At 48.4% G+C, this 57,671-nt stretch carries 49 protein-coding genes and 4 tRNA genes (2 of these 53 running past the window's edge); 20 read left to right on the forward strand and 33 right to left on the reverse strand.

Annotated elements, in window-relative coordinates:
* The 8 genes from F0316_RS07795 to F0316_RS07830 form a co-directional block, all read right to left on the reverse strand.
* Positions 1-992, reverse strand: the 5' portion of a protein-coding gene (locus F0316_RS07795) for a L,D-transpeptidase family protein (RefSeq protein WP_172625991.1). It extends 580 nt beyond the left edge of the window; the window shows 992 of its 1,572 coding nt (coding positions 1-992); the start codon lies at positions 990-992; the stop codon falls past the left edge of the window.
* A gap of 250 nt (positions 993-1,242) precedes the next feature.
* Positions 1,243-2,316, reverse strand: a complete 1,074-nt coding sequence (locus tag F0316_RS07800) for a DUF1513 domain-containing protein (protein WP_162796599.1) — start codon at positions 2,314-2,316, stop codon at positions 1,243-1,245.
* Positions 2,306-3,313 (reverse strand): imelysin family protein, encoded by a 1,008-nt coding sequence (locus F0316_RS07805; protein ID WP_114762579.1) that lies wholly within the window; start codon positions 3,311-3,313, stop codon positions 2,306-2,308. The genes F0316_RS07800 and F0316_RS07805 overlap by 11 nt, the downstream gene beginning before the upstream one ends.
* Before the next feature lie 9 nt (positions 3,314-3,322).
* Entirely contained in the window at positions 3,323-4,708 is a 1,386-nt protein-coding gene (locus F0316_RS07810) for a di-heme oxidoreductase family protein (RefSeq protein WP_000842696.1), read from the reverse strand.
* A 206-nt stretch (positions 4,709-4,914) separates the two neighbouring features.
* Positions 4,915-6,177, reverse strand: a complete 1,263-nt coding sequence (locus F0316_RS07815; protein ID WP_001101418.1) for an imelysin family protein — start codon at positions 6,175-6,177, stop codon at positions 4,915-4,917.
* Positions 6,178-6,356: 179 nt separating this feature from the next.
* Positions 6,357-7,007, reverse strand: coding sequence for a GTP cyclohydrolase II (locus F0316_RS07820; protein WP_001881029.1), 651 nt, complete (start codon positions 7,005-7,007; stop codon positions 6,357-6,359).
* A gap of 170 nt (positions 7,008-7,177) precedes the next feature.
* Entirely contained in the window at positions 7,178-7,354 is a 177-nt protein-coding gene (locus F0316_RS07825) for a globin family protein (RefSeq protein ID WP_000370567.1), read from the reverse strand.
* A 182-nt stretch (positions 7,355-7,536) separates the two neighbouring features.
* Positions 7,537-8,751 (reverse strand): sugar efflux transporter, encoded by a 1,215-nt coding sequence (locus F0316_RS07830; protein WP_088131475.1) that lies wholly within the window; start codon positions 8,749-8,751, stop codon positions 7,537-7,539.
* 249 nt (positions 8,752-9,000) lie between these two features.
* Between F0316_RS07830 and F0316_RS07835 the strand changes: the two genes are divergently transcribed.
* Entirely contained in the window at positions 9,001-9,900 is a 900-nt protein-coding gene (locus F0316_RS07835) for a helix-turn-helix domain-containing protein (protein ID WP_001910727.1), read from the forward strand.
* A gap of 26 nt (positions 9,901-9,926) precedes the next feature.
* Here F0316_RS07835 and trhO read toward each other — a convergent pair whose 3' ends face one another.
* Together trhO and gyrA are read right to left on the reverse strand one after the other, a co-directional pair.
* Complete coding sequence (gene trhO, locus F0316_RS07840; protein WP_046121674.1) at positions 9,927-10,910, reverse strand: oxygen-dependent tRNA uridine(34) hydroxylase TrhO; 984 nt, start codon at positions 10,908-10,910, stop codon at positions 9,927-9,929.
* A 227-nt stretch (positions 10,911-11,137) separates the two neighbouring features.
* Positions 11,138-13,822, reverse strand: coding sequence for a DNA topoisomerase (ATP-hydrolyzing) subunit A (gene gyrA / locus F0316_RS07845; RefSeq protein ID WP_001281183.1), 2,685 nt, complete (start codon positions 13,820-13,822; stop codon positions 11,138-11,140).
* A gap of 351 nt (positions 13,823-14,173) precedes the next feature.
* Between gyrA and ubiG the strand changes: the two genes are divergently transcribed.
* The 4 genes from ubiG (at position 14,174) to yfaE (ending at position 19,152) form a co-directional block, all read left to right on the forward strand.
* A complete protein-coding gene (gene ubiG, locus F0316_RS07850; RefSeq protein ID WP_000146463.1) occupies positions 14,174-14,911 on the forward strand; it encodes a bifunctional 2-polyprenyl-6-hydroxyphenol methylase/3-demethylubiquinol 3-O-methyltransferase UbiG in 738 nt (245 codons plus the stop codon).
* A 448-nt stretch (positions 14,912-15,359) separates the two neighbouring features.
* Positions 15,360-17,645: a class 1a ribonucleoside-diphosphate reductase subunit alpha gene (gene nrdA, locus F0316_RS07855; protein WP_001075912.1), complete on the forward strand. Its 2,286-nt coding sequence runs from the start codon at positions 15,360-15,362 to the stop codon at positions 17,643-17,645.
* A gap of 95 nt (positions 17,646-17,740) precedes the next feature.
* Positions 17,741-18,874 (forward strand): class Ia ribonucleoside-diphosphate reductase subunit beta, encoded by a 1,134-nt coding sequence (nrdB, locus tag F0316_RS07860; protein WP_000331860.1) that lies wholly within the window; start codon positions 17,741-17,743, stop codon positions 18,872-18,874.
* A complete protein-coding gene (gene yfaE / locus F0316_RS07865; protein ID WP_000718943.1) occupies positions 18,874-19,152 on the forward strand; it encodes a class I ribonucleotide reductase maintenance protein YfaE in 279 nt (92 codons plus the stop codon). The genes nrdB and yfaE overlap by 1 nt, the downstream gene beginning before the upstream one ends.
* 197 nt (positions 19,153-19,349) lie before the next feature.
* On the opposite strand, the gene F0316_RS19860 is transcribed toward yfaE, so the two are convergent.
* On the reverse strand, positions 19,350-19,604 hold the full coding sequence (locus F0316_RS19860; RefSeq protein WP_000486262.1) for a hypothetical protein: 255 nt from the start codon (positions 19,602-19,604) through the stop codon (positions 19,350-19,352).
* A 249-nt stretch (positions 19,605-19,853) separates the two neighbouring features.
* Positions 19,854-21,092 carry a CinA family nicotinamide mononucleotide deamidase-related protein gene (locus F0316_RS07880; protein ID WP_000912225.1) on the reverse strand — a complete coding sequence of 413 codons (1,239 nt, stop codon included), beginning with the start codon at positions 21,090-21,092 and terminating at the stop codon, positions 19,854-19,856.
* A 172-nt stretch (positions 21,093-21,264) separates the two neighbouring features.
* Here F0316_RS07880 and F0316_RS07885 point away from each other — a divergent pair, with 172 nt between their 5' ends.
* From F0316_RS07885 to F0316_RS07905, 5 genes are all read left to right on the forward strand, one after another.
* Positions 21,265-22,164, forward strand: a complete 900-nt coding sequence (locus tag F0316_RS07885) for a DUF3943 domain-containing protein (protein WP_000914640.1) — start codon at positions 21,265-21,267, stop codon at positions 22,162-22,164.
* A 266-nt stretch (positions 22,165-22,430) separates the two neighbouring features.
* The gene (locus F0316_RS07890; RefSeq protein WP_033930887.1) at positions 22,431-22,943 is read left to right on the forward strand and encodes a glycine cleavage system protein R; all 513 of its coding nucleotides are present in this window, start codon (positions 22,431-22,433) and stop codon (positions 22,941-22,943) included.
* A 230-nt stretch (positions 22,944-23,173) separates the two neighbouring features.
* Positions 23,174-24,784 carry a methyl-accepting chemotaxis protein gene (locus F0316_RS07895; protein ID WP_000915500.1) on the forward strand — a complete coding sequence of 537 codons (1,611 nt, stop codon included), beginning with the start codon at positions 23,174-23,176 and terminating at the stop codon, positions 24,782-24,784.
* A gap of 92 nt (positions 24,785-24,876) precedes the next feature.
* Positions 24,877-25,227: a DUF2750 domain-containing protein gene (locus F0316_RS07900; RefSeq protein ID WP_000041073.1), complete on the forward strand. Its 351-nt coding sequence runs from the start codon at positions 24,877-24,879 to the stop codon at positions 25,225-25,227.
* Positions 25,228-25,405: 178 nt separating this feature from the next.
* Positions 25,406-25,981, forward strand: a complete 576-nt coding sequence (locus tag F0316_RS07905) for a nucleoside triphosphate pyrophosphohydrolase family protein (protein WP_149560380.1) — start codon at positions 25,406-25,408, stop codon at positions 25,979-25,981.
* Positions 25,982-26,365: 384 nt separating this feature from the next.
* Here the strand turns inward: F0316_RS07905 and btuD are convergent, their stop codons facing one another.
* The 8 genes from btuD to msrB form a co-directional block, all read right to left on the reverse strand.
* Positions 26,366-27,121, reverse strand: a complete 756-nt coding sequence (btuD, locus tag F0316_RS07910) for a vitamin B12 ABC transporter ATP-binding protein BtuD (RefSeq protein WP_149560381.1) — start codon at positions 27,119-27,121, stop codon at positions 26,366-26,368.
* Complete coding sequence (btuC, locus tag F0316_RS07915; protein ID WP_000345513.1) at positions 27,108-28,103, reverse strand: vitamin B12 ABC transporter permease BtuC; 996 nt, start codon at positions 28,101-28,103, stop codon at positions 27,108-27,110. Before btuC ends, btuD begins: the two co-directional genes overlap by 14 nt.
* 80 nt (positions 28,104-28,183) lie before the next feature.
* Positions 28,184-29,212 carry a succinylglutamate desuccinylase gene (locus F0316_RS07920; RefSeq protein WP_000167429.1) on the reverse strand — a complete coding sequence of 343 codons (1,029 nt, stop codon included), beginning with the start codon at positions 29,210-29,212 and terminating at the stop codon, positions 28,184-28,186.
* Between the two features lie 315 nt (positions 29,213-29,527).
* Entirely contained in the window at positions 29,528-30,130 is a 603-nt protein-coding gene (locus F0316_RS07925) for a histidine phosphatase family protein (RefSeq protein WP_057563144.1), read from the reverse strand.
* A 6-nt stretch (positions 30,131-30,136) separates the two neighbouring features.
* Positions 30,137-30,676, reverse strand: coding sequence for a bifunctional adenosylcobinamide kinase/adenosylcobinamide-phosphate guanylyltransferase (cobU, locus tag F0316_RS07930; RefSeq protein ID WP_149560382.1), 540 nt, complete (start codon positions 30,674-30,676; stop codon positions 30,137-30,139).
* Between the two features lie 8 nt (positions 30,677-30,684).
* Entirely contained in the window at positions 30,685-31,470 is a 786-nt protein-coding gene (locus F0316_RS07935) for an adenosylcobinamide-GDP ribazoletransferase (protein WP_000718973.1), read from the reverse strand.
* Positions 31,470-32,495 (reverse strand): nicotinate-nucleotide--dimethylbenzimidazole phosphoribosyltransferase, encoded by a 1,026-nt coding sequence (cobT, locus tag F0316_RS07940; protein WP_172625992.1) that lies wholly within the window; start codon positions 32,493-32,495, stop codon positions 31,470-31,472. Before cobT ends, F0316_RS07935 begins: the two co-directional genes overlap by 1 nt.
* A 485-nt stretch (positions 32,496-32,980) precedes the next feature.
* Positions 32,981-33,427 (reverse strand): peptide-methionine (R)-S-oxide reductase MsrB, encoded by a 447-nt coding sequence (gene msrB, locus F0316_RS07945; RefSeq protein WP_114732766.1) that lies wholly within the window; start codon positions 33,425-33,427, stop codon positions 32,981-32,983.
* Between the two features lie 345 nt (positions 33,428-33,772).
* Here msrB and F0316_RS07950 point away from each other — a divergent pair, with 345 nt between their 5' ends.
* The 7 genes from F0316_RS07950 (at position 33,773) to purT (ending at position 41,206) form a co-directional block, all read left to right on the forward strand.
* Positions 33,773-35,146, forward strand: a complete 1,374-nt coding sequence (locus F0316_RS07950; RefSeq protein ID WP_000117950.1) for an L-cystine transporter — start codon at positions 33,773-33,775, stop codon at positions 35,144-35,146.
* Positions 35,147-35,290: 144 nt separating this feature from the next.
* A complete protein-coding gene (sbcB, locus tag F0316_RS07955) occupies positions 35,291-36,715 on the forward strand; it encodes an exodeoxyribonuclease I (protein WP_149560384.1) in 1,425 nt (474 codons plus the stop codon).
* Between the two features lie 31 nt (positions 36,716-36,746).
* On the forward strand, positions 36,747-37,121 hold the full coding sequence (locus F0316_RS07960; RefSeq protein ID WP_001881007.1) for a CidA/LrgA family protein: 375 nt from the start codon (positions 36,747-36,749) through the stop codon (positions 37,119-37,121).
* Positions 37,112-37,786: an LrgB family protein gene (locus F0316_RS07965; RefSeq protein WP_000266239.1), complete on the forward strand. Its 675-nt coding sequence runs from the start codon at positions 37,112-37,114 to the stop codon at positions 37,784-37,786. The genes F0316_RS07960 and F0316_RS07965 overlap by 10 nt, the downstream gene beginning before the upstream one ends.
* A 169-nt stretch (positions 37,787-37,955) precedes the next feature.
* On the forward strand, positions 37,956-38,843 hold the full coding sequence (gene cdd / locus F0316_RS07970; RefSeq protein ID WP_148503253.1) for a cytidine deaminase: 888 nt from the start codon (positions 37,956-37,958) through the stop codon (positions 38,841-38,843).
* A 158-nt stretch (positions 38,844-39,001) separates the two neighbouring features.
* Positions 39,002-39,877, forward strand: coding sequence for an AEC family transporter (locus F0316_RS07975; protein ID WP_000462868.1), 876 nt, complete (start codon positions 39,002-39,004; stop codon positions 39,875-39,877).
* Between the two features lie 153 nt (positions 39,878-40,030).
* Positions 40,031-41,206: a phosphoribosylglycinamide formyltransferase 2 gene (gene purT, locus F0316_RS07980; protein WP_172625993.1), complete on the forward strand. Its 1,176-nt coding sequence runs from the start codon at positions 40,031-40,033 to the stop codon at positions 41,204-41,206.
* Between the two features lie 92 nt (positions 41,207-41,298).
* Here the strand turns inward: purT and F0316_RS07990 are convergent, their stop codons facing one another.
* Positions 41,299-41,955, reverse strand: a complete 657-nt coding sequence (locus F0316_RS07990) for a thiopurine S-methyltransferase (RefSeq protein WP_001205535.1) — start codon at positions 41,953-41,955, stop codon at positions 41,299-41,301.
* A gap of 468 nt (positions 41,956-42,423) precedes the next feature.
* Between F0316_RS07990 and relV the strand changes: the two genes are divergently transcribed.
* Positions 42,424-43,203: a (p)ppGpp synthetase RelV gene (gene relV / locus F0316_RS07995; RefSeq protein ID WP_032469543.1), complete on the forward strand. Its 780-nt coding sequence runs from the start codon at positions 42,424-42,426 to the stop codon at positions 43,201-43,203.
* Between the two features lie 128 nt (positions 43,204-43,331).
* Here the strand turns inward: relV and ihfA are convergent, their stop codons facing one another.
* The 3 genes from ihfA to pheS form a co-directional block, all read right to left on the reverse strand.
* Entirely contained in the window at positions 43,332-43,628 is a 297-nt protein-coding gene (gene ihfA / locus F0316_RS08005; RefSeq protein WP_001229260.1) for an integration host factor subunit alpha, read from the reverse strand.
* A gap of 439 nt (positions 43,629-44,067) precedes the next feature.
* Positions 44,068-46,455 carry a phenylalanine--tRNA ligase subunit beta gene (gene pheT / locus F0316_RS08010; RefSeq protein WP_149560387.1) on the reverse strand — a complete coding sequence of 796 codons (2,388 nt, stop codon included), beginning with the start codon at positions 46,453-46,455 and terminating at the stop codon, positions 44,068-44,070.
* Between the two features lie 26 nt (positions 46,456-46,481).
* A complete protein-coding gene (gene pheS / locus F0316_RS08015; protein ID WP_001164212.1) occupies positions 46,482-47,465 on the reverse strand; it encodes a phenylalanine--tRNA ligase subunit alpha in 984 nt (327 codons plus the stop codon).
* A 290-nt stretch (positions 47,466-47,755) separates the two neighbouring features.
* Here pheS and F0316_RS08020 point away from each other — a divergent pair, with 290 nt between their 5' ends.
* Positions 47,756-48,241, forward strand: a complete 486-nt coding sequence (locus tag F0316_RS08020) for a GNAT family N-acetyltransferase (protein ID WP_001261945.1) — start codon at positions 47,756-47,758, stop codon at positions 48,239-48,241.
* Here the strand turns inward: F0316_RS08020 and F0316_RS08025 are convergent.
* The 8 genes from F0316_RS08025 to uvrY form a co-directional block, all read right to left on the reverse strand.
* The gene (locus F0316_RS08025) at positions 48,238-49,356 is read right to left on the reverse strand and encodes a GGDEF domain-containing protein (RefSeq protein WP_001190448.1); all 1,119 of its coding nucleotides are present in this window, start codon (positions 49,354-49,356) and stop codon (positions 48,238-48,240) included. The genes F0316_RS08020 and F0316_RS08025 overlap by 4 nt on opposite strands.
* 246 nt (positions 49,357-49,602) lie before the next feature.
* A tRNA-Gly gene (locus tag F0316_RS08030) sits at positions 49,603-49,678 on the reverse strand.
* Positions 49,679-49,688: 10 nt separating this feature from the next.
* A tRNA-Leu gene (locus F0316_RS08035) sits at positions 49,689-49,775 on the reverse strand.
* A gap of 64 nt (positions 49,776-49,839) precedes the next feature.
* Positions 49,840-49,915, reverse strand: a tRNA-Gly gene (locus F0316_RS08040).
* 2 nt (positions 49,916-49,917) lie between these two features.
* Positions 49,918-49,991, reverse strand: a tRNA-Cys gene (locus tag F0316_RS08045).
* A gap of 257 nt (positions 49,992-50,248) precedes the next feature.
* Positions 50,249-50,806, reverse strand: coding sequence for a CDP-diacylglycerol--glycerol-3-phosphate 3-phosphatidyltransferase (gene pgsA / locus F0316_RS08050; protein WP_001211977.1), 558 nt, complete (start codon positions 50,804-50,806; stop codon positions 50,249-50,251).
* 47 nt (positions 50,807-50,853) lie between these two features.
* Positions 50,854-52,686 carry an excinuclease ABC subunit UvrC gene (gene uvrC, locus F0316_RS08055; RefSeq protein ID WP_001884660.1) on the reverse strand — a complete coding sequence of 611 codons (1,833 nt, stop codon included), beginning with the start codon at positions 52,684-52,686 and terminating at the stop codon, positions 50,854-50,856.
* Positions 52,686-53,330: a UvrY/SirA/GacA family response regulator transcription factor gene (uvrY, locus tag F0316_RS08060; RefSeq protein WP_001902713.1), complete on the reverse strand. Its 645-nt coding sequence runs from the start codon at positions 53,328-53,330 to the stop codon at positions 52,686-52,688. Before uvrY ends, uvrC begins: the two co-directional genes overlap by 1 nt.
* Positions 53,331-53,705: 375 nt before the next feature.
* Here uvrY and F0316_RS08065 point away from each other — a divergent pair, with 375 nt between their 5' ends.
* Entirely contained in the window at positions 53,706-56,069 is a 2,364-nt protein-coding gene (locus F0316_RS08065; RefSeq protein ID WP_149560388.1) for a DNA polymerase II, read from the forward strand.
* Here F0316_RS08065 and F0316_RS08070 read toward each other — a convergent pair.
* A protein-coding gene (locus tag F0316_RS08070; protein WP_172625994.1) for a PTS sugar transporter subunit IIC/EAL domain-containing protein crosses the window boundary here: on the reverse strand, positions 56,041-57,671 show its 3' portion. It continues 469 nt past the right edge of the window; the window shows 1,631 of its 2,100 coding nt (coding positions 470-2,100); its start codon lies off the right edge, out of view; its stop codon occupies positions 56,041-56,043. The genes F0316_RS08065 and F0316_RS08070 overlap by 29 nt on opposite strands.

Genomic DNA, 57,671 nt, shown 5'->3' on the forward strand with positions numbered 1-57,671 from the left:
TTGGTATTCATCACCGGTGTCTGTCTGGTGGTTTTGCCTACCACCACCTTGGCTTCAAAGACTTCGCGGCCGGCATCCCAATACTTCATATCAAAACCGGGCACATTGACCACAATCATGCTGTCTTGCTGGGTTGGCCATAAGCGGATCCGCTCTGCATTAAGCGCTAATAAGGCAAGGCGCTCAGTTACGGATGTGTTCAACCATTTCATGGTTTGTGGGCCAATCACGCCATCAGGCTGCAAGCCATGCATCTTCTGAAACTGCTTGATCGGTTTTTCAAGCGAGGCGTCGTAATAGGCCACATTATTCAAGATGGATGTGGTATCCAGATTCACCAGAGCTAAACGCTGCACTAAAGCTTCACGGTGGCTTAATGGGTCACCCGGACGCTTAAGCCGCTCCATCTGCTCGTATAGTGCCACCTCATTAAACTCAATGCTCGAGAGTGATTGATACGCCTGCAGCAGTTGTTGATAAGCAGGGTCTTGTGGGGTGTATTCATCCATTAAGCGAGCGAGCGACAGGTTACCGATCGCCATATGCAAAGCCAGTTGCGCCTCTTCACTCGGCGGAGCAAGAGGTTGATCAAGTTGACCTTCAAAAAACCAAGCAATACCGACTTTTGGTGCCTGCTCAGCATAGCTGAGGTATTGCAGTAAAGTGTCGGTCGCTAACACATCATACTCATGCCATCTATCTTGCTGACGATAGCTTTTGAGCGCGAAAAGTTGTCGGCTAAACAAAGGGCTGAAACTCGCACGGTGAATCACCTCAAGCTGAGCTTCAAAATGGTTCGCCGTGGCAAGATCGCTCCACAGTAACTGATCATTATTACTGTGATAAATTTGCTCAACCAAAGCCGGGTTGGTGATCTGTTCATTGACCGGCGAAGTGCTATCAATCCACCCCAATTCAACAAAACGCTGGGTGGCAGAACACGGAATAACAAAGAATAACAATGCGATAGCGGCAACGACTCGGCTTTTCATCAAAACGCCCTACTGGCTGAAGATGCACTAAGTATGGCAAAACTCAGCCGCAAAATTAAGCTATTGATAGGACTATTTTCACTCGTGTCTCATCTTTATCGTCGGTCGTTCTATTCCCAAATGAATGAGCGTTGCAGGATGACGGCAAGCAAGGCGGCGGCAAGTACGTTCATCCCCATAAGCCCAGAGAGACTATGGGGGAGAACAAACGTGGCCAACGCCGCTGCCACATCAAGTAGGAGGGTTATGCCTAGATCGCTGACCAATGGTTGTCCCACATCACATTGCTCATATGCGATTGCGAGAGCGCAGGTGCAGATTGCAAAATGATTTTGCCCGACCCCGAACTGATTTGAAAAGCACCATGGCGAACAACCACGCCGGAAGCATCGGCTAAAGCGGCTAATTCCACCAATTCGCCCGTGGCTTTTGACCAGATCCCATAGCAATTCCCGGGGGGAGAGGTGGCAAGAATCCACTCATCGGTCGCCGCAATACTGGCAATGTAGTGATTAAAACGAGCCCACTGCTCAGGCTCTGCTTGTAATGGCTTAAGCGGACCAGTCCCCGTGTGCATGGCAACTAAGGGAGGATAATCGTCTGGCTGGCCGCGATATTGCTGACCACACAGGACTGTGTTATCCCCATCATGAGCCAAATGACGGATGCTCAGATGGCGATCAGGTAAAGTGATTTGCTCCAGTACCTCACCTTGCGCTGAGAGGTAAGTCAAACTTGGCTGCATACTCTCTAGATTTAACGGCTCACGGCCAAAAGTGTGTACACCACCAACCCCCACGACTACGCGACCATCGGCCATCAAGATCACTTCGTGAGGACCAATCCCAAAACCGCTCCATTCCGCGACTTTTTGATAGTGGTGAGTCACATCATAAACGCCAATCACACCACGACTGGTTTTCTGATCCCCTTCCGTGGCATATAAGTAGCGGCCATCATGTGAATAGACACCATGTCCGTAGTAGTAACGCTGCGTATCGGCGGGACGCAGCACAATTTGCTGAGCCGTTTGATAATCAAACACCGACATAAACTGACCGGGACGGCGTGCAAAAGCCACCGCATGCGGCAACGTTGGGTGAATGGCAATACCATGCCCTCGAGCAGGTAAGGCAAGCTTACCAACCGCCTGCCCAGCGTTATCTGCCATCACTACACTAAAGCGTTCTCGCCCTTCTATTGCACAGCCAATCAAGGCTGGCTGGGGCGATCGAGCAGAGCTACAACCGCTGATTAGCCAAGGTGTCGTGCAGCCAAAAAGCGCCACTTGCAATAAGTGGCGACGTGTTGCATCAGTCACCATCGGTTGCATTAAACCCTATGACCACTCCGAGTCCCACAGCCACTTCGTCGTGCAGCAAATAGTTCAGTTGCTCGAGCTTGTCGCGCAAAACTAAACCCTCGCGATACCCCGCTTTGGTTTGCAGCAAATCAAACAGGCTTGCTTGTTGCGGCCAAGTTTCGATAATCCCGGCCAACTGAGTGGTGACGCGATCCGCCGTGGCAACCATACCTTGTTGGCGCAGCATCGCATCCATACCTTTACCATCGGCAAGGTATAAGGCTTGAATCGCCAACAAGTTATAACGCATATTGCTCAGCGAGGTTTTCGAGCGCCACGACTCCGAGAAATAAGGCCGTGGCTGACCAATATTGGCCAGCGGCCGATTGAGCTTAGAGAGCGTAAACTCCAACTGATTGGAAAGCAGCGCGATGTACTCCGCACGCCAAGTGCGATCATCCAAAGATTGCCATGGGTTCTCTTGCCAAGCCTTAGCAATGTGAGTGGCATTACGCTGCACAGTCGCACTGATAGCCATTGCGGCTGGACAAGCTTGCTGCGGTGCAGTCAGCAAAGGCGATGCGCTATCGAAAATGAGCCATTCCAATGCCCCCAACCCTTGCACTGCCACACTCTGTTTTGCAATATCGTCGACTTCCCATACTGGCGGTTTGGCGAGCAGCTGCTTCATTTTATGCCCAGTCGTGTCTTTTTTATCTGGCCAGAATTGCATATTCCAGCTCAAATCTAATGCAGCACTCGGCCCACGCTGCTGTCCTTGTAAGGCCATCCAACCTTGCATGCTGGCTTGCCACTCTTGTTTCAGTGGTGATATATCCGTCGTCGGCGCTTGGCAATAGTGAGCCATACGCTGCTGTAACTGCTTGGTTTGCTCAGCGAGAATGTGGGCAGATTCACGCTCTAGCTCGAATACCGCTTGACTAGGATGCTCCATGTCTGGAGCACTCTGACATGCAGCCAGTAAAGACACCGCTAGCAGAGTCACTGTTTTTTTCATCTTTCTCTCCTAAAGTGAATTCAAAAAGGCCACCAGCGCTTCACGCTGCGCTTTATCAAACTGCAGTACCTTATCGCGGCTCGCCTGCGCTTCACCGCCATGCCACAGCACCGCTTCCAGCACATTGCGCGCACGGCCATCATGCAAGAAATAGGTGTGTCCATTGACTTCTTGGGTATAACCTATCCCCCACAAAGGGGCAGTACGCCATTCACGCGCAGATGCCAAGGCCTCTGGACGACCATCACTCAAGCCTTCGCCCATATCATGCAGCAGCAGATCGGTGTACGGCTGAATTCGCTGCTTGGAAAGCGCAGGACGCTCAGCCAGCTCTTGCGTCAACACATTGGTTTTATGGCAAGATTGGCAACCCGCTTGGGCAAACAGTTTCTCCCCCTGTTGTACCTGTGGATCTTGCACGTTACGACGCACAGGCACCGCTAAGTGCTGAGCATAAAACTCGACGAAATCCAGAATGTTATCGCTCACTTCTGGTGAGCCACCATTCGGTAAATCACGGCAGAGTGTCTGCTTTTCGGTGCAGTTTTCTTGCGGAAAGAGATGACTGGTTAATCCCAGATCGCCATTAAAGGCCGCCGCATTTTGCTGCATGATGTTGGGTTGGCCCGCTTTCCAGCCAAAACGGCCAATCGCCATTTCGCCAGTGCGTACATCGCGCACTTGGTTAACACGGCCGGAAATACCATCGCCATCGCGATCCTCAGGGTCAGCCCACTGTAATAAGGTCGCATCCGGGATCGCTTCTAACAGTCCAAGTCCAATCATCGGCGGCGCAACCCGCGCCGACATTTGCACATCTGGGTGCATCTCACCATAAGCGAGATCCAAAATCTTTAGGTTCGGTTTCCGAAGTGCCACAGGAGTACCATCGGCAAAAGTGACGACCACTTCATCATACGTAATGTGGATTCGCCCTTCTGGTTTTTGGTCGGGTAGCGAAAAATCTTGTAGCTGCCCGCCATAAGTCGGCTCTGGCACTACGCCATTGACCGCATAGATGGCTTTTTGCTGCTCAGTAACCGCAGGAATACTCAAACGCACCAGCATGGAAACCGCTTGTGTGTCATTAGGCTCTGGTGGATGGCCTCGTCCGTCTTTAATGTGGCAGTTTTGGCAGCCATTGGTATTAAAAAGAGGTCCTAGTCCGTCGCGCGCATCCGTCGAAGCGGGAGCGGGAACCCAAGGATTGCGGAAAAAGCTGTTACCAACACTAAAATCAAGGCGTTTCGCCATCGGCAAATTCGCGGCCGGTATCGAAAACGCATTGGCTCCCTCTTTCGTGGTACTGGTTTCCCCACCCGATTTAATCTCTGTTGCCAAAGCAAAGTTGCTCAAGGCGCTCGTGAGTAATAACAGAGATAAAGACGACTTCATGACATGGTTCCTGTAAAAAAACGACCCAATCCCCGATTCCCTTTACCGTATAAGTAGCTGCGGAATTGACGCTGCATACCAAACTATTGAGGAATTATCATCGACGTAAAGCGAGATTGGGTTTTATTGCAAAAATAAGTTATCCCTTTCTCCATGCATAAACCAAAGGCCATTGCGCGAAGAAAGGGATGAGGACAGTGACAAGATTAAAACTCGTGATCTGCCGTATCTGGGTTTAGATTATCGATCCCGATGATGCCTGCCGCGCGCTCAATCGAACCCGTTTGCGCGACGAGCGCCATAATGGCTTGATTGATAATCGCATGCCCTGCCGCGTTATCTGCCGCGATCAGTTGATCAAAGTGCTGGTTATTTTTTTCAGCTGCCGTGACTAACTCACCCACTTGCGTGCGCGCCGCTTCAAACTGTTGCAGGATCTCTTTTGCCGCATTGGCATCTTTCTCTGCAACCAATTGGTACAGACTTGGGCCTTTTAGCTCGGAACCATCGGCGCGAGTGTAGCTACCCGTGTAGATATTGTAGATACCTTGTTCGTTGTAGTAGTGCGAGTTATGCGTGTTATCCGAGAAGCAATCGTGCTCATCTTCCGTTGAATTCGCTTCCAGCGCGACTTTCATACGTTCACCCGCCAATTCACCCAGTGATAGCGAGCCCATACCAAACAGCATTTTACGCAGACCATTTTCCGCTGACTCACTCAGCAGTTGTTGGCGATAATTATCTTTTTCGCCACTCGCCCACTGCTTCTCCATCCACTCCAGATCGGTCACCAACAGTTGCGCGGCGGCTTTGAGGTATTGTGCACGGCGATCACAGTGGTTATTGGTACAGGCTTTGCCTTGCAGATAATCCGTGTATGAGCGAGCACCGGCACCGGCTTTAGTGCCGTTTAAATCTTGTCCCCATAACAGAAATTCAATCGCGTGGTAGCCCGATGCCACGTTGGCTTCAGAGCCACCGATTTCGTTGAGGCTGGCCAGCAGCTCAGGCGTGATCTCTTTCACATCAACTTTCGTTGCGCCAATGGTCAGTGCAGTATTGGCAATGATATTGGCATTTGCGCCTTCATTGCCCAGTTCATGTTGGTAACTTCCTGCCACATAATCGATCAAACCTTCATCTAGCGGCCACGCGTTCAACTGACCTTCCCAGTCATCGACAATCGCGTTACCAAAACGGAACACTTCTGATTGTTGATAAGGCACACGCGCCGCCAACCACGCTTGTTTCACTTCTTCCAGACCTTGTGCGGTCGGAGCTTGTAAGAAACGGTCGATGGTTTTTTGCAGTTGCTGCGCAGTCACACGTGAATCGGCATAAACGGCATGCGCAATATCGGCATAATGTTCAACCACTTGGGCTTGAGTTGGCGCTGCAGCGAAGCTCGCTGATGTAGTGAGCGTCAGTGAAGCTAAGATGGCGGAAGAGAGAATAGACTTAACGTTCATGGAGCGTCCTTGTTGAGCTTGATATGAATTGCAAATTATTATCATTTGTTATTTCGATGCAAATAATACAAATTTACAATTTTTTTTCAACCTGAACACACAAAAAACCCCACAAGTGTGGGGTTTAATAACATGCGATATTATCGGCAGTAACGCGAATCTATTTATAAAACTGAAGGTTACAGTTTGAGTTGATGCTTACCGTGAGAAACTTTGGCTTTCAGGTAATTTTCATTACCGTCTTTGATGTGTGCTGAGGTATGAACCACCTCGACAATCTCAATGCCATGTTCTTGTAACTCACGGATCTTTTTCGGATTGTTCGTCACCAAGCGGATCTTCTTCACTCCCAAGGCTTGTAGCATTTGTGCGGCTTCCGTAAAGTCACGCAGATCATCCCCAAAACCGAGGTGATTATTGGCTTCATAAGTATTCATGCCCTGACTTTGCAAGCGATACGCATCAATCTTGTTATACAGACCAATACCTCGCCCTTCTTGACGTAAATACAGAATGATGCCGCCTGATTGCCCCATGCGAGTAATGGTTTCTTCTAGCTGTTCACCACAGTCGCAACGAGACGAATGGAAAACATCGCCCGTTAAACACTCCGAGTGCATACGCACAAGCGGGGCTTCTTGGGTGGTATCCGCTGATTTGAAAATCACTGCAACGTGTTCTTTGTCTGATTGCAGTCCATGAAATGACAGGATTTCTGCGTCAATATTGCTTTTCGCACCGACTTTAAAATCGACTCTGGCTCTTACTTCCGCCATGTTTGCACTCACTTGAATTTCTGTAACGGGATGCACGTTTCTCAACATTTGCATAACTTGTCTCTACTAGTGACCTAACTATGAGGGCTGATACCCCTTTTTTCAAAGAAAAGATCACTCGAAGGCTTAAATTGTTATGTTATAACAAATGCCTTTTTGAGCAACAAAAAACCCAACCGGAGTGGGTTGGGTTCATTCAAGCATCAAAATAGGGATAAAAATAATCAGTTTTGCGACTTCTTCCAGACGCTCAACTCAATCCAGATTTGCTCTAATTGACGTAACTCTTCATCGGTTAATACCGAGAGTGTCGGTTTTGATTGTGGCGCTGAATGAGCTTGCAACGCGCTCAACTGCGCGTAGAACTCTTTCTTCAGCTGGGTAACAACCGAATTGTCCACCTACTCTCTCCACAATTTCATCCATTTCTTAAAAATAATACCTTCTTTCATAATTATTTCTTATCACGCAATAAGATATGGAAGTATGGTCACATAATTTTTACAGTTTAGAGAATAATTACGCAGCGAGTACCTTGGCGAATACCTCAAGCGATCCCAACGCAACGCATTTTTCTTTGCCCTTAATGGACCGAGACTCCACTTTGCACCGCTTCGGTTGGCATTGCTTTGCGCTGTAGTTGACTAAACAACGCCAACAGCAGTAAAGCACTGAAAGCACCAGTTAAAGAAACATACAAGGTACTGAAATAGTTATAAAACTCACCGACTACGCCAACCGATAAGCTCGCCACCAAAGTACTGATACTGAGCATGCTCGAAAATAAGGTGGAAGCCGTGCCCAATCGGTCTTGCATCATGTCCTGCAGCACCACCATGCCTAGCGTCGCGCACACGCCGATAAAAAAGCCATTGAGAACTTGCGCGGCCATCATAGCAACAAACCCAGTGTGGGTCAGCATCACACCGTAAAACAAGATGCCGCTGGTGATCCCAAGCATCAGCAATTTATTTGTTCCCCATCGCTCGGCAAGTTTTCCCGCCATTAACATGACCGGAATTTCACACAATGCGGCCGTGCCAAACAGCAACCCTAGCCAATGTTCAGGCACCATCAACTCACGTGATAAATAGAGCGGCATACTGGTGATATAAAGATTGTTTGAGCCAAAAGTACATACCAAGGTCACGCAGTACAGTACGATCAAAGCACGCTTACGGGGGGAATATTGTCCAAGTTCGACTGGCGTGGTTCCAACGGCGGCGGCGGTTTTCACCCCTGCTGGCAAAAAGCGAGCAATCAGCACTATGCCTAAAAACACTATCAGAGCAGACACCGCAAAGGCGGCATTAAAGCCGAAACTGGCTTTAAGCATAAAGGCCGCCGGAGGGCCAAATACCCAAGCAATCGCAATTCCGGCACGCATGGTAGAGAGGAAGGTCGTTTTATCGGTTAAATGCTGATCGGCGTATTCGCGGCCAAGCGCAAAAAGCTGACCAAATGACGCGCCACTCACGCTAGCAAACAGTACCACCACCATGATGGCGAGACTGTAGCTGCGAATAAACATAAAGCTGACCACAGTGATGAGATAACAGATTAACGAAACCAATAAGATGGTTTTACGCTGCCAATGACGATCTGATTGGCGCGCAAGCCACTGCGAGACGATAACTGAGCTGACGACTGCCAACACCATATACAGGCTCAGTTGCATCGGTGAAGCATCGAGCGCCTCAACAATAAACAGACTGGAGAGTGGGTAGAAAAACGCTCCGCATAGACCCGTAACCAGTGTCGACATAATAAACAGTAAAGCGGTTTTATCTCGATACATGCAGTAACCTCATAGCAATATTCGATGGAATCTCCTTCCTACTTGGCAGCGTCGCTTTATCCCTAAACGACTTAGAGCAGCAGGGGGATTATGGCGGCTAGTGTACTGAATCTGGGCATGAGTTATTGATGTTATTCGAGCCAGTTCTAATACTATTCAGGCAAAATCACTTGATGATTTGACAGAAAATAACCCATTCCTCTAGTCTATCTCCATGCATTGAGCGCAGGAAAACTCACGTAAATCGTTATGCGACCTTTAATTGAAAATGTGATGAGCGGTATTAGTCAGGATTGGGTGCTGCGTGAATTTCGTAGCAAAAGCCAAACTCAAGAATTTTCCTGTCCTTGGCACTACCACACCGAATATGAATTAGTGCTCTACCAGAACCCAGATCAGCGTTTTGTCGGTAACTATTTTGCAGGGGATGCGATTGGCGCGGTTGAGCACAACACACTTTTACTTTACGGCCCCGGTTTGCCACATATGATTGCGGGTAGACAACTGATCAATAAAGCCCAAACTCTGTACTCAACGATTATCTGGTTCAAACAAGAGTGGCTAGACAAGCTACAGAGCGTATTGCCTCAAGCTCAAGCTTTGCAACGCTTGCAGCAACATGCCTCCTATGGCGTGCGTCTCAGTGAGCAAACCGCTACGCGCGTCGCCGAACTCCTAGCCAATGTCGATCAACAGCCTCACAGTTATCAATCTCTGCGCGTGATTGAATCCCTACTTGTGATGGCGGACGATGCGCAGGCGCAGCGTCTATCCGTCGCACCCTATGTGATGACGGCACTCACCAGCAACAGTGACACACATAAGAAAATTCAACTGGCCAAACAATATGTGGAGCAGCACTACGCACAAGCAATAAAAATTACCGACTTATGTCATCAGTTACATTTGAGCGAAAGCTCGGCGTATCGCTTATTTGAAAAGCACTATGGGATGAGTTTTTCTGAGCATTTAAAGCAGTTTCGAATTGGTAAAGCGTGTGAGCTTTTAGCCAGTTCTGCGCTGCCGATTGCGTTAATTGCCGAGCGAACTGGGTTTGGCAATTTGTCGAACTTTAACCGCCAATTTAAAACCCTCAAAACCATGACTCCGAGAGAGTTTCGCCAGCGATTTCAAGCAGTAAGTGGGTAGCAAAACGGCCACCCACTCACGACTCGTTAGCCTTTCTGGCCGCGCTGCGCCGCTTTGCGCGCCAGCTTTTCTGCGCGGCGTTTTTCAATCAGTGCCGCGCTCTCTTCACCGATATGGCTTTCACCACGCAGTTTCGCCAATTGAACTTGCTTTTCACGCTCACGGAAACGCTCTAGCTGCTCTTCGGAATGAGTACCAAAACAGCGCGGACAGCTAACGCCTTGTTCATACTGTTCGCTCTGCTTATCTTCCTCTGTGATAGGCAAACGGCAAGCATTACAGATTTGATAATCACTTTCGGCAAGGCCATGCCCTACCGCAACGCGCCCATCAAACACATAGCAATCCCCTTCCCACAAGCTTTGCTCTTGAGGCACCTCTTCAAGATATTTCAAGATGCCGCCTTCAAGGTGATACACCTCTTCAAAGCCTTGCTCTTTCAAATATGCGGTGGATTTTTCACAGCGGATCCCGCCAGTACAGAACATGGCGACTTTCTTGTGCTTTTGCGGATCAAGGTTTTCCTGTACATACTGTGGAAACTCGCGGAACGTCTCCGTTTTTGGGTTGAGCGCGTTTTTAAAGGTGCCAAGCTGTACTTCGTAGTCGTTTCGGGTATCCACCACCAAGACTTCAGGATCGGAAATCAGCGCGTTCCAATCTTGCGGCTTCACATAAGTACCCACTACATGACGGGGATCTATGCCTTCTACGCCCATGGTCACGATCTCTTTTTTGAGTTTGACCTTAGTGCGGTTAAACGGTGGCTCAGAGGCAGAAGACTCTTTATACACAGTGCCTTTTAAACTCGGTTCGTTTTCTAGCCACGCCAGCAGCGCATCAATCCCTTGGCGAGAAGAAGCGACCGTACCGTTAATGCCTTCTTGCGCCAGCAATAATGTGCCGCGAATGTGGTTCTCTTCCATCAGTGCCAGCAGCGGCGCTCTTAGCTCTTGGTAATGATTGAGCTCAACAAATTTGTAGAGCGCACAGACAACATATTGACTCATGGTATGACCTTTCAATTACAACACCTATAAATTGGGCGGGCATTATACCCAAGCAAACCGATGACAAATACGGAGTGTTTTTGGGGGTATAGCGTCTGATGCGATCAATAGTACTGCTATCTAGGCATAGGCAGGATCAAAAAAGCCGGACGATTGTCCGGCTTTGATTAGGCACTTTATGAATTTCCCTACCTAAGGGTGATTAGGTAGGGGTATGACAGAGCAGATTACTCTTGTTCACCATCATCATCTTGTGCAACAGGTGCATCGTTCTCGACAAGTGCTTCCTCGCCTTCTGGCAATTCCGACTCTTCGATTTCATCGATACGCTGCAGACCTACCACACTTTCACCTTCCGAAGTACGGATCAGGGTCACGCCTTGGGTATTACGGCCCACTTGGCTTACTTCCGCCACGCGAGTACGTACCAATGTGCCGGCATTGGTGATCATCATGAACTCATCACCCTCGGCCACTTGTACTGCACCCACTACGCTGCCGTTACGCTCAGAGACTTTAATCGAAACCACACCCTGAGTACCACGACCTTTGGTTGGGTATTCAGATAGGCTAGTACGTTTGCCGTAACCATTTTCAGTTACGGTGAGTACGTCACCTTCGGTCTTCGGCACGATGAGCGATACCACTTGGTCGCCATCAGCCAGTTTCATGCCGCGAACACCCGCAGCAGTACGCCCCATTGGTCTTACGCCTTTGAACTTGATCTCTGGCTGGCCATTTTCATCCAGCACAGGTTGACCATTTTCATCCACAACGGCGGTTTCTTCGGACTCTTTAAAGCGAACCACTTTACCGAATTTAGAGAACAGCATAATTTCGCTTTCGCCATCGGTAATATCCACACCAATCAGCGAGTCTTCGTCACGCAGGTTGAGCGCAATCAAACCATTCGCACGAACGTTGGCAAACTGATCCAGCGAAGTTTTCTTCACAGTACCGTCACCGGTTGCCATGAAGATGAATTTATCTTCACTAAACTCAGTCACTGGCAGAATCGCGGTGATGCGCTCGTTTTCTTCCAGAGGAAGCAGGTTCACGATTGGCTTACCACGCGCAGTACGGCTGGCGAGCGGCAGTTGGTATACCTTCATACGGTAAGTTTTGCCGCGAGTCGAGAACAGCAGAATGTTATCGTGAGTATTGGCAACCAGAAGACGCTCAATGTAGTCCTCTTCTTTCATCTTGGTTGCGCTCTTACCTTTACCACCACGACGCTGTGCTTCGTAGTCGCTCAGTAATTGATACTTCACATAACCTTCGTGTGACAAAGTCACAACCACATCTTCACGGGCGATCAGCTCTTCCATGTCGATGTCGTGCGTTGCTGCCGTGATTTCAGTGCGGCGTGCATCACTAAAGCCAGCGCGAATCGCTTCAAGCTCTTCACGGATCACTTCCATCAAGCGCTCTGTGCTCGCCAGAATGTGCATCAATGCCGCAATTTCTTCGAGAAGTTGTTTGTACTCATCGAGGATCTTCTCGTGCTCTAGACCAGTCAGCTTATGCAGACGCAGATCCAGAATCGCTTGCGCTTGTTGCTCAGTCAGGAAGTACTTGCCATCGCGGATGCCGTATTGTGGCTCAAGCCACTCAGGACGCGCCGCATCCGTACCAGCACGCTCAAGCATTGCCGCAACGTTGCCAAGATCCCAACCACGGGCAATTAAGCCTTCTTTTGCTTCTGCAGGCGTGGAGGCACGGCGGATCAGTTCAATGATTTCATCAATGTTAGCCAGAGCCAGTGCCAAACCTTCAAGGATGTGGGCACGTTCACGCGCTTTACGCAGTTCAAAAATAGTACGACGAGTCACCACTTCGCGGCGGTGGTCGACGAAACACTTCAGCATCTCTTTCAGGTTAAACAGCTTAGGCTGACCGTTATCGAGTGCCACCATGTTGATACCGAAGGTGGTTTGCAGCTGAGTGTTGGCATACAGGTTGTTCAGAACTACTTCGCCAACCGCATCACGCTTACACTCAATCACAATGCGCATACCGTCTTTATCAGACTCGTCACGCAGTGCACTGATCCCTTCGACTTTTTTCTCTTTCACCAACTCAGCGATTTTTTCGATCAAGCGCGCTTTGTTCACTTGATAAGGGATTTCGCTGACGATAATGGTTTCTTTGCCGTTCTTATCGGTTTCGATTTCCGCTTTCGAGCGCATGTAAACCTTGCCGCGGCCGGTTTTGTACGCGTCAATGATGCCTTTACGGCCACTGATCAGCGCTGCGGTTGGGAAATCTGGACCAGGAATGTAGTCCATCAACTCATCAATGGTGATCGATTCATTGTCGATGTAGGCTAAACAGCCATCGATCACTTCACCTAAGTTGTGCGGAGGAATGTTGGTTGCCATACCCACCGCAATACCGGATGAACCGTTGATCAGCAGGTTCGGGATCTTTGTCGGCAATACCGCAGGGATCTGCTCGGTGCCGTCATAGTTCGGAACGTAGTCAACGGTTTCTTTGTCTAGGTCTGCCAAGAGTTCGTGCGCGATTTTCGACATACGAACTTCGGTATAACGCATTGCCGCCGCGGAGTCGCCGTCGATCGAGCCAAAGTTACCTTGGCCATCGACCAACATGTAACGAAGTGAGAAAGGCTGCGCCATACGCACGATGGTGTCGTAAACCGCACTGTCACCATGAGGGTGATATTTACCGATTACGTCACCTACCACACGGGCAGATTTTTTATAGGCTTTGTTCCAGTCGTTGCCCAGCACATTCATCGCGAACAGTACGCGTCGGTGTACTGGTTTAAGGCCATCACGCACATCAGGAAGAGCACGACCCACGATAACCGACATCGCGTAGTCCAAATACGAACTGCGTAGCTCGTCTTCGATGTTTACGGGCGTGATCTCTTTAGCTAGATCGCTCATAGAGCCATTATCCCTCTATAGTTTGATCGGTATACCCAAATTCTTACTGAAACGAAGCTCACTACAAGATTGAGCGCCAAGTCAGTCGAGAACTGGATATTCTTGATACTTATAAGGTGAAAAAATATAACACATGTTTCCACGCTTCGGCATTACTTTCCCTGACCTTTTATCAGGTTGTGACCTTGGTTGCGTCTTAAATGCCGAGAATTTACACATTCCTTGCACTTGGCAAAGTTAGATGGTTGTTTTTTAAACGCTCATCGCCAAATCTGGCATCTCAACTGGTGCGATTTACTCAGCGCGCTATAATACCCACTCTTCACGGATGCGTAACACAGGCGATACAAGATGGCTTCAATAGACTTGGCTTCGACACCACTGACAGCAACACAGAACGTCGATCCTAATGAAATCAAAAAATTTGAGGATATGGCTTCCCGTTGGTGGGATCTGGAAGGAGAATTTAAGCCTTTACACCAGATCAACCCTCTACGTTTGAACTATGTGCTAGAAAAAGCCAATGGCCTGTTTGGGAAGAGGGTTTTGGATGTCGGCTGTGGTGGCGGCATTTTAGCCGAAAGCATGGCGCGCGAAGGCGCACAAGTGACTGGTCTTGATATGGGGAAAGAGCCGCTTGAAGTAGCACGTTTACATGCCCTTGAGACGGGTACCAAACTCACCTACATCCAAAGCACGGTGGAAGCACATGCTGAGGCCAACCCGCACACCTATGATGTAGTGACTTGCATGGAGATGCTGGAGCACGTTCCTGACCCACTTTCCGTGATCCAGTCTTGCGCCAAACTGGTTAAGCCCGGCGGCCATGTGTTTTTTTCGACCCTGAATCGCAACGTCAAATCCTATCTATTTGCGATCGTGGGGGCTGAGAAGCTGCTGAAAATCGTTCCAGAAGGCACGCATGACCACAACAAATTCATTCGCCCTTCTGAGCTTTTGAAGATGGTTGATCATACTGCGCTGCAAGAACAAGGCATCACAGGTTTACACTACAATCCGTTTACCGATACCTATCGTTTAGGGTCGAATGTCGATGTGAATTACATCGTCCATACTCGCCTTTTTTAGCGCATACTCCACGCTAAAAAATCGATGCGGTAGCACAAGTTACCGCGCTTTTTTAGCCTATTTTTCGTGCGTTTGATTCCATTTTAAACGATCCATTTTTAGGGTGAATTTTTCCTTAAAGATCAAGAAATTTTTTTTCGTTTGTGGTTACGAATAAAGCGATGTGCAAACGGCGATTTTTTACAATCAATTCTGCTCTTAGATCATCAGTAAGTAGGTACTAACTGATTTTTTTAATTTTGCTAGTTATCCACAAAATGTCCCAAAGCTGTAACTTGCAATACCGATGCTATAGCACTATCTTGTAACCCGAACACTGAAGCACCCCTACATATAGTGTTTATGACACTATATGTAGGGCGAGCTCGATCACAAAAGCCTCGATTCAATTTACAAGATTTAGACAAAAACACGGCTTTTATCAGTTTTGTTAGGGAAATGAAGCAGAATGAACCAACAACTTACTGTCACCAAGCGTGATGGCCGCAAAGAAAACATTGATCTGGATAAGATCCACCGAGTGATCACTTGGGCTGCCGAAGGTCTGCAAAACGTATCTGTCTCACAAGTAGAACTGCGCGCTCACATTCAGTTCTATGACGGCATTACGACTTCAGACATTCATGAAACCATCATTAAGTCAGCCGCGGATTTGATCTCAGAAGAGACCCCCGACTACCAATACCTTGCTGCGCGTCTTGCGGTTTTCCACCTGCGCAAAAAGGCCTACGGTCAATACGAACCACCCACACTGCTCGCTCATGTCACCAAGATGGTTGAGAAAGGTAAGTACGACAAGCATTTGCTCGAAGACTATACCCGTGAAGAGCTGGAGCTGATGGATCAGTTCATTGATCACCGTCGTGACCTGGATTTCTCTTACGCTGCGGTGAAACAGCTTGAAGGCAAATATTTCGTACAAAACCGTGTTACCGGCCAAATCTACGAAAGTGCACAGTTCCTCTATATTCTGGTTGCGGCTTGCCTGTTTGCGAAGTATCCCAAAGAGACGCGCCTTGATTACATCAAGCGTTTCTACGATGCGACGTCGACCTTTAAGATCTCGCTACCTACACCGATTATGTCGGGTGTACGTACTCCTACTCGTCAGTTCAGCTCTTGCGTACTGATTGAATGTGGTGACAGCCTTGATTCTATCAATGCAACGGCAAGCTCGATTGTTCGCTACGTTTCACAGCGTGCCGGTATCGGTATCAACGCCGGTCGTATTCGTGCGCTGGGTTCGGAAATCCGTGGCGGTGAAGCGTTCCACACTGGCTGTATCCCCTTCTACAAATACTTCCAAACCGCGGTGAAATGCTGCTCGCAAGGTGGTGTTCGTGGTGGTGCAGCAACCGTATTTTACCCTCTGTGGCATGGTGAAGCAGAATCTCTGCTGGTTCTGAAGAACAACCGTGGTGTAGAAGAGAACCGTGTTCGTCATATGGATTACGGTGTTCAGCTCAACAAACTGATGTACAAGCGTCTGGTTGAAGGCGGTAACATTACCCTATTCTCTCCTTCTGATGTGCCGGGACTGTACGACGCTTTCTTCCAAGATCAGGATGAGTTCGAACGCCTGTACGTGAAGTACGAAAACGATCCTTCAATTAAAAAGAAAACTGTTAAAGCGCTGGAAATCTTTACTCTGCTGATGCAAGAGCGTGCTTCAACAGGCCGTATCTATATCCAAAACGTTGACCACTGTAACACGCACAGCCCATTTGATGCGGCCGTTGCACCTGTGCGTCAATCAAACCTGTGTCTGGAAATCGCGCTGCCGACTTCGCCACTGGCGAATGTGGAAGATGAAAGCGGTGAAATTGCTCTGTGTACCCTCTCTGCGTTTAACTTAGGCGCGATTGAGTCACTGGATGATTTTGAAGAGCTGTCTGACCTTGTGGTTCGTGCTCTAGATGCATTATTAGATTACCAAGACTACCCACTGCCTGCGGCACGTCGTTCTTCAATGAACCGCCGTACTCTGGGTGTGGGTGTGATCAACTACGCTTACTACCTAGCGAAAAACGGTGTGAAATACTCTGACGGCAGCGCAAATGGCCTGACGCACCGCACGTTTGAAGCCATGCAGTATCACTTGCTGCGCGCTTCTATGAAGCTGGCGAAAGAACAAGGTCGTTGCCCACTGTTCCATGAAACCAACTACGCGAAAGGCTTGATGCCAATCGATACTTATAAGAAAGATATCGATCTGGTGTGTGCAGAGCCTCTGCATTACGACTGGGACAAGCTGCGTCACGAGATCATGGAACACGGTCTGCGTAACTCGACGCTGACGGCACTGATGCCTTCTGAGACGTCATCACAAATCTCTAACGCGACCAACGGTATTGAGCCACCACGTGGTTACGTCTCGGTCAAAGCCTCAAAAGACGGCATCTTGAAGCAAGTGGTTCCAGAATTCACTCGCTTAAAAGAGAACTATGAACTGCTGTGGAACATCGGCTCAAACGATGGCTATCTGCACTTAGTGGGTATCATGCAAAAGTTCGTTGACCAAGCGATCTCTGCCAATACTAACTACGATCCAAGCAATTTCGATTCTGGCAAAGTACCGATGAAAAAACTGCTCCAAGATCTGCTGACAGCGTATAAGTTTGGTGTGAAAACCTTGTACTACCATAACACTCGTGATGGCGCGAAAGACGAGCAGACCGATGCTACGGTGAAAGTGCAGGAAGACGATTGTGCCAGCGGCGCTTGTAAGATCTAAGCGCCTGCTTCTAAAGCACAACACGAGAAAATAGTTTAACTCTTTGATTTGCATGCCTCTTGCTTAGGCAAGAGGCCAAACGGATGAAGGCAACAATGGCTTACAGTACTTTTACCCAAAAGAAGAATGACCAACTAAAAGAACCTATGTTCCTTGGTCAGCCTGTCAACGTCGCACGTTACGACCAACAAAAATATGAGATTTTTGAGAAGCTGATTGAAAAGCAACTCTCCTTCTTCTGGCGTCCAGAAGAAGTGGATGTATCCAGCGATCGAATTGACTACGGCAAATTGCCGGATCATGAAAAGCATATTTTCATTTCTAACTTGAAATACCAAACTCTGCTCGACTCCATTCAAGGCCGCAGCCCGAACGTCGCACTGCTGCCACTGGTTTCACTGCCAGAGCTGGAAACGTGGATTGAAACTTGGTCTTTCTCTGAAACCATTCACTCACGCTCTTACACTCACATCATTCGTAACATCGTGAATGATCCTGCAGTGGTGTTTGACGATATCGTTGAAAACGAACACATCATCAAGCGTGCGAAAGACATCGCCCACTACTACGATGATTTGATTGAGCTGACTAATGACTATCACCGCTATGGTGAAGGCCAACATCAGATCAACGGTGAAACCATCACGGTATCGCTGAAAGAGCTGAAGAAGAAGCTGTATCTCTGCTTGATGTCAGTCAATGCACTGGAGGCGATTCGCTTCTATGTAAGCTTTGCCTGCTCTTTCGCGTTTGCAGAACGTGAACTGATGGAAGGTAACGCGAAAATCATCAAACTGATTGCACGTGACGAAGCCTTGCACCTGACGGGTACTCAACACATGTTGAATCTACTGCGCAACGGCATGGATGATTTTACCTTCCTGCAAGTGGCAGAAGAGTGTAAGCAAGAAAGCTTCGATTTGTTCAAAGAAGCCGCTGAACAAGAGAAAGAGTGGGCAGAATACCTGTTCAAAGACGGTTCGATGATCGGCCTTAATAAAGATATTCTGTGTCAGTACGTCGAGTACATTACCAATATCCGTATGCAAGCCGTCGGTTTAGAGCCGGCATACCCAGCCGCGACGAATAACCCGATCCCATGGATCAACGCATGGCTGTCTTCTGATAACGTGCAAGTGGCACCTCAAGAGGCTGAGATCAGTTCTTACTTAGTGGGTCAAATCGACAACGAGGTAAGCGCCGATGATTTCGAGGGCTTTGAACTGTAATGGCTGCAATCAAAATCAACAAGCTGCTGACCATTGAATCTAACTCGAGCCATACTCTGCTTGAAAGTATGGAACAAGCAGGGTTAGAGCCAGAATACAACTGTCGCGACGGGCACTGTGGTGCTTGTCGTTGTCAGCTCATCTCTGGTGAAGTCGAGTATGTTGGTTTTGCCATGGCTTATACACAAGGCAATGAAATTCTACCTTGTATCTGCCGTGCAAAAACGGCACTTGAGATAGAACAAGTCACGTATCAGCTCAAAGCCAAACGCGCTTAACCCATCGCGCCCAACCAATGGTTTTCGACTTTATCAATAAGTCGATGAGGTCGATAACCGTTTGAGTTGAGAAAAGTGAGGTGAACTCTACCCAAACTATTTGGCGTTGCAGCTTCAAGTAGGAAGGGGAAAAGCCATTGAATATGAAGTTGCCGCCATGAATACGGCGGCTTCACAGGATATGCACAAGCCAGAGCTTAGGCTCTGGCTCTATTCCCGCCACACAAAATCGCATCCGCAGTTCTCATGGATACCCACTTATTGCCGATTTCGCGTCCGCCATCATCAAATAGCGATAACCAATAGCCTTGGTTACTGGCGTTATCGAATTGGGTTGGAGCGTGTAACCAGAGTGAAACTACATCCTCAGTTCCGTCGCTATGTGCTTCTCCTAAAACGACTTTTTGACTGGCGATTTTATACCAAACCAAGATTTTCGAGTGTTGAAACATGTCAGCCTCCTGCCGCCACTTTTCGGGGGAGCAGTCAGTGTACCGATCCAACCAAGGGTTTAAAGCCTCTCTTTTGAGACAAATCACGCTCTCTAAATAAATCATCCGCTTATTGATTAGACAAAATACGCATAACGAAAGCTAAACCATCAATAAGCAGAATAAGTAGCGGATTCATTCAGTTAACACCGAACGCATAACGATAAAAAAGCCATTTAAAATCAATCCATTATTGTAAGATTTTGATTTTTAATTGAGCACGCTACTCGGCAAATGCATCTCTTTGACCCGCTCAACCGCACTGTAACCCACAAACATAGAACGTCCAGTGAGATAGCGCAGTAACATGTCCGCAGCCAGTGTTGCGATCCACTCTTTTTGCTCTTGTGCGCTAAAACGACGCACAAATTTGACTGTTTGCCCCCACTCACCATTTGGGGTTGAGAGCGCAACCGAAACGTGATCCTCTTTCAAAGCCCCTGTAACCAGTGCCATTTGGGTACCGCATTTGTCTTTCGTCGCTCCTGCTAGGGCAAACGCTGCTGCTAGTGGGTCTTGATGAGCAAGCTCAGACGATACTCTGTGGCTTAAGATCCAAGAATGGCCGGCGAGGGCTTCAACGTTGGGATCACTCAGCAGCCAACTCGACAACCCACCTTGGGTTGCTTGCTCTGCCAAAGCCAAAGAGAACCCTTTTTCTGCCATCACATGGCCTAAATAGGTCAACATGGGTTCATCAATACTCACCACATACTGTTCTAAATGCGAATGTATGATTTTCAGTAAGCTGAGACGACGTTCTTGATCTTGGTCTGGGCCAAACAGTTTGACTTCAATAAACGGCAGATAAGAGCGATAACCTAAGGTGTAACCTTCCGGCAAATGCATTTTATCTAGCTTATCGGAGATGGAGGATTCCGAAGTGCCGAAGGTATATAAGCGGCTACACTGTTGCCCTTGAACGGAAGGAAATTGCCGCTGCAGATTAGGCAAGATCTGCTCGCTGACCATTTTGTAAAACTCTTTGGGAACGCCCGGAGTGAAATAAAACCAGCAATCGTTGATCTGCATTTTAAAACCACAAGCGGTGCCAATTGGGTTATCAATCACCTCGGCATTGGCTGGCAGCATCGCTTGTTTGCGGTTACTTTCTGGCATCGCTCGACCACGCCCAATGAAAAAGGCTTCCAGTTGACTCAACCAATCAGCGTTCAAAACCAGCGGTTGTTCTGCTGCCTGAGCCGCAGCTTGGGCAGTGATATCATCGCTGGTCGGGCCTAAGCCACCATTGACGATCACCACATCCGAGTTAAAGCTCAGCATCATTAATTCTTCCACCAGAGCAGGCAAGCTATCTCCAACCGTGGCGCGTTTAGCCAGTGAAAAGCCATGCTGATAAAATTCGCGCGCTAGCCAAGCGGCGTTAGAATCGACGATATCACCGTGCAAAACTTCTTCGCCGGTACTGAGCATTGCTATTTTCAACATATTTGCCATCCTGATGTAAATGCAGTTTCCATATTGGCTTACAATAAGCTAATAGAAAAGAATGTTTTATCGACTAAGCTATTTCAAACAAGCGCGAATTATCGGTTCCTTGTTTGTGAGTTTTATGGATAATTGTGACCCTGATCGACATATCACCTAACTGGAGACATCTGTGCTCAAGAAAAACATCACCTCAATGATGTTGTTGACATTTTCCGCCTGCGTAAGCGCACAGCAACAAGATGTGAACTTCAAATCTGATTTTACCTATCCATTGAGCTGTGAACAGAACGGCTGCTATTCAAGCAATTATTATACCGACTCTGTTGGTAACCCTTTTTCTTTGAGTCTCAATGATGCTTCTTCACTCAAGCTCGATGAACCTCTTCCCAAATATTTAATGGTGCAAGACACCCGTGACTGGGATTATCTGAAAGGTCAAACCTATACCATTCTCGGCCTGAGTGTTATGACCGCAGGATTGATGACTTTACTCCCTGAATCCATCACAAAATGGGACGCAGAAGATCGCAAACTGAGCGGCCTTGGTAAAAAGTGGAAAGATAATGTTACCTCAGGCCCAACTTGGGATCGTGACGAACATTTTCTGAACTACATTATGCACCCATACTTTGGTGGTGTTTATTACACGGCGGCGCGTCATGCAGGATTCAACGAGTTCGAATCCTTCCTCTACTCGGCCACCATGTCGACGTTCTTCTGGGAATATGGGGTTGAAGCTTTTGCAGAAGTCCCCTCGTGGCAAGATATTTTCATCACCCCGTTTTTTGGTGCTGTGGTCGGTGAACTGATGTTTGAAGCCGAACAAAATATTGTGGCTAATGGGGGTGAAGTCATGGGCTCCGATACTGTAGGGGGGGTGACTCTCTTCTTCCTCAACCCAATCGGTCATATTCATGGCTGGGTGAGCAGTGCTTGGGGAGGCTCTGCGGATGTTTCCTTCCAAAGCAGTCCTTGGTCAAACAACCCAGATGCAGCCAAATATGCGCTGGATGCCGGTGCTCCATACGATTCACAGTATTACGGCGTCAATTTTAAAATCACCTTCTAATCTGTGCGACAGACTATACCTAAGGTATAGCCTGTCTGCATTATTCGGCTTCACGTTTCCTTTCACCCTCTCCTCGCAAGAGAACCAAATAACCTAAGCTTGAAGCTCAGTGCCAGCCAGAAGGGGGATAAATCTGTGGCGCAAGTAGAATTATTGTCCTTCCGCTGAGACTCCCTGTCCAAAAATTGATTTTGGTCAATTCCACCCCAAGTTAACCTCCTACACTCAAAGAGCGAGCAACGCGAATTCCTTGTCAGGAGGCCAACATGAACAGCACATTTATTGTGAATTTTGTCGGAAAAGCAACGCCTGCCACCATAAAGCAACTGGCAGCCGTCACTCACGAAAATGGAGGTAAGTGGCTAATCAGTAAGGTGAATTTCATTGAAGACAGCGTTGCTGCTGTGATCAAAATTGAATTACCTGCAGACAATGCCAGCACAGTGAAGCAAGCCTTCCAAACCTATCCCGGTCTTTTGGTCGAAATTACCGATGCCGACCCGCATGTCCATAAGAGTGATGCTGTCTATAAGGTCAGATTGGATGCCAACGATCGCGCAGGGATCGTGAATGAAATAACTCATCTGCTTGATGGCCAAGGTATTAGCATCTTAGATATGGACTGCCAACGTGTGTTTATCGCCGGTGGTGGCGGTATCAGCTCAAGCCTATTTACGGCCAATGTCGCTATGCGTCTACCAGTGAATATTGAAATCGATGACGTCATCAATGAGCTTGAAGCGTTAAGCGAAGATACTCGCGTGACGCTCGAAGCTTAACGCTTTTCATCCCATCCTAACGAGGGAGGCTTAGCCTCCCTGCTTGCGTTTGAGTTATTGCACTAACTCTCATCAAATAGTTGAGCTGGTTAACAAAATGAACTGAGGCCAGTGGCAAATCAGCCGTTGTGAACCATCCTTTTATTAGTCCTTATCGGCCTATTCATTCAAACAATAACCTAGCCGAATAAGACCATAAACATTACAGCGCTCAGTTAGGTGGTAACGTCATGTTGAAGCTAGAGAATATCAAGGTCAGTTATAAACTGGCCGCTATTGTCATCGTTGGTATTGTTGGATTTTTGAGCCTGCTCTTTATCTCTGCCAATGCCCTAAAAGAAAACTTGGTTGCTGAGCGTGAAGCACGTTTGAAAGCAGTGATTCAAAGCACCCTCTCTCAGGTGGCTTATCTCAACCAAACCCTACCCAAAGAACAAGCTCAAGAACAGGCCAAAGCCCTGATTAACGCGCTGCGATTTGATGGCAACAACTATATGTTCGTGATTGATGAATCACGCTACACAGTAGTACACCCGATCCGTCAGGATCTGGTTGGTCAACAGATGGGAAATCCGGGTAAAGATACAGAAGGTCAATTCTGGTTCACCATGATCGACTTAGCGCGCAATGGTCAACAAGGCTCGTTGATCTACCCTTGGAAAAATCAACAAGGCAACCCTGCCGATAAACTCTCGTTCGTCAATGGCTTTGCGCCTTGGGGATGGATTTTAGGCTCAGGCATGTTGTTGGACGATATTGAACACGCGGTTTACCAACAGTTCCTCAGAATGGGTTTCGCCACCCTAATAGTGACGCTCGTTATGATAGGTCTGGGTGTTGTGATCAGTCGTGCGGTGATTCAACCACTCGATACCATCAAAGATGTGATGAAAAAAGTTGCCCAAGGCGATCTCACCGCACAGATTCCTGTGCTGGGTAAAGATGAGCTTGGTATTGTTGCCCAGCGCATCAATAACAGTATTGCCGCCGTACATGATGCCTTGGTTGAATCCGTACAGTCCGCCTCTTCTGTCGCGGAAGCGGCGATCCGCATCGCCTCCTCTGCAGAAGAAACCAGCCAAGCCGTGGTTTCACAACGTGACCAATTAAGCCAACTTGCCACCGCGATGAACCAGATGACCGCGACCGTGGCTGATGTGGCAGGCCATGCAGAAGACACCGCGCGTGATACCCTCGATGCCAGCAAAGAAGCGAACCTAGGAGATAAAGACGTCCATTCGAGCGTAGACAGCATTCGCGCCTTATCGGTTGAACTGGGCGTTGCAACTGATCAAGTGAATAAGCTCAAAGAAGGGGTGATGCAAATTAGCGAAGTCACCTCGGTCATCAGTGGCATTTCCGAACAAACGAACCTTCTTGCTTTAAATGCGGCGATTGAAGCGGCGCGAGCGGGCGATCAAGGTCGCGGCTTTGCTGTGGTCGCTGACGAGGTACGGAATTTAGCAAGCCGAACTCATCATTCCACCGATGAAATCCAAACCATGATTAACCGTCTGCAACAACTGGCGGTAAGCACAGCCAGTGCGATGCAAAAAAGCCAAGCATTGGCGGCTAACAGCGTGGCAACCGCAGAGAATGCGGGCAGCGACTTATCTCTGATTGTGAATCACATTCAGCACGTCAGCGACAAAGCCACTCAGATTGCCACCGCAGCGGAAGAACAAAGTGCCGTTGCCGAAGAGATGAACCGTAACGTAAGTGGCATTAATGATGCGGCGCTGGAAATGTCGCAAGCGGCCACTTATTTAGCAGAAGAGAGTGAAAAACTGGCTGACTTGTCACGGCAACTCGACCAAAAACTGACGGCCTTTAAACTGTGAACTCACTCTTTTTATGAGCAGACAGAGATCGGCATGGGCATTCTTCGAGGAAAGTGCTACCCTTACGGCATTATCTACTGCGAGAGAATAAAATGAGCAAATTAACGGCAGATATCGAAGCGAATCTAGCGCTGTTTATTCAAGAAACCCAAGAAAGCCAACTTGTTTGGGGTTTACGCAATGAAGAAGGTTGGCTCTCTTGTGAGTCGACTGAATTTGAAGAAAGTGAAGTGATGCCTTTCTGGTCATCCAAAGAAGATGCGCAAATTCATAATGTTGAAGAGTGGGCTGACTTTGAAGTGGTAGAAATCCCGCTGGATGTTTTTGTAGAAGATTGGTTAATCACTCTTGATGAAGATGGTGTTCTGGTCGGAACGAACTGGAATGCCAACCTCGAAGGTAAAGAATTAGAGCCATCACAACTGGCCAAACTCTACCTATAACCTATTCCCTATGTAGGTTAATCGGTATTTCGGTTCTCCCTACCGATAAGGCGCATAATTGCGCCTTTTGTTTTTGCTCACTTTGTTTTTCAATCCTGTGATTCATGTGCTGACGTAGCCCCGCTGCACAAGCTTTGTTACACTTGCCCTCCTGTTAAACTCCATTCGGAACGCAAGCATGCAATTAACTAAGCTGACGCAAGAGATCTTCGACCACTTATACCGTGATATCAGTGAATTCCGCCAAACCTTTGATCTGCCTGTCGCTGCACCACAGACCTTAAATTCCCAGGCTGACACCTTACACACTTCTTTGGCGATTGAAGAGCTGACTGAGCTTGCCCAAGCCGACAATAAAACCGAACAAGCGGATGCGATTGTGGATACCGTCTATGTGTTGATGGGAAGATTGGTGCATTTAGGCCACGCTAAGGTAGAAGACAATCTAGCGATCAGCTATTTGATTGACCTACTTTTGCATGTCGCGGCCAACTTAAATATCGACTTTCTTCCATGCTGGGATGAAGTACACAGCTCCAACATGAGTAAAGTGTGTCGCAGTGAACAAGAGTATTTAGATACTGAGAAATTCTATGCTGAACAAGGTATCAAGCTAATGGCGGTTCATCAAGGTGAGTACATTATTGCCAAATGCGCAGAGGATTTTATCTCTGAGTCTAAAACCGTGCGTCAGGGCAAAGTGCTGAAGTCGGTTTATTACCGCCCAGCTAACCTCGCAGCACTCACTCAGTAATCAACCTCTGCTTTACCTTGGCCAGGTATCGAGTATCCAGATAAAAAAAGGCCACCTTAGTCACTAAGGTGGCATACTGCGTCTGATTGGGGCCAATCAGTTCAGCACAAACTCAATACTCTTATACCAAGGCACCATTCAGGAGAGAGTGCCAAGGGATCTGCCGAAGAGTGATGAGCCTAACAAGAACGAGAATGTATCAAATCTAGTATTGCGAATTGTGTGCCAATATTTTTTCCTTGCGTTAAAAAACACAACTCATTGATAAATAAACAAATACTAAAAAACTTTCTCGCCTATTCTTCCAGCAACATGCGCTAAAACAGTGCTCCATGCGCCATGATTGGTCAACTCAGCACCTGATAAGATGCTGGCGTCTTAGGCTCAATCGAACAGCAAGTGAGGATGCCCTTCCAGTTCCACTCGACGAATTGACGTGCCAAACACGGATTGCAGCACTTCTTGAGTCAGTACCTCTTCCGCACTTCCAGCACGGTATAGAACGCCACGACTGAGCAGTAACACTTGATCAGCGTGACGCAAAGTGCGGTTCAAGTCATGATTGGCCATGATCACCGTCAATCCCTGCCCTGCCATGCGCCCAATCAGACGATACAACAGGCTTTCTTGCGCAATATCCAAGGGTGCCGATGGCTCATCCCAAATCAGTAAACGCGCAGAAGGATTCAAAACCGGTGAGACCTGTAGACAACTTCCGGCTAGACGTACACGCTGCCATTCACCACCAGAAAGCTGGTGAATCGAACGGTGTAGTTTGTCATCAATATTGAGTAAACGGCTGATCTGATCGATTTCGCTGGCCACTTCCGAGCGTTCTAGGGCTACGTTCGCAGGAACCGACAGCGCCAAATATTGGAAAACGTGCAGTTGAAAGCTGGGTTTATCATTTTGTGCCAGATAAGCACGATGGCGGGCGAGTTCAGATAAGCTTGCTTGACTCACGTCTAACCCATCAACCTGCACAGATCCAGAGAAAGGGATCATCCCCGCTAAAGCGGCAAGCAAGGTGCTTTTGCCACAGCCGTTGGGGCCAATCACATGCCAAACTTCGCCAGCGTTAGCCTGTAATGACAACGGCAGCAGACGAGAATCCACCTGTAAGCTGTTAACACGAATCATGGTTTCTCACCAACATCCAGATAAAAATGGGCGCGCCCAGAGTGGTGGTGACTACCCCCAATGGCAATTCGCCGCTGCCCAGCGCCAAACGCGCAATCAGGTCCGCACTCACCAGTAATAAAGCGCCGCACAGAGCAGAAAGTGGTAGCAATAGACGATTTTCCGAGCCTAGCGTTAAACGCAGCAAATGAGGAACCACTAACCCAACAAAACCGATCACTCCCCCTAGTGCGACGGAAGCCCCGACCAGTAATGCGATAGCGAGAATGAGCCGCCAGCGAACACGATGAATATCGACCCCTAACTGTTTGGCATGCCCTTCACCAAGCATCAGCTTATCCAAAACGCCACCTTGCAAGACAAGCCAAATCACGACAGGTACTGCCACCAAAGAGAGGAGATGTTGATACCAACTGACGCCTGCGACACTGCCCATTAACCAGTACATCAGTTGACGCAAACCAAGGTCATCACTGAAATAGAAAGCCCAAGTGACTACCGCGCCAGACAAAATCCCCAATGCGACCCCGACCAGTAATAGCCTTGCGGTGGTCAAGCGTAACTTACGAGCCATCACCACCAAGAGCAACGTAAACAGCAGCGCGCCCAATACCGCGGCCGCCATAAAAGCCACAGGGGAATTTAAACTCGGGAAAAACAGCAGCAGAATTACCATCGCCACGCTTGCACCACCCGATACCCCCACCACGCCCGGCTCAGCAAGCACATTGCCTAGCAAGACTTGTAAGGTGGCTCCCGCTACGGCCAGAGAAGCCCCAATGACCGCCGCAGCCAGTAATCTTGGCAAACGCAGTTCCCATACCAACTGCTGTTCGAGAGAAGACCAAGCGGAAAAAGGAGATAGCCACAGCTCTCCCACCAACAAATAAAGGACACACACACTCAAAAACAGCCCGATCAGCAGATAACTGCTGCGCTGCCAGCGTTGCTGTTTATGTTGAAGCAGTCGATGAAAATCCATCTTGTCGTTCATAGAAAAAAGAATGGCCTAACCTTACCGTTAAGCCATTTAAATAGAAAGGAGATCATGACCAAGCAAGATCAGTCGTACACCAATTGGTCATCTTCATAGCGCGTGTTCACCTTACACACCATCAAGGCAGCACGCTGGCCAATGGCCACTTTACGGTTCGGGAAAACAATCGCTTCCCCTTCATTTTTCGCCATTAAAGGCTTATCGCCATCGTGACCAAACACTTCCCCATGCATAAAGGCGGTGAAGTTTTCCACGTCGTCACTGAAGCGAAAATCAAAATCGTCGTGCAGACGCACTATGGTGCGACTGACTCGGTACATCACCGTTTTTCTCGGTAAGTGCTCGGGTTTATGGCGAGAGATGAGATCTCGCATCGCCAGATCAAAGGCCAACAGACGGTCTAATAAATTTTCACCTAAGCGTGCCACTTGACCAAGCTCTAAGGTCAAGGCTTGCGCAGCATAATGCTCGGCCGAATACCAACTAAACGTACTGGAAGGCGCATTCGATAGCATCACGGCTTCAATATGGGCTTGCTCGATAAATTGCATCAGGCTACGGCTGCGCACCGGATGACGCGCTTTCGGACTTACTGCAAACGAATAGTGTTTCGAGCCACGAATGGCACAGTGCAAATCTAGATGCCAACGCGAGTGCTCGTCCGTGTTGGCAAAAAACTGTTTAAGCAGAACTTTGAGGTTATCGGCAATCGCCAGCTCAGTGCTCGGAGTGTGGGGCTTATCATCAAATAAGCGGTTGAGATTCTGCTCAATAAAACGGACATGGCGCACCGTGGCTTGCGGGTGCGCCAGGATAAATAAGCAGCGCTCAGCAACGGGTTGAAATCCGCTGACGATATCGTCAATCCATTTATCCAGCAGTTCCATAGGTGCGGTTTCATCACCATGTACCCCACAGGAGATCACCATATTTTTTGTCGCCGCATCCGTTTGAGCTGGGATCACTTCCAACACGCCACGTTGATGCAGCTTTAAGGTCACACCCTGCTCTGTACGTACGGTTTGCGCGACCATGGGATGGTCAAGATCTAAGCTGTCGAAAAGAAAAGATTGGCGGAAGAGAGACTTCGTCATGCGCTACTCCTTTATTGCACAGCGGTATGTTAAGAAATTGTACGAACAATTTATGCCAAGATGATCGCACTTATCATCACCCATTCAATATCCGTGGTCGTTAACGGCACTCTACCCAAACGACTTGGAGTTGCAGGTGGAGAGTGATCCCCCATCATAGAAATACTCAGTGATTGGGGTGAGCGAATATAGCCAACACCGCTGCAGCTTCAAGTAGCAAGGAATAGATCTTTTTATTCCCAGCCAGACGACGATATAGGCGCGGATTCTACCACTAATTCAATGAGATGCTCCATATTCAATTCGCTTTATGGGCTAACGGCAAAGCGCATTTCCGATGCTGGTCACGCTCACTATCGGTGGCTCACCGGGATAAAGGACAAGCTCAGTCACCGATTGATGAGGAATGGTTAACCGAGTATGCCAGTGTGGGTTGCGCCAATCGACACCCAATACGTGTGCCAAAATCAAACGTATGGTTCCTGCATGGCAGAGGATAAGCGTATCGCTCTCAAGCTTAGGTAGCCATTGTTGCCAAGCTTGACTCACTCTTTGATAGGCCATAGCGAGAGGTTCAGCTTGTGGCAGTGTGTTCTTTGCGGGGTCTTGCCAAAAGGCATCCAATATTGGCCATTGAGTCTCCAAGTCGGCAAAACTTTGTCCATCCAACTCACCAAAGTTAAGCTCTTGGAGCTGCGGGTCGAAATCGAGCATAACATGCGGACGAGCCGATTGGAGCAATCGCGCCAGATCGGCGCAGCGACGTAAGGGGGAGCTTATCACACGAGTAAACGGCAAAGTGCTCAATTGGCTGGCTATCGCTTGTTGCACGCTCGGCTCCACCGCGACATCCGTTATACCATTCAGGGCTGCAGGGCCTTGTGTTTTGCCGTGACGCAGTAACCAAATTCGGATCATGCCTTGCTACTCGCCTTTTAAACGCTGTGGCAGCCCCGCCACGACAAACGTTACCGAATCGGCCAATGTCGCGATTTTCTGGTTCATCCATCCCGCGTGGTCAACAAACATGCGAGTCAATTCGCCCATCGGTACGACTCCCATACCCACTTCATTGCTGACCAAAATAATGTGAGCTGGGGTTTGAGCCAATGCCGCTAACAGCGAATCGACATGCTGCTCAATCCGCGCTGCACAGAGCGCGGCTTCGTGTTCAAAAAGCAGATTATTGAGCCATAACGTGAGGCAATCGACTAACACCACATCTTGGCGTTGAAAACGAGTTAACGCCTCAGCCAAAGCCAGCGGCACTTCATGTTCATTCCACTCTGCGGTTCGTCGGGCTTGATGATGAGCAATACGCTCGCGCATCTCATCATCTAAGGCCGTGGCGGTCGCCACATAATGCAAGGTTGCCCCCAAAGCTTGTGCGGTTTGTTTGGCGAGTAACTCTGCGTAACTCGATTTACCACTACGGGCACCACCTAAAACGAAATGAACCGTCACTTTGCCCCCTAAATCATCACTTCATGCTGTAAAAAAGCAAGCAAGATCAGATAGATCAGAATTTCCATCAACTGCTGTGCGGCGCCAAGGCAATCGCCAGTAAAGCCACCCAAACGTCTGATAAGCCATTGGCGGAAAATCTGTCTGAAAATCAAGCTGGCGGCGATCATCACTCCAATAAACTGCCATGAGAAGTAAAGCAGTGTCGCTAAGGCGGTGAGGGATAACACGGCCACATCCGTACCCGACTGCTGCTGTGCCAGCGGCTTACTTTTACTGCTGTCGGTATCGGAGACATAAGGCGTATTACGAATCAAAGACGCCGCCACCGCGCGGCTTAGGGTATAAGCCAGTAACCAAACAGGAACCAGTGAAGTAAGATCGGCTAATTCGGTGAGTAGCAAATATTTACCCAGCAAAACCATAATCAAAGCGCTAGAGCCATAAGTGCCAATGCGGCTGTCTTTCATGATCTCTAGACGTCGCTCAGCCGTCATACCACCGCCCACACCGTCAGCCATATCCGCTAAGCCGTCTTCATGAAAGGCACCGGTCAATAACAAGCTCAACACCATGGTCAAAAACACGCTGATGTTGGTAGAAAAAAGCTGCGTCGCGAGCGAGTAAACCAAAGCGCAAATCGCCCCGAGCAGGAGTCCAACCAGAGCAAAATAGCGCCCAGCTTGATTCATTCGCTCACTGCTATAAGGCAAACTCACCGGCACAGGAATGCGGGAGAAGAAGCTCACGGCCAGCAAAAACAGCTCCAGTTGATAACGTAAAATGGCCGCCATTACACTGTGACTCCTGCATCAGCAAAACTGGCCATGTGGTTGTAAAACTCCACTGCAGCACGAACAAGACCCAGCGCCAACACAGCTCCGGTACCTTCACCTAAACGTAAACCTAAATCCAACAGTGGCTCTGCGGCCAGCATTTCTAATACTGCGCGGTGCCCCGTTTCTTGTGAGCAGTGGGCAAACAGCAAAAAGTCTCGTACATTTGGCTCGATTAAGGTCGCAACATAAGCGGCAACCGTCACAATAAAACCGTCCACCAGCACTGGGGTTTGCTTTTCGTATGCCCCCATAAATGCCCCGACCATTTGGGCAATTTCAAACCCGCCAACTTGCTGCAAGACATCTTGTGGCGCAGCGCCTAAACAGCGCTCAACACCTTGGGTAACCAACGCTCGTTTACGTTGGTACTGCTCATCCGTAATGCCGGTGCCACGTCCAACACACACTTCAATCGGCAAGCCGGAGAGTGCCGCCAAGATTGCTGCTGCACTGCTGGTATTGCCAATGCCCATCTCACCAAACATCAATAGATTACAGCCCGACTCAACTTCACGATTAATCAACGCCTTGCCAAGTGCGATTCCCTCTTGCACCTGCTCTGAAGACATGGCGGCTTGCTCGGCCAAATTATGTGTACCCGCACCGAGACGCTGCTCAATCAAATCCGCGTGAGCGGGCTGAGCTCGCAAAATACCGCAGTCAATCACCCGCATCGCGGCGTGTTCAGTACGACAAAAACAGTTGATGGCCGCGCCGCCAGCGAGAAAGTTTTGCACCATTTGCTCAGTCACTGCGCTTGGCGCAATACTGACACCTTGCGCAGCGATGCCGTGATCGGCGGCAAAAACCAAAACGGTCGGCTGATGAATCGCCAGTTGAGTTACCGCTTGATCTTGGTTTTGGCTTTGGATGAGTGCTAAATGATGCGCGACGCGCTCAAGTTGCCCTAGCGCCCCGAGTGGCTTGGTTTTTTGATCGATTCGTTGTTGGATTTCGGCGCTGAATGAGCGATCTAACATGCGGGCATCCTTACTTCTTTTTAAGGCATGAAAACAAATGCGGCACAGTCTACTCGCTCTGAACAACAAAGCAAAAGCCTTCACTTATTTTGCCTACTACACCACACTCTCAGCGCAAACGACTTGCCGCCGCGTCTGACATTAGTCTCGGCATCCAATATACCCACCACTACTTGGAGTTACAGCTTCAAGTAGGAAGGCGATAAGACGGATATAAGCATTTGAACCAGTCTGTCCTATACTTTGGTACAAATAGTGCTTCATCTTTTAATGCTTCTGTTTGGTTATCCTGTTTTAACGTTGTCTCTTGCTTGAGACACTACAAGGAGCTGTACCATGATTGCTAACCAAAGATCACCGAAACCAAAGCCGAATAAACCTGCCAATAAAAAAGGCAAGCGCGTACCGTTTGCACTGACCTAATTCCATTGAAAAAGAAATGCCCATCAGGCCTGCGGAACACAGACCTGAGGGCATGAGTCTATTTATGCACTGAGTTTGGTCACAGCAACCGAATTGATGCAGTAACGCAAACCGCTTGGCGGCGGCCCATCAGGAAACACATGCCCTAGGTGCGACTCGCAAGTGTTACAACGCACTTCCACTCGAGCACGCGCTAAGCTTTGATCCATATGGTAGGAAATGGCATTGAATTTGACTGGCTGCGAAAACGAAGGCCAGCCTGTGCCTGAATCAAATTTGGTTGCCGAATCAAATAACAGGGTTTGGCAACCGGCACATTGGTATAAACCCGGCTCAAACAGCTCACACATCGCATTAGAAAAGGCTCTCTCTGTGCCATGTTGACGCATCACGTAATACTGCTGTTCATCAAGCAAAGTGCGCCACTCTTCATCACTGCGCTTCACTTCACGCTCTGGCTTAGGATTGCCTTGGTTTGCAAAATCCAACACCTGTTGCCAGTTCAACATTGCTCTCTCCTCTTGTTGGACTATTGACTATGCTCAAACGACTTAGTACGGCAGCGTCAAGCGGGAAGAATATAGACCGCGGATGCACCAATCTTATTGCATTCAGATCACCAAAATACACACCTGCAAAAGCAGCACAGTTCGGGCAATGCTTAGTCAAATTGATCGCCAATTAGTCAAAGCTCTGTTTTTGATAACCATTAGTTATAAAACATGATTTTTTCTCAGTTTATTTTCGTGATAGCGATCGCTATATTCCAAGAAAATCGTTCTCATTTAGGATAGAACAATCGGCTTGCTTTGATGGCCGTTGTTACTCTCCTTCCCCCTTTTAAGGATTTGCTTATGTCAGTGGTTACCCTTGCAGCACTGGTGATTTTCGCCGGTCTATTGCTCTATCTGTTTGGGCTACAGAAAAAAGCCGCCACCCTTTCTCGTCAAGTTTTGTTTGGTTTAGTACTAGGTAGTGCATTTGGTTTGGCACTGCAAGTAGTGCTCGGTGAAGGCCATCCCGCTATTCAAGAAACCCTATCTTGGGTTGCTATCGTCGGCAATGGCTACGTGGGTCTACTGAAAATGGTCATCATGCCACTGGTGCTGGTATCGATGATCTCTGCAGTGGTACGTCTGGATAAAAACGGTTCACTGGGCAAAATCTCCAGTCTGACTATCGGTATTTTGCTGGTGACTACTGCGATTTCTGCGCTGATCGGTATTCTCATCACTCAAGCATTTGGCCTGACGGCTGAAGGTTTGGTTGAAGGCGCACGAGAAACCGCACGTATTGCAGCACTTGAAAGCCGTGCATCAACGGTTGCCGACCTAACGATTCCACAAATTCTGTTGAGCTTTATCCCAACCAACCCCTTTGCCGATTTAACCGGCGCACGTTCAACCTCCATCATCGCGGTGGTGATTTTCGGCGTGCTCACTGGTATTGCTGCACGCAAAGTGATTGCCGATAAACAAGAGTTAGAAACGCCAATTCGCACTTTTGTTGAAGCAGCACAAGCGATTGTGATGCGTTTAGTGAAAATGATCATGGCGCTAACACCTTACGGTATCGCCGCGCTGATGGCGAAAGTCGTCGCGACATCCAGTGCTACCGACATTCTGAACTTGCTCGGTTTCATTGTGGCTTCTTATGTGGCGATAGCCCTGATGTTTGTGGTGCACGGATTACTGGTTGCTATGGTGGGCGTTAACCCAACCCATTACTTTAAAAACATCTGGCCAGTACTGACTTTTGCCTTCACATCGCGCAGCTCTGCGGCCACGATTCCTCTCAATGTGGAAGCGCAAATCACCAAACTGAATGTACCACCTGCAATTGCTAACCTGTCAGCTTCATTCGGTGCCACGATTGGGCAAAACGGCTGTGCGGGCATTTACCCTGCGATGTTGGCGGTAATGGTTGCTCCAACCGTTGGGATTAACCCACTGGACATTCACTTTATTGTGTCGCTGATTGCGATGATCACCATTAGCTCCTTTGGTATTGCAGGTGTGGGTGGCGGTGCGACCTTCGCAGCCCTGATTGTGCTGCCAGCCATGGGCTTACCCGTTACGATTGCGGCGCTTTTGATTTCTATCGAGCCACTGATTGATATGGCGCGTACGGCGCTTAACGTGTCAGGTTCGATGACGGCAGGCACAGTAACGAGCCGTTTGCTTAAAGAGACAAACGAAGAGCCTGAGCCGCAAACTCAGCAAGCCTAATCTTACCTTGCCAAAGCCGATGCCCAGCATCGGCTTTTTTTGTTGAAAGGCTGAACAAATAATGGGATAGCACAAGGGCAGCAATTGCTATGTCAGGGTCAGGATGGTCTAATAACGGCAATTTTTAGCGATTTGGTAAGCCACATGCAGCAAGAACACCAGCCCACATTCTTCTTCTTTGACTACGAGACTTGGGGAGTCAATCCCGCCAAAGATCGTCCTAGTCAGTTTGCGGGTGTGCGTACCGATATGGACTTCAACATCATCGGTGAGCCTTTGGTAATTTACTGTCAGCTGCCCAACGACTATTTACCTGCTCCTGAAGCCGCATTGATCACAGGGATCACCCCTCAAAAAGCCAATAGCCAAGGTCTGGCGGAGCCCGAATTTATCGCGCGTATTCATGCAGAACTCTCCACACCCAATACCACCAGCCTTGGCTATAACAGCATACGTTTTGATGATGAAGTGACGCGCTACACCTGCTATCGCAACTTTATCGACCCCTATGCTTGGAGCTGGCAACACGGCAATTCCCGTTGGGATCTGCTGGATGTGCTTCGCGCGTGTCATGCTTTGCGTCCTGAAGGTATCGAGTGGCCGGAAAATGATGACGGCTTTACCAGCTTTAAACTGGAACATCTTTCTGTTGCCAACGGCATTGAGCACAGCAACGCGCACGATGCGATGGCCGATGTGATTGCCACCATTGAACTGGCGAAAAAAGTCAAAGCCGCGCAGCCGAAATTGTTCGACTACTTCTTCACTATGCGCCACAAACGCAAGCTGACAGAACTGATTGATATTGTGAACCAAACTCCGCTGATGCATGTTTCTGGCATGCTTGGGCGTGAGCGTCACTACACTAGCTGGATTGTGCCGATTGCTTGGCATCCGACCAATCAAAATGCGGTGATTGTGGTGGATTTGGGTAAAGACCCTCAGCCGCTGCTGGAGCTCGATGCCGAAACGCTGCAAGCACGTCTCTATACGCGGTATGAAGACCTAGCGCCGGATGAGCTACCAGTACCCGTGAAATTGGTGCATCTCAATAAATGCCCTATTCTGGCTCCGGCCAAAACCTTGACCGCAGAAAATGCACAAAAGATTGGTATTGAGCGCGAACAGTGTCTCGCGCACTTGAATGTGATTCGTCAACACCCCGAGATTCGTGAAAAACTGGTGTCGGTATTTAGCCAAGAGCGCGAGTTTAACCAAGAGAGTGATGTGGATAGCCAACTCTATGCCGGCTTTTTCTCCCCAGCCGATCGCGCGGCGATGGAGATCATCCGCACCACTGCACCGGAGAATCTGGGCAGCTTAGCGATACAGGTGGCAGATAAGCGCATTGAACCACTGCTGTTTCGTTATCGTGCGCGCCATTATCCCCATACCTTAACCGATGCCGAGCAACGCCGCTGGGCAGCGCATTGTCGTGACTATTTCGAGCGCAATCTAGAAGGTTATATGTTGAATTTGGAAAATCTGGTGCATGAACATCAAGCTGATCCAAAGAAAATGGCGATTTTAAAATCCGTCTACCATTACGTGGAAAAACTCGCTTGCTAACATCGTTTATTTTTACTTGCTGATTTTATTGATGATAAAAAAAATAGCTCAATACTGTGTCTCCATGGGACTGATTTTTCTCTGTCTGTTGGCGGGCATCAACTTACAAACTTGGTTAGGCATTGCTATTCCCGGCAGCATTATTGGGTTACTGATCCTATTTGGCCTGATGGCTAGCGGTTTAGTGCCTGTCGAATGGGTCAAGCCCAGCGCCACCCTGTTTATTCGTTACATGATTTTACTGTTCGTCCCGATCAGTGTCGGCTTAATGGTGCACTTCGATACGCTACTGGCAAACCTCGCCCCGATCCTCGCTAGCGCTATCGGCGGTACCTTAATTGTCATGGTGACACTGGGACTGATACTGGATCGAATGCTCAAGAAGGGGAAAAAGTCATGTGGCTGATCATAACACTTGGGGTATTTTTCGTCGCCCGTTGGGTGGCTCAAAAATGCAATACCCCACTGGCCAATCCGCTTCTGATCAGTATTGGCATACTTATTCCACTGCTGACTTACCTCAAAGTACCTTTTGAGACTTACTACGCTGATAATCAGTGGTTGAGTTATCTACTCCAGCCAGCGGTTGTTGCTTTGGCTTATCCACTTTACGAGCAGTTGCCACAAATTCGTGCCAACTGGCGAATTATCGCTTTGGCTTGTGGCGTGGGCAGTGTGATGTCGATGATCACCGCCAGTTTGATAGCCGTAAGCATGGGGGCAGATATAGAACTGATTGCCGCCTTGATGGGAAAATCAGTGACAACGCCGATCGCGATGGAAGTGGCACGCCAGTTGGGCGGAGAGCCCGCGATTGCTGCGATTTTGGTGCTACTCGTCGGGCTATTTGGTGCCATTCTTGCCTACCCGATTTACAAACTGCTCAATATTACGCATCCCATCGCCAAAGGGCTGACCATGGGTACGGTATCCCATGCCCTCGGCACAGCCACGTGCGCTGAGAAAGATCCTCGCGACGCCGCGTTCAGCTCACTAGCCCTTGTCGTGTGTGGTGTTATCACGTCTGTATTAGCGCCAAGTCTGTTTGCTTTCGCACTCTGGCTTCAATAATTTCATTTCGAGTGGCGTCACATCTCATACGCTTGCAATCGTTATCATGTGTGACGTCACTCTAATAATGAAACATAAAAATAAATTACATAACTTAACGTGACACTGATCACCTTATAAAATCTCGCATTACCTAAAATAGGATTCCATGCAATGAAAAGGAATGACTATGAGAAACCGTATTGAACAAGCATTACAACAAATGCCTGCTTCTTTTGCCCCATATTTACGTGAATTGGTGTTGGCCAAGGATTTCGATGCCACTTTCTCTGCCGAGCAGTATCAGCAGCTTTTGACCCTTTCGGGTCTGGAAGATGCCGATTTGCGCGTCGCGCTGTTACCTATCGCTGCCGCTTACTCGTATGCCCCCATCTCTGAATTTTATGTCGGTGCGATTGTACGTGGCATCTCCGGAAGCCTCTATCTTGGCGCCAATATGGAATTTACTGGTGCGCAGCTTGGACAAACCGTACATGCTGAGCAATGCGCCATTAGCCATGCGTGGATGAAAGGGGAAAAAGGAGTGGCAGACATCACCATCAACTTTAGCCCTTGCGGCCATTGCCGCCAGTTTATGAATGAACTGACCACCGCGTCTTCGCTGAAAATTCAACTGCCCAAGCGTTCTGCCAAAACTTTGCAAGAGTACCTCCCTGAGTCGTTTGGCCCTGCCGATCTCGGCATTGATTCTGGCCTGATGAGCCCAGTCAATCATGGTAAAACCAGTGACGATGATGAAGAGCTGATCCAGCAAGCCCTGCGCGCGATGAACATCAGCCACTCGCCTTATACCCAAAACTTCAGTGGTGTGGCACTGAAAATGCGCAGTGGCGCGATTTACCTTGGCGCGTATGCCGAAAATGCTGCGTTTAACCCAAGTTTGCCACCGCTACAAGTTGCCTTAGCACAAGCGATGATGATGGGTGAATCATTCGAGGATATTGAAGCCGCCTCTCTGGTAGAGAGTGCAACCGGCAAAATCAGCCATCTTGCCGATACTCAAGCAACGCTGGAAGTGATCAATCCCGATATTCCACTTTCTTATCTCTCACTGTAAACCGAATGAAGAGGCCATTGGCCTCTTCACTTTTTGCTACTAGCTCTCTTAGTCCACCTCTTGCTAAAGATGTCGCGCGCACACTTTTCCATCACCCACCATGACGTTCTGAATAAAGCCTGATAACTTGCGCTTTTTACACGTATCTCTCGCAAGCTATGTTTGAACAAATCATTGCCATTCTCTTTCCTGTGATGAGCTTAGTCTTGATTGGCTATTTGATTGGTCTCTGGCTCAAACCCGATTTTCGCCCGATCAATCGCATCAATATGGAGGCCTTTGTGCCCGCGTTGGTGTTTTCTTCACTGGTCAATATGCCACTGGATACGCAGCAAACACCTCTGTTGCTTGCCGCTCTTGTCGCGGTATTGCTGCCCGGTATTTTAATGCTCCTGATATGTCATTTGGGCCGTTGGTCATTTAAAACATGGGCTCCACTGCACATGTTTCGCAACAGCGGTAATTTAGCGATTCCCCTGTTTACTTATGCGTTTGGCGAAACCGCGCTCCCCTCTGCCGTGTTGCTGTTTGTGGTTTCCATGTGTCTGCACATTAGCTTAGGGGTGGCCATGCTGAGCAAAGGTAGCGTATTGAAAACCGTGCTCAGCGCTCCGGTCTTTTTAGCATCCTCACTGGCTTTACTGCTCAATCTAAGCGGAGTCTCTATCTGGTCCCCCTTGTACAACGCCACCGCTTTACTGGGACAAGCTGCCGTTCCTGTGATGCTGCTTTCGCTCGGCTCACAAATGATCAACCTGCGCTTAGCCGGGCTCAAAGTTGGCCTTGTTTCAACGGCACAATCTCTGCTCACCGGAGCCTGCGCGTTTGCGCTGATTTACTTTTTCATTCCACTGCCTCCCTTACAACTGCAAATGATGGTGCTGTTTACCATGTTGCCCCCCGCAGTGATGAATTATCTGTTCGCCGAGCGTTATCACATCGAGCCTACTCAGGTTGCGGCTATGGTGTTGTTTGGTAATTTCTTCAGCTTATTAAGCCTGCCCATATTGCTGTTTATCGCTCTTTCACTCTGATCCTGCTCGCCATAAAACTGTCATAAACTTGACCAGAATACGGGGTAATCTGACTGGCTACAGCGGGAAGCAAACGTTTTCTTTTGTGCTTTGTTCCAGTATCATGGCCGCTGTTTTTTGCTAATGTTGACTGAATGACTATAAGGATTGTCTATGTTTGGGACAGCGACTCGGGATAACGCAACGCGAGTACTTTTGCTTGGCTCTGGTGAACTTGGTAAGGAAGTCGCGATTGAGTGTCAGCGCCTTGGCCTCGAAGTCATCGCCTGTGATCGTTACGCTGATGCGCCTGCCATGCAGGTCGCCCATCGCAGCCACGTGTTTGATATGCTCGATGCCGATGCACTACAACAAGTGATTGATTTAGAAAAGCCACATTTCGTGGTTCCAGAGATTGAAGCGATTGCTACCAGCAAGTTAGTGGAGTTAGAAGCGCAAGGCTTAAACGTTGTACCTACCGCCAATGCAACTCGCCTCACCATGAACCGTGAAGGCATTCGCCGTTTAGCCGCTGAAGAGTTAGGTTTGCCCACTTCCGCGTATCAATTCGCAGACAGCTATGAGAGCTTTGCCGCGGCAGTAGAAAACATCGGTTTACCTTGTATCTGTAAGCCTGTCATGAGTTCATCGGGCAAAGGCCAAAGTGTTATTCGCACACCAGAGCAGATCGAAGCGGCTTGGCAATACGCACAACAAGGTGGACGCAGTGGCGCTGGCCGAGTGATTGTGGAAGGCTTCGTGGATTTTGATTACGAAATCACACTGCTGACCGTACGCGCAGTGGATGGCGTCCATTTCTGCGCTCCAATTGGCCATCGCCAAGAAGATGGCGATTACCGCGAGTCATGGCAACCACAAGTGATGTCAGAAAATGCCATTAAAGCGGCTGAATATGTGGCAGAACAGGTGGTTAACGCGCTTGGTGGTTATGGTTTGTTTGGGGTTGAACTGTTTGTGAAAGGTGACAAGGTCATCTTCAACGAAGTTTCCCCTCGCCCACACGATACCGGAATGGTGACGCTCATTTCTCAAGAGCTCTCTGAATTCGCTTTGCATGTGCGCGCGTTTACTGGTCTACCGATTGGTCAAATCGTGCAATATGGCCCATCAGCCTCTGCGGCGATCCTCGGCCAAGGCCAATCACAGAATATCCAGTTCAGTGGGCTTGATGACGCCCTAAGCATTCCTCACACCCAAGTACGTTTATTTGGCAAGCCAGATATCGCGGGTCGTCGTCGCTTAGGTGTTGCCCTGAGCCAAGGAAAAACGACGCAAGAAGCCACTGATCGCGCGATTGAGTGTGCGAAGGCCGTGAAGATTCATTACTAATTCAGCTCTTTATCTTTATCAGCACTATCAGAAAGCGCGCTCATTCAGCGCGCTTTTTTCATTTCTACTTAGTGGCGTTCAAAGAGTCAGAGTCACTCGCTTTTCTCAATCACCCAAACTTCTTCGGCAAAGCGGCTTAAGCCCGCTTGTGTGCGCTTATTCAGATGCGGATCTATGCTCGTATCTTGGTAAACTCTGCGCACCTCACACCCCATAAACAAGGTTCGAATTTCCGCTTCAGGAACCGAAAATGGCGGCCCTGACAACTCAGTTTGCACATAATCCATACTGACCAGCAAAATGCGCCCACCCGGTTTAAGCAGTTGCAACACGCGCTGCGCGTACTCTGCGCGCATCTCTTCCGGCAATGCCACTAGCGCCGCACGATCATAAACTAAGTCCACCGATTCAACAGGAGCTGTGAAGAAATCGCCGGTAAAAAGCGTAAGCTCATCAAACTGATACAGTTCATGTTGCGCATTGAGTCGGGTCACTGTCGGGGTATAGAAATGCTCGGCAAAGAAAGAACGTACCGCGATTTGACTCAGTTCAACCCCTTGAACACTGTCATGCTGATTCGCCAGCCAAATCAGATCTTCACTCTTACCACACAGAGGGACGAGCACTTTTTCACTGCGTTTAGGGGCAAGATCAGACCAAAAGCGGATCAATAGCGGGTTCACGTCTTCAAGGTGAAAACCAATCTGGTTCGCCGCCCATTTGTTATGCCAAAACTCAGGATCTCGCATCTTCTACTCCTTTTCATTTGCTGCCGCCAAGAGTAGCGGATCTTCTGCTCCCGCGGTAGCACGAATTTGTCCCTCCCCATCTGTTCGACGGTTACATTTCTTTACCTAAGGCTTTGGAACTCCATCGAAAACTCGAAGTCTGAATGGATGCCTATGTTCTTTCCAAACGATTTGAAGTTGCAGAACCTGAAATGGCAGATAGGCGCAGATGAGTGAATTCCAATAAACACAGACAGACTATGTGATTGGCGTGCGCGAACATCGCCTTTGCAGCTTCAAATAGGAAGAAGATATGTGATGGATAACAAATTCTTACAACTGAAAATCCAGATTGAATTGGAAAAGGAACAACAAGGCCCAATTGATCATAGTGAGCAGAAAGGAACACTAAACCCACTTTGATTGCACTGTCAGAAAACGCCTTCTAGGTCTACTTTTTGACTGAACAGCGCAAGCTAAGGAGAGTGAATGAGTCTATTGCTACGTACCACAGCCTTAATGTTATTGCTGCTGAGCCGTGCTCCTGCCATGGCGGCTGTGCCATTAACCACCAATTCAACGGAAGATAACCGCGAAGAGTCACAACAAAACGAAGTCAGCTCTAAGCTGTTTCGTCATAGCTTAAGTGGTTTGTACGGTATCGCTAACCAAAATTACCCTATTGTCCAGCCTTATCAAGATTTTGATGTGCTGTACAGCAAAGCACATCAAGCCCAAATCGAGCTAGAAACTCTGTGCAAAAGCACCGCACTCTTGACCCATACTCAAGCCTACTTTGCTGGCACAAAATCTCGTCAGCGTGCTTTAGAAAAGATTGAGCTAGAGTTAGATGGTCAGGCCGAGCGTATTACCGATTTAGCCCGAGCCACCATAGTGGCGCATGATGTGGCGAGTCTCGTCACCGCTTATGAGACATTAAGTCGAGAAGCGACGGTCGTGAAAGTGAAAAACCGCTTCAAGAATCCGGCAGAATCTGGTTATCGCGATCTTAACGTTTTAGTTCAGTTACCTAAAACAGGGATTATTGCTGAGGTTCAGTTGCATTTAGCGGCGATTGCGCAAGTAAAAAGTGGTGCAGAGCATGAGCTGTATGAGCAGATCCAAACCATTGAGCGCACCGCGCGCCAAGAGCAACGTGAGTTAACCGAATGGGAAAATGCGCAAATTGCCAAGATGCGCTCAGCCTCACGCGATCTCTATCAACAAGCGTGGCAGCCTTATATCACAACGCACATTCAAGCGGCATAAATACCCGACCCAAGCCGCTTCGGACAGCACAAATAAAGCACGCAGCCTAGACATCTCGGTTGCGTTTTTTATTGAAATGGGGATAAAGCAAAAAGACCACGCTCATCGGCGTGGTCTATTGCTCGGTCTTATTTTTCGACTTTGATGTTCTCGACACGGGCTTTCAATTTTTGCCCTGGGCGGAACGTTACGACACGTCGAGCGGTAATAGGAATATCTTCACCGGTTTTAGGGTTTCGACCCGGACGTTCATTTTTATCTCGTAGGTCAAAATTACCAAAACCGGAGAGTTTTACCTGTTCGCCACTTTCGAGTGCTTTACGAATTTCTTCAAAAAACACCTCAACCGTATCCTTGGCATCCCGCTTGCTCATGCCGAGCTGTTCGAACAGGGCTTCAGCCAATTCGGCCTTTGTGAGCGCCATAAAACTTCCCTCAAAGCTAAGTTAAACCTTGCTGCTGGTTGGCAGCGCCAAAGCAATTTTTTATTCGGCCAATCAATAACCTAACTGCCGAACAGTGAAAGTGTATGCCAACCTTCTGATTTTCGCCAACTTTTTTATTACTCAGTAAGCGATTCAAAACGTTACGATTTACATCTCTTTCAAAAAATCACTGATTCTCTCTTGGATGACAAGAGGAAAAAAATCTGAGTTTTTAGTTATTTACATCATTGTCACTAAAATGATTTTCAGACCCTCATCACTATTTAGCGTAGATAATTTTTTTCGATACGCCAAAAATTTTTTCTTAGTTTCATCTAAAAATCAGAGAGTTGTTGGCTCAATTCCAGATTATCACGATAAAAAAACAGGCTCCGAAGAGCCTGTTTTCATCTGATTTAAAGCGAAGATAGACCTAAGCTTAGTCGCGCAGAGCCGCGCCGAATTGGGCAGATACGGCTTGCACAATCGCCTCTACCGCTGCTGCGATATCCGCTTCTTCAAGTGTGCGTTCAACCGATTGCAACGTCAGCGCAATCGCCAAGCTCTTCTTGCCTTCTTCCACGCCTTTACCGACATAAACGTCAAACAGTTTTGCGTCTTTCAGTAGCTCACCACCCGCCACACGGCAAGCTTCAACGATGTCGCCAGAAGCGATGTTGCCATCGACCACCAACGCGATATCACGACGGTTGGCTGGGAACTTAGAAATCGCTGCGGCTTCTGGGATCACGCGTGTGTTGATCGCATTCCACTCGATCTCGAACACAATAGTGCGACCATTGAGGTCAAACTTACGCTCAAGTTCTGGGTGAACCGTACCAATAACACCGATCGCTTTGCCATCAACAATAATCGCTGCAGCTTGACCTGGATGCAGTGCTGGGTGCTTAGTCGCGGCGAAGCTATAGGCTTTGCCCTTCGCTGTCAGTTCAAGAACCGCTTCCAGATCGCCCTTCATATCGAAGAAATCAACGGTTGCCGTTTCCATATTCCAGTGCTCTTCACCACGAGCGCCAGAGATCACACCCGCCAGCATAGGCTCTTGGCGCATGCCATTTTCTGCCGCCGCATCAGGAATGAAGCGCAAACCGTATTCAAACAGACGAACACGAGGTTGCTGACGTTTTTGGTTGTGAACCACAGTGTTCAGCAGACCTTGGATCAAGCTCAAACGCATCGCTGACATTTCAGCAGAAATTGGGTTTGGCAGGATCAGCGCATCAACACCCGGTACAAGCAGTTTCTGTTGCTCAGGCTCAACGAAGCTATAGGTGATCGCTTCTTGGTAACCACGGTCAACCAGCAGATCGCGTACACGCTTCAGCGGTAATTTCGCTTCGTTGTGCAGGTTCATGTTCAACGCGGCCACTGGCGCTTGGTTAGGAATGTTGTTGTAACCATAGATACGGCCAACTTCTTCCACCAGATCTTGCTCGATAGCAATATCAAAACGCCATGTTGGTGCAGTCGCTTGCCAGCCTTCTGCGGTGGTTTCGACCTGCATACCTAGACGCTCTAGAATCTCAACGACGTCCGCATCCGGAATCGCATGACCCAGCAGTTTGTCGAGCTTGCTACGACGCAGTGTCACTTGGTTTGGTTTTGGTAAATCGGCTGCTGATTCTGCTGCTACCACTGGCGCAACGTCACCACCACAGATCTCAACCAGCAGTTGCGTTGCACGCTCCATCGCGGCGTGTTGCAAAGCATAATCCACACCACGTTCAAAACGCATTGAAGAATCGGTGTGTAGGCCGTAGCTACGTGCACGACCACGAATGTGGTCTGGTGCGAAGAACGCACACTCAAGTAATACATCTTTGGTGTCAGTGCTGACGCCAGAATGCTCGCCACCGAATACACCAGCAATCGCCAGCGCTTTTTGTTGGTCAGCAATCACTAGCGTCTCTGCGTTTAATTTGGCTTCTGAGCCATCAAGCAGCGTCAGTTTTTCATCTTGCTCAGCCAGACGAACCACGATTCCGCCTTCAATCTTCGCCAGATCAAACGCGTGCATTGGTTGGCCTTGCTCCAGCATCACGAAGTTAGTGATATCAACCACCGGATCGATAGAGCGGATACCACAACGACGCAGTTTTTCTTGCATCCAGAGTGGCGTTTGCGCTTGCACGTTCACGTTCTTCACGATACGACCAAGGTAACGTGGACACGCCGCTGGCGCTTTCACTTCAATTGCAATCGTATCATTAATGGTCGCAGCAATCGCATTCACCGCAGGCGCAGTCACGTCCGCACGATTCAATACGCCCACTTCACGAGCTAAACCACGGATACTGAAACAGTCCGCACGGTTAGACGTCAAATCCACATCGATAGTCACATCGTTCAGTGACAGAAAATCGCGAAAATCCATACCAATTGGTGCGTTTTCAGCCAGTTCCATGATGCCGTTCGATTCAACATCGATACCCAGCTCAGAGAAAGAACACAGCATGCCGTGTGACGGTTGGCCACGCAGTTTGGCTTTCTTAATCTTGAAATCGCCTGGCAGCGTCGCGCCTACGGTTGCAACCGCAACTTTCAGACCTTGACGACAGTTGGCTGCACCACACACGATGTCCAGAAGCTCTTCTTCGCCTACATCGACTTTGGTGACGCGCAGTTTGTCAGCATCTGGATGTTGAGCACACTCAACCACGTGACCCACTTTTACGCCGTCGAACACACCAGCCACAGCCAGTACGTCGTCCACTTCCAGACCCGCCATTGTAATTTGGTGAGTTAATTCGTCAGTGGTAATTGCCGGGTTAACCCACTCACGAAGCCATGATTCGCTGAATTTCATTGTATATACCTCTTGGGAACCCTGAATTATTTGAACTGTTTTAGGAAACGCAGATCGTTTTCGAAGAATGCACGCAGGTCATTCACGCCATAGCGGAGCATGGTTAAACGCTCAACGCCCATACCAAACGCAAAGCCTGAGTATTTCTCAGGGTCGATGCCTACGCTGCGCAGTACATTTGGGTGCACCATGCCGCAGCCTAGCACTTCTAGCCATTTGCCGTTTTTGCCTTTCACATCCACTTCCGCTGAAGGCTCAGTGAACGGGAAGTAAGACGGACGGAAACGCACTTCCAAATCTTCTTCAAAGAAGTTGCACAAGAAGTCATGCAGGATGCCTTTTAGCTGTGCGAAGTTAACGTTTTCATCAACCAACATACCTTCCACTTGGTGGAACATTGGGGTATGCGTTTGGTCGTAGTCGTTACGGTAAACACGGCCCGGCGCGATGAAACGCAGTGGCGGCTGACGCTCTTCCAGAGTACGGATTTGCACGCCAGAGGTGTGAGTACGCAACATCAGCTTCGGATTGAAGAAGAAAGTATCGTGATCAGTACGCGCTGGGTGATCCGCGGCAATGTTCAGAGCATCGAAGTTATGGAAATCATCTTCGATTTCAGGGCCAGACTCTACAGTAAAGCCAAGCTCACCAAAGAAGCTTTCAATACGTTCGATAGTACGGGTCACTGGGTGCAAGCCACCATTTTCGATGCGACGACCAGGTAGAGTCACGTCGATAGTTTCTGCAGCCAACTTTGCTTCCAGCTCAGCGCTTTGCAGCGCATCTTTGCGCTCAGCCAGCGCTTTTTGCACCGCTTCTTTCGCAACGTTAATCTCTTGGCCAGCAGCACGGCGCTCTTCCGGCGGTAGCTTACCTAGGCTTTGCAGTTGAACCGTCAGTTCACCTTTTTTGCCCAGATACTGAACACGCACTTCATCCAGTGCGACCAGCGACTCTGCAGCGTTAATCGCCGCGGTCGCATTAGCAATAATCTCTTGTAGATGTTGCATCGTTTCCTCGTCTGCCAATCAGCAGTTTCCTTTAGGAGCCCGAGTAGGTTTCTTTGGGAGTCGCAAGACCGCCAATAGTGTCACCGTAAGGGATTCTTGGGGTTTTCAAATAGCTGTACATAGTACCGAAAGCCAGGATTAAAGCCAAATTGAAATCCATCCTGTATGCATTATTGGCGCATTATTCATGCACTTGAAAAGTCTTACATCAATACCCACTAATTAGAAGCACGCGGTGACATGCTAAAAAAACCACATCACCGCATTTTTCATCCAGAAAAGGACTAGCAATGAGAGTAGAAATCGTACCGATTCGACCTGAGTTTGACGCTGAGATTTGCCAAATTATTCAAAGCGTCGGCGCTGAATTTGGCGCGATTGGTGAAGGGTTTGGCCCATCGGATGCCGAAGTGCTTGCCATGAGTCAACACTATCGAGAGCAAGACCGTAGCGCGTATTTTGTTGCGTTATTGGAGGGGAAGGTAGTCGGCGGTGGTGGCATTGCACCTTTTGCTGGCCATACGGATTTGTGTGAGCTGAAGAAGTTGTTTCTGCTCCCCACAAGCCGCGGCCATGGCGTAGGCCGGGCGCTCAGCGAACATTGTTTGAATTTTGCGAAACAGCAAGGCTATACCAAATGTTATTTAGATACCCTTTCTAGCATGACTCAAGCGATCAAGCTCTACCAACAGCTTGGTTTTGAGCACTTAACGCAGCCCATGGCGGGGACAGAGCATAATGGCTGCGACGTGTGGATGCTGAAATCACTCAACTAGCTCGGCGCACCAAAAGCGCAAACACGATTTTTTCCGCTGTTTTTGGCAAGGTAAACCGCTTGATCCGCCGCGCGCAGCAGCTCATGGTGATCTTTCATGTTTGAGGCAAACGCGGCAACCCCCATACTGACACTGCCTTGCCAACGAATATTGTTTTCAAGCGAGATCACCTGCTGTTGAATCGCACAGCAAACCTGCTCTGCAATATAGACACCACCAGCAGTGTTGGTTTCAGGACAGATCACTAGAAACTCGTCGCCACCTAAACGACATACCAGATCATCACTACGAAAGTGATCTCTTAGCATGTTCGCTATCGTGGTTAACACTTTGTCGCCTACATCGTGCCCGTGATGATCATTAACCGCTTTAAACCCATCGATATCGATCATGACACACACGAAAGGCTGCTGGTTGTCTTGCGCAAGATTCCAATGTAACACAAGCTGACGCATGGCTTTACGGCGGTTTGGTAAGCCCGTCAAACTGTCGGTCATGGATAGCGCTTCGAGCTGACGATTGACTTGGTAAAGCTGCTGAGTGCGCTCAATCACTTTTTCTTCCAGTGATTGATTGAGTTTGACGAGTTCTCGATTACGTTCAGAGACTTGATCAAATAACGCATTAAGGGCATTGAGTAATGGCTCCGTCGCGGCATTTTTCTCTCGCTCCTCTTTAGCGTAGGCTTCTTCGGCACTCATGCCAGAGCGAATCGCAATCACTTGTCGCGCCATATTCTGATCGATACCTAAGATGTGGTACGCCAACCAATGGATCAAAAACTCCAATAACTGAACGGCCGAGCGGTCATCTACATCATGGATGAAAGCTTGCATGCTAAACACTTCAGACATAAACGTGCGATGAACCTGAATGTGCTCTTCAAGATGAAGTGCTGAAATGCCGACCTCACGCATGAGCTTCTCTTCTTCTTTGAAGTGGTACTCAGAGTAACGAGAAAGCTCAAACAGAGCGAGACGGATCTCATCTAGTGACACATGATTTTCGGCCAACAGAGAGCTGTAGCGGTTGACGATATTGACGAGAGATTGATGCTGCTCATCAACCTCCTCCAATCCTGTTTCGAAGTATTGATCCCATTTGAATGATTGCATGCTCGGCACTCAACTCTTTAGCCTATACCGCTAACTTACGATTATTCCTTAATAAATCTAGGGCAATTGTAACGAGAAGCGAATCACTCGACGTGACTTTAATCATAAAAACCGGAAAACGTTAGCAAGTGCTAAATAAATCAACGAGAAATATCACAGCGCAGCATGTTGAAATAGTGCAAAAGTACCAGAATAGAAAAAGCATCAAGAAAGCAAAAGCCCGCTCATTGAGCGGGCTTTCTGATTTGGAGCGACACACGAGGTTCGAACTCGTGACCTCAACCTTGGCAAGGTTGCGCTCTACCAACTGAGCTAGTGTCGCGAAATGGAGATGGTGCCCCGGGCCGGACTTGAACCGGCACGACTCGAAAGTCGAGGGATTTTAAATCCCTTGTGTCTACCGATTTCACCACCAGGGCACGCAAAATCTTTGCGATGGAAGACACCATCTTGTGATACCGCTTAACGCCATATCATTTAATTTGGAGCGACACACGAGGTTCGAACTCGTGACCTCAACCTTGGCAAGGTTGCGCTCTACCAACTGAGCTAGTGTCGCAATGGAGGCGCGTCCCGGAGTCGAACCGAGGTCCACGGATTTGCAATCCGCTGCATGGCCACTCTGCCAACGCGCCTCTGTAACTTCAGACTTTCACCTGTTTCGGTGGCTGCCTGACTACGGGAATGCATTCTACGCATTCGAGTTATTGAGTCAACACAATTTTTTTGCCTTTCTAATCGTTTGACTATTTAACGTGCAAAAACGCGATATTTGCTCACTTTATTAGCAAAAAACACCGGATTTTTATAGAGATAACTGGATCCCAAGCTTCACTTTTTTGTTTTACTCGCCTATCACGCAACGATAAAAAAACGGGCTTTCGCCCGTTTTCTAGTGATGTTCTTCATTCAGTAAGTCGTCTTTGGCCGCCGCCAAATATTGCACCATTGACCAATAGGTCAGCACAGTCGCCACATAGATAGAAATGTAGCCAAGCCAAATCATCCAGTCGTCATAACGCCAGATCAGTACCCACAGCGCAAACATTTGAGTCAGAGTTTTTACTTTGCCAACCCATGACACCGCGACACTGGCTCGTTTGCCAATTTCTGCCATCCACTCACGCAGTGCTGAAATGATAATTTCGCGAGCGATCATTGTCACCGCAGGAATGGTGATCCAGATACTGTGATAATGCTCGGTGATCAAAATCAGCGCCGTGGCAACCAGTACTTTATCCGCTACTGGGTCAATAAATGCACCAAAACGCGAGGTTTGGCCTAATTTTCGCGCCAACATTCCATCTAACCAATCAGTGAATCCAGCGACCCAAAACACCATAGCGGCGACAAAGGGAGCCCATTCAAAAGGGAGATAAAAGGTCACCACAAACACGGGGATCAGAAATAATCTGAGCAAGGAGAGAAGGTTAGGAATGTTGAAACGCATAATGTATAGGCTCTTTTCGATGGCGCGTTAATGTTGCTGTATTTTTCTTATTGTTTCAATGCTTGATAAATGTTTTCTGCCAATGCGTGGCTGATGCCCGGCACTTTGGCGATTTCTTCAACAGAAGCGCGTTTTAACTCCTGCATACCACCCAGATATTTCAGCAAGGCTTGACGCCGTTTCGGCCCCACGCCTTCAATACCCTCAAGTGTACTGGTACGGCGAGTTTTTCCGCGCTGCGCGCGGTGTCCTGCAATCGCGTGATTATGGCTTTCATCCCGAATGTGTTGAATTAAGTGCAACGCAGGCGCATCACTCGGTAGATGGAACTCGTCACCATCAATGGTGATCAGCGTTTCCAAACCGGGTTTACGTGTCACACCTTTGGCTATACCAATGATTTTTGGGTACTTAGGCCAATCTTGCCAGCAGGACGAAATGATCTCATAGGCACGATTGAGCTGCCCTTTGCCACCATCAATGAAAATAATGTCGGGGATCTTGCTGCTATCGAGCTGCTTGCTGTAGCGACGTTCCAACACTTGCGCCATCGCCGCGTAATCATCCCCACCGGTGATGCCCGTGATGTTGTAACGCCGATACTCTTGCTTTAGCGGCCCTTCTTGGTTAAACACCACACAAGAGGCCATCGTGCTTTCGCCCATGGTATGCGAGATATCAAAACACTCCATGCGGGTAATCGCATCCATTCCGAGCTCTTCTTGCAGGGCTTTGAAGCGCTGATTGATGGTCATCTTGTGATTAATCTTAGTCGTGATCGCCGTCAGCGCGTTGGTATTGGCGAGTTTCAGATAACGACCTCGCGTGCCGGTGGGATTGACATGGAAAGTAACTTTGCGCCCTGCAAGTTCACTGATCGCGGTTTGTAGCGCCTCGGTTTCTTCGGTCAATCCTCGATTTAAAATGATCCGTGCCGGAATACTGCGAGCTTCACTGTGACTTAAATAATATTGGCTTAAAAAGCTCTCAAACACTTCGACCTGCGAGGTGTCACTTGGAATTTTCGGAAAATGGCTACGACTGCCGAGCACTTTGCCTTGGCGGATCATCAAAATATGGATGCAAGCAATGCCATTTTCTTGTGCAAAACCGAGCACATCCAAGTCTTCCAAACTGTCGTCCGACACAAACTGCTGCTCTTGTACGCGGCGAATGGCTTGAATTTGGTCACGCGCTTTAGCGGCATCTTCAAAACGCAGTTCACGGCTCGCCTGCTCCATTTTCTCAACCAGAATCGATAGTACTTGGTTGTCTTTGCCTTGCAGGAAAAGACGTAGGTAATGGACGATCTCTTGATAGCCTTGGTCAGAAATCAGCCCTTTCACACAAGGTCCGGCACAGCGCCCAATCTGATACATCAAGCAAGGTCGAGTACGGTTGCTGTACACCGTATCTTCACACTGACGGACGGGAAAGATTTTCTGGATCAAATGCAGAGTTTCACGCACTGCACCCGAATCCGGATAAGGCCCGAAATATTCACCACGGCGTTTTTTGGCACCACGATGTGAGGACAGTCGCGGGTGTTTGTGCGCGCTTAAGAAAATATAGGGATAAGACTTATCATCACGCAGCAGCACGTTGTACTTAGGCAGATACTGCTTGATGTAATTGTGCTCAAGGATCAATGCTTCCGTTTCGGTGTGGGTGACCGTCACGTCAATCTTGGCGATGTTGCTGACGAGAGCTTTGGTTTTTTCGCTGTCGAGATTCTTGCGAAAATAGCTGGTTAGACGCTTTTTGAGGTCCTTGGCTTTGCCGACATAGATCACTTCAGCCTCAGCGTTATACATTCGGTATACGCCGGGCTGGTTGGTGACTGTCTTAAGAAAAGGGGCAGAATCAAACGGTGTCGACACTATAACTTCTCAGTATCTAAGATCCCGTGTCGGATAGCTAAGTGGGTTAATTCCACATCACCGTTGATATTCAGCTTGGCGAACAAACGGTAGCGGTAACTGTTGACGGTTTTCGGGCTCAAACTGAGCTGTTCGGAAATGTCCGTCACCTTCTGGCCTTTGGTGATCATTAACATGATCTGCAATTCACGTTCGGAGAGATCAGCAAAAGGATTTTCAGAGGCGGGCGAAAACTGACTCAACGCCATTTGCTGCGCAATTTCTGGAGAAATGTAACGCTGACCGCTGTGAACGATACGGATCGCATTGACCATTTCATCCGGTGCCGCGCCCTTCGTGAGATAACCTGCGGCACCCGCTTGCATCACTTTGGTTGGGAACGGATTTTCGGTATGTACCGTCAATACGATAATTTTAATGTCCGGATTAACACGCAACAGCTTCTTGGTTGCTTCCAAGCCACCAATACCCGGCATGTTCATATCCATTAAAATGACGTCGGCATGGTTCGCACGACACCATTTTACTGCTTCTTCACCGCTGTCAGCTTCCCCTGCTACTTTCATTCCACGGACGTCTTCAATAATACGTCGTATCCCTGTGCGAACCAGCTCGTGATCATCTACAAGGAAAACACTAATCAAACTTGTATCTCCACACTTATCTATTGGCTCTGCACCCACCGAGACAGTGGATTACAGCGAAGCTACCCCAAACCAACGCGGGCAACTTTTCTCCCGTGAATATGATCTGAAACCTACACTTTAGCAAGCACTTATTTTTCAAAGTGTCGAATCGCACATGTGGCACATAAAAATCAATAAGTTAATAAAAATCATATTCGCCTAATTGAAAGGTTTGGTGAATATAAACCGTGATTTTTGGCCTACTTTTGCGTCGCAATCACCTAGGTGCTCGCCCACTCCTGCTTGTGATGCCACAATGCGATGTAATCAGCTTCACTATCAGTATAATGTGCCAGCGCAAAAATGTATGAGTGTTGAAAAAGGTGGGCCAGATTGAAGATTGAACAAGGGTTTGTATTAACGCGTCACGCTCGTGATGTGGCTGGACAAACCCAAATTGAACTTTGGCTCGCGACACCTTCAGGCCCAACACAACTTATCATACGCGGTGAGCGTCCGGTTTTTTTTATTGAACAATCGGCTAGCCAAGAAGTGATGCGAATTGCCGCAGAATTATCAATAACGCCCTCATTATCGCCCCTCTCATTACGTAGCTTTGCAGACCAACCCCTCGCCGCTTGCTACTGCAATACGATTCGCGATAGCCAAATCTTAGCCGAGAAACTCGCTCAAGCGGACATGTTGATCTTAGAGGCGGATATTCGTTTGGCTGACCGTTTTCTGATGGAACGCTTTATCCAAGGCAGCATCGAATTTACTGGTCAGATCACCGATTTCAGCCATTATCGCCAAGTTCAGCAAGCCAAATGTCGCCAAGGTGATTACCTACCGACGCTGAATATGGTGTCGCTAGACATCGAATGCTCCGAAAAAGGGCTGCTCTACACGATTGGTTTGGATAGCCCGATGGACAGCCGAGTGATTATGGTTGGTCAGCCGGAGCCTGCAGAAACGCCGATTCAATGGGTCGAGGATGAATACCAGTTACTCAAAGCGCTCATTGCATGGTTTGAGCAGTTTGATCCTGATGTGATTATTGGTTGGAGCGTAGTGGATTTCGATTTCCGGCTGCTGCACAAACGCGCGGAATTCCACAAACTGAAACTCACTATTGGACGAGCTCAGCAACCGAGCTTTTTCCGTACGGCGAGCCAAACGCAGCAGGGTTTTATCAGTATTCCCGGGCGTGTGGTGCTCGATGGTATCGATACGTTAAAAACCGCGACTTACCATTTTCGTTCATGGTCTTTGGAGTCGGTCTCGCAAGAGCTGCTCGGCGAAGGGAAAGCGATCAATAACGTGCATGATCGGATGGATGAAATTAACCAGATGTTTCGCCACGATAAGCCCTCACTCGCTCGCTACAACCTGCAAGACTGCGTATTAGTGAATAAGATTTTTGCGGCCACTCATCTGCTCGATTTCGCCATTCAGCGTTCACGTTTAACGGGTGTCGAGTTAGATCGCATTGGTGGCTCTGTAGCCGCATTCACCAATCTCTATCTACCACAACTGCACCGCGCAGGGTATGTTGCTCCCAATTTGCAGCCAGAAAACTGGGTTGCCAGCCCTGGTGGTTATGTGATGGACTCGATTCCGGGGCTGTATGACTCGGTACTCGTGCTCGACTTTAAAAGCCTCTACCCTTCGATTATTCGCTCGTTTTTGATTGATCCACTTGGGCTGATTGAAGGATTAAAACTGCCAATAGGCAAACAGGCCGATCACGCGGTTCCGGGCTTTCGCGGTGGTCAATTTCATCGCACCAAACACTTTTTACCTGAGATGATCGAAAAGCTATGGGCAGCGCGCGATGAAGCCAAACGCAACCAAGAAAAGGCTTTTTCACAAGCAATCAAAATCATCATGAACTCGTTTTATGGTGTGCTCGGCTCATCAGGCTGCCGCTTTTTCGATGCGCGATTGGCATCGAGCATTACCATGCGCGGCCATGAAATCATGATCCAAACAAAACAGTTGATTGAAGCGCGCGGTTATCAAGTGATCTATGGCGATACGGATTCAACGTTTGTCGCACTCGGTGGGCAATACTCTCAGCAAGAAGCGGATAACATTGGTCACGCTTTGGTCCGCGAAATCAACCAATGGTGGACAGAGCATTTAAAGCAAGAATATGCCCTTAGTTCGATTCTTGAACTCGAGTACGAAACCCACTATCGCCGTTTTTTAATGCCGACCATTCGCGGTTCGGAAACGGGCTCCAAAAAACGCTATGCGGGTTTAAAAGGGGATGGTGACAATGAGCAACTGATTTTTAAAGGTTTGGAAAGCGCACGCACCGACTGGACACCGCTCGCGCAACGTTTTCAACATCAGTTGTATCAATTGATATTCCACAGACAAGATCCAGAGTCCTATATTCGCACTATCGTAGAACAGACATTGGCAGGCCAATTGGATGAGCAGTTGGTGTATCAAAAGCGTTTGCGCCGACGGTTACATGAGTACCAAAAGAATGTGCCGCCGCAAGTACGCGCGGCCAGAATGGCGGATGACATTAACGCCAAACTTGGGCGACCGTTACAATACCAATACCGCGGAACGATTGAATATGTGATTACAATCAATGGTCCTGAGCCGAAAGAGTATTCCAAAAGCCCTATCGATTATCAGCACTACATCGATAAACAGCTTAAACCGGTCGCAGATGCGATTTTGCCTTTTATTGGCAAACAATTTGATGAGCTTATTGCGCCTCAACTGGGACTGTTTTAGAAACATTTCGACGCTGTACAAACTCGACGAAATCACTACGATTCAGAGATTTACTGTAAAACCAACCTTGTACAGAGAATGGGTATTCATCTCCCATCGCGTCTAATTGCTCTTGGGTTTCGACTCCTTCGATGATCGTTTCCAGCTCAAGGGAATGAGCCACGAGCTGTAAATTGGCAAACACTTTGCGCCCTTTTTCAGAGACCAAAGCCAGCACAAAGGAGCGATCAATCTTGATGCCATCGACATCAAAACGGTGCAGATAGCTGAGGGAAGAATAACCAGTACCAAAATCATCAATATAAATTTTGACGCCTAATTGATGAAGTTGGTTAAACACCCAAGTCAAACGCTGTTCATCCGCCAGTAAACTCTCTTCCGTCAGCTCAATATGAATTAATCCTGCCACTGGGCGAATGATCTCTTCAATCTGAGCCATTACGGTCAAATCCATCAAGGTTTCTGCCGTCAGATTAATACTGACAGGCACATAAACTCCGACATTCGTGAGTTTACGAACATCACGCGTAGCCTGTTTCACTACCCATAAATCCATCTCCTTCATCAACCCAGCTTTGGCAAGGGAGGGTAAAAAGGTTGCCGGTGATAGAATGTTATCTTGTTGATCTTTGGCTCGAATTAATGCCTCACAACCAATCACTTGTCCTGTTCGGTGGCAAACTTGCGGTTGATACTCCAAACAGAACTCTTTGCTGCTCATCATCTGTAGTTGCTGTTCAACTTTAAGCTGCTCACGCTCCCGTTTCTGCGCCAACGCAATGGGATCATCTTGCAGATGAGCCGCCTCTTCTTGACGGCGAGTATACATAGTATCCAACGACGGAATTCGAATCGTTTGCTGGCCATATTGTTCATTAAGACGCAGTACAGAGGGCAAATATAAGAGACAACCGAGAACAATATTGGCCAATTGCAGGAGTAATCCATTCCAGTCACCGCTAGTCGCAATCCAAGCATTGAGAAAAATCGGGCTATTGAACGGCACTGAAACACTCGGGTACGCGACCCAACCGGACTCTACCGCCCAGAGTGATACCACCACATTCACCATAGGTGCGAGGAGAAAGGGGAAGAATAAACGCGGATTGAGGATCAGAGGCAAACCAAATAGGAAAATCTCATTCACATTAATCAGCCCGATCGGAAGACTGGCAATCGCGAGCAAGCGAATGTTTTTCTGTTTTCCGAACAATAGGATAGCTAAAGCTAAAGAAAAGGTTGCACCGCTGCCTCCGATAAACACAAACGTGCCCATAAAGGATAAATTCATTGGATAAGGGGCGGTTTCACCGATCAAAAAATAGGACTCGGACAGCCGACTCGCTTCTTGCAATAATTCCACTAAAGGTAATAAAGCGTAATAACCGTGGATGCCGAAAAACCAAAGCAGCGAGTTTAGGCTAGCGAATGTTAAGCCGAAGGAATAAGGGTCATTGGCATAATCAAAATGCATCAAGCTTGCAAAGATCTGACGAGTGATCGGGCCAAATAAAATTAAATTTATGCCCACCACAACCATGGCCGTCAGTGCCGCAGGCAACACAAGATTGAGTGACTCACGTACTATGCTGCCAGCACTGT

The organism is Vibrio cholerae (assembly GCF_008369605.1).
GTDB lineage: Bacteria > Pseudomonadota > Gammaproteobacteria > Enterobacterales > Vibrionaceae > Vibrio > Vibrio cholerae.

What these genes read in the sequence shown, in the direction of transcription:
- F0316_RS07960 (WP_001881007.1), top strand. Translation starts at nt 36,747, where the DNA reads ATGATAAAAAAAATAGCTCAATACTGTGTCTCCATGGGACTGATTTTT.
- F0316_RS19860 (WP_000486262.1), bottom strand. Translation starts at nt 19,604, where the DNA reads ATGTTTCAACACTCGAAAATCTTGGTTTGGTATAAAATCGCCAGTCAA.
- F0316_RS08020 (WP_001261945.1), top strand. Translation starts at nt 47,756, where the DNA reads ATGAGAGTAGAAATCGTACCGATTCGACCTGAGTTTGACGCTGAGATT.
- F0316_RS07810 (WP_000842696.1), bottom strand. Translation starts at nt 4,708, where the DNA reads ATGAAGTCGTCTTTATCTCTGTTATTACTCACGAGCGCCTTGAGCAAC.
- F0316_RS07990 (WP_001205535.1), bottom strand. Translation starts at nt 41,955, where the DNA reads ATGCGAGATCCTGAGTTTTGGCATAACAAATGGGCGGCGAACCAGATT.
- F0316_RS07815 (WP_001101418.1), bottom strand. Translation starts at nt 6,177, where the DNA reads ATGAACGTTAAGTCTATTCTCTCTTCCGCCATCTTAGCTTCACTGACG.
- sbcB (WP_149560384.1), top strand. Translation starts at nt 35,291, where the DNA reads ATGCAGCAAGAACACCAGCCCACATTCTTCTTCTTTGACTACGAGACT.
- btuC (WP_000345513.1), bottom strand. Translation starts at nt 28,103, where the DNA reads ATGGATTTTCATCGACTGCTTCAACATAAACAGCAACGCTGGCAGCGC.
- F0316_RS07835 (WP_001910727.1), top strand. Translation starts at nt 9,001, where the DNA reads ATGCGACCTTTAATTGAAAATGTGATGAGCGGTATTAGTCAGGATTGG.
- cobT (WP_172625992.1), bottom strand. Translation starts at nt 32,495, where the DNA reads ATGTTAGATCGCTCATTCAGCGCCGAAATCCAACAACGAATCGATCAA.
- ubiG (WP_000146463.1), top strand. Translation starts at nt 14,174, where the DNA reads ATGGCTTCAATAGACTTGGCTTCGACACCACTGACAGCAACACAGAAC.
- F0316_RS07890 (WP_033930887.1), top strand. Translation starts at nt 22,431, where the DNA reads ATGAACAGCACATTTATTGTGAATTTTGTCGGAAAAGCAACGCCTGCC.
- ihfA (WP_001229260.1), bottom strand. Translation starts at nt 43,628, where the DNA reads ATGGCGCTCACAAAGGCCGAATTGGCTGAAGCCCTGTTCGAACAGCTC.
- nrdB (WP_000331860.1), top strand. Translation starts at nt 17,741, where the DNA reads ATGGCTTACAGTACTTTTACCCAAAAGAAGAATGACCAACTAAAAGAA.
- nrdA (WP_001075912.1), top strand. Translation starts at nt 15,360, where the DNA reads ATGAACCAACAACTTACTGTCACCAAGCGTGATGGCCGCAAAGAAAAC.
- F0316_RS07975 (WP_000462868.1), top strand. Translation starts at nt 39,002, where the DNA reads ATGTTTGAACAAATCATTGCCATTCTCTTTCCTGTGATGAGCTTAGTC.
- F0316_RS07800 (WP_162796599.1), bottom strand. Translation starts at nt 2,316, where the DNA reads ATGGTGACTGATGCAACACGTCGCCACTTATTGCAAGTGGCGCTTTTT.
- F0316_RS07880 (WP_000912225.1), bottom strand. Translation starts at nt 21,092, where the DNA reads ATGTTGAAAATAGCAATGCTCAGTACCGGCGAAGAAGTTTTGCACGGT.
- F0316_RS07805 (WP_114762579.1), bottom strand. Translation starts at nt 3,313, where the DNA reads ATGAAAAAAACAGTGACTCTGCTAGCGGTGTCTTTACTGGCTGCATGT.
- F0316_RS07895 (WP_000915500.1), top strand. Translation starts at nt 23,174, where the DNA reads ATGTTGAAGCTAGAGAATATCAAGGTCAGTTATAAACTGGCCGCTATT.
- purT (WP_172625993.1), top strand. Translation starts at nt 40,031, where the DNA reads ATGTTTGGGACAGCGACTCGGGATAACGCAACGCGAGTACTTTTGCTT.
- F0316_RS07935 (WP_000718973.1), bottom strand. Translation starts at nt 31,470, where the DNA reads ATGGCGGCCATTTTACGTTATCAACTGGAGCTGTTTTTGCTGGCCGTG.
- F0316_RS07820 (WP_001881029.1), bottom strand. Translation starts at nt 7,007, where the DNA reads ATGCAAATGTTGAGAAACGTGCATCCCGTTACAGAAATTCAAGTGAGT.
- pgsA (WP_001211977.1), bottom strand. Translation starts at nt 50,806, where the DNA reads ATGCGTTTCAACATTCCTAACCTTCTCTCCTTGCTCAGATTATTTCTG.
- F0316_RS07950 (WP_000117950.1), top strand. Translation starts at nt 33,773, where the DNA reads ATGTCAGTGGTTACCCTTGCAGCACTGGTGATTTTCGCCGGTCTATTG.
- msrB (WP_114732766.1), bottom strand. Translation starts at nt 33,427, where the DNA reads ATGTTGAACTGGCAACAGGTGTTGGATTTTGCAAACCAAGGCAATCCT.
- cdd (WP_148503253.1), top strand. Translation starts at nt 37,956, where the DNA reads ATGAGAAACCGTATTGAACAAGCATTACAACAAATGCCTGCTTCTTTT.
- pheS (WP_001164212.1), bottom strand. Translation starts at nt 47,465, where the DNA reads ATGCAACATCTACAAGAGATTATTGCTAATGCGACCGCGGCGATTAAC.
- F0316_RS07905 (WP_149560380.1), top strand. Translation starts at nt 25,406, where the DNA reads ATGCAATTAACTAAGCTGACGCAAGAGATCTTCGACCACTTATACCGT.
- F0316_RS07925 (WP_057563144.1), bottom strand. Translation starts at nt 30,130, where the DNA reads ATGATCCGAATTTGGTTACTGCGTCACGGCAAAACACAAGGCCCTGCA.
- gyrA (WP_001281183.1), bottom strand. Translation starts at nt 13,822, where the DNA reads ATGAGCGATCTAGCTAAAGAGATCACGCCCGTAAACATCGAAGACGAG.
- F0316_RS08025 (WP_001190448.1), bottom strand. Translation starts at nt 49,356, where the DNA reads ATGCAATCATTCAAATGGGATCAATACTTCGAAACAGGATTGGAGGAG.
- btuD (WP_149560381.1), bottom strand. Translation starts at nt 27,121, where the DNA reads ATGATTCGTGTTAACAGCTTACAGGTGGATTCTCGTCTGCTGCCGTTG.
- trhO (WP_046121674.1), bottom strand. Translation starts at nt 10,910, where the DNA reads ATGAGTCAATATGTTGTCTGTGCGCTCTACAAATTTGTTGAGCTCAAT.
- relV (WP_032469543.1), top strand. Translation starts at nt 42,424, where the DNA reads ATGAGTCTATTGCTACGTACCACAGCCTTAATGTTATTGCTGCTGAGC.
- F0316_RS07965 (WP_000266239.1), top strand. Translation starts at nt 37,112, where the DNA reads ATGTGGCTGATCATAACACTTGGGGTATTTTTCGTCGCCCGTTGGGTG.
- F0316_RS07830 (WP_088131475.1), bottom strand. Translation starts at nt 8,751, where the DNA reads ATGTATCGAGATAAAACCGCTTTACTGTTTATTATGTCGACACTGGTT.
- F0316_RS07900 (WP_000041073.1), top strand. Translation starts at nt 24,877, where the DNA reads ATGAGCAAATTAACGGCAGATATCGAAGCGAATCTAGCGCTGTTTATT.
- pheT (WP_149560387.1), bottom strand. Translation starts at nt 46,455, where the DNA reads ATGAAATTCAGCGAATCATGGCTTCGTGAGTGGGTTAACCCGGCAATT.
- F0316_RS07920 (WP_000167429.1), bottom strand. Translation starts at nt 29,212, where the DNA reads ATGACGAAGTCTCTCTTCCGCCAATCTTTTCTTTTCGACAGCTTAGAT.
- yfaE (WP_000718943.1), top strand. Translation starts at nt 18,874, where the DNA reads ATGGCTGCAATCAAAATCAACAAGCTGCTGACCATTGAATCTAACTCG.